Source organism: Streptomyces sp. NPDC058812 (assembly GCF_042744565.1).
Taxonomy (GTDB): domain Bacteria; phylum Actinomycetota; class Actinomycetes; order Streptomycetales; family Streptomycetaceae; genus Streptomyces; species Streptomyces thinghirensis.
The window spans coordinates 83,696-137,544 of record NZ_JBHYOB010000021.1 but is presented as its reverse complement, the minus strand read 5'-3'; the positions used below and the strand labels follow the sequence as shown (position 1 = coordinate 137,544).

Below are 53,849 nucleotides of genomic sequence, written 5' to 3'. Positions count from 1 at the left end.
CTGGCCGCCCGAGAGGCGGACCCTGACCGTCGCCATGGCCTCGCCCGGGGTGACGGCGGTGACGGTGCCGGGGAGCTGGTTGCGGATGCTCAGGCTCATGAGGGCACCGTAGCCTGAGAGGGCCTTTATGCCGGGTATGCGTGTGTCTGCGTCGCCTTGACCGTCGCCCACACCGGTGCGCCCGGGTGGAGGCCGAGCTCGGCCGCCGCGACCGTGGTGAGGTCGGCGGCGAGCGGGAGTTCGCCGGTGAGGTCCACGCGGATCTGGTCGCCGTGGGTCTCCAGTCCGGCGACCTCGCAGTGCCACAGGTTGCGGGCGCTGGAGCCCGCGGGGCGCTCCGCGTACAGCGTCACGGCGCCCGGCGGGAACGCCACGAAGACCGGACCGGAGAGGTTCTCGGTGGTGGTGATGGCCGGGCCGGCGTCGAGGCGGACCCTGTGGCCGTCGGCCCGCCCGCGGTAGAGGTTCAGGCCGACCAGCTGCGCGATGTAGTCCGTGCGGGGCCGGCGGGCGATCTCGGCGGGGCCGCCCTCCTGGACGACCGTGCCGTTCTCGACGACGACCAGTCGGTCGGCCAGCACCATGGCGTCCAGCGGGTCGTGCGTGACCAGTACGGCCACGGCTTCGAACTCGGCGAGATGGCGGCGGAGCTGGGCCCGCACCTCGAGCCGCGTCCGGGCGTCCAGCGCCGCGAGGGGCTCGTCCAGGAGCAGCAGCCGGGGACTGGTGGCCAGGGCGCGGGCGAGTGCGACGCGCTGGGCCTGGCCGCCGGAGAGGCGGCGCGGCTTGGCACCCGCGTGGTCGGCGAGGCCCATGCGGTCCAGCCACGCGGCGGCCAGCGCCCGGGACTCGGCCCTGCTCGCGCCCCGGCAGCGCGGCCCGAAAGCGACGTTGTCGAGCGCGGTGAGGTGCGGGAAAAGCAGGTAGTCCTGGAAGACCACGCCGACCGGGCGGGACTCGGGCGGCCTGCGGTCCAGGGCGACACCGTCGAGGCGCAGGTGGCCGTCGGCGAGCGGGACGAGGCCGGCGAGCGCGCGCAGGGCGGTGGTCTTGCCGGCGCCGTTGGGGCCGAGCAGGGCGACGACGTCGCCGGGCGCGGCGGTCAGCGCGACGTCCAGGTGGAAGGTGCCGCGGTCCACGACGAGCCGGGCGTCGAGGCCGCCGTCGGGCGCGTGGCCGTCGGTGGGGTCCGTGGCGGTGGTCGGTTCGTCGGGGTCGGTCACGTCGTCCTCCTCCGGCCGGCCGGACGCCTCGTCCAGCCGGTCATGCCGCCCTCATCCAGCGGTCCCGGAGACCGGCCAGTACGGCGATGGAGACGGCCAGCAGCACGAGGCTGAGGGCGATCGCCGCCGCCGGGTCGTTCTGCAGGGCGAGATAGACCGCCAGTGGCATGGTCTGGGTCCGGCCCGGGAAGTTGCCCGCGAACGTGATCGTCGCCCCGAACTCGCCCAGCGCACGTGCCCAGGCCAGGACGGCGCCCGCCGCGATGCCCGGCGCGATCAGCGGCAGCGTGACCCGGCGGAACGCGGTGAAGCGGGAGGCGCCCAGCGTCGTGGCGGCCTCCTCGAAGCGCGGGTCGGCGGCGCGCAGGGTGCCCTCCACGCTGATGACCAGGAACGGCATCGCCACGAACGTCTCCGCGAGGATGACACCCGTCGTCGTGAACGGCAGCGTGATCCCGAACCACGCGTCCAGCCACTGCCCGATGACGCCGTTGCGCCCGAACGCCAGCAGGAGCGCCACGCCGCCCACCACCGGGGGGAGCACGAGCGGGAGCGTCACGAGCGCGCGGACGAAGCCGCGGCCGGGGAACTCCGTGCGGGCCAGCAGCCAGGCCAGCGGCACGCCGACGACCAGGCTCAACGCGGTCGCCGACGTGGCGCACAGCAGCGACAGCCGCAGGGCCTGCCACACCTCCGGGCTGGCCAGCTGGTCGGGCAGGTCGCGCCACGGTGCCCGTACCAGCAGGGCGATCAGGGGCAGCAGCAGGAAGGCCAGGCCGACGAGGGCGGGTACCAGCAGGGGGACCGGCACCATGCGGGCACCGGTCCTGGGCACGCCGGGTTTCCTCATGGCGTGCCGAACCCGGCCGCGGTCAGCACCCGCTGCCCCTCGGCGGACTTCACCAGCTCGATGAAGGCCTTGCCCGCGTCGGCGTTGGGAGCCTCCTCGAGGAGGGCGATCGGGTAGTCGTTGACGGCCTTGGCCGACTCGGGGAAGTCCACGCCGGTCACCTCGCCACCGGCCGCCTTCACGTCCGTCTTGTAGACGACGGCGGCGTCGGCCTCCTTCAGTTCGACCTTGGTCAGGGCGGCCTTGACGTCCTGTTCGTACGAGACGGGGGTGAGCCGGAGGCCGCCGGCCTCCAGCGCCTTCTGTGCCGCGGCGCCGCATGGCACCGACTCGTCGCACAGCACGACCTTGAGCCCGGAGCCCGTGAGGTCCTTCAAGGAGGAGATCTTGTCGGGATTGCCCGGAAGGGTGGCGATCTCCAGCTGGTTGCGCACGAAGGTGGACGGGGTGCCGTCCGCGGCCCCGGCGTCGGTGACGGTGGCCATCGTCCCAGGGCTGGCGGAGGCGAACACATCCGCCGGTGCGCCGCCGGTGACGCTGGCGGCGAGGGTGTCGCTGCCGGCGAAGTTGAAGGTGACCTCGGTGCCCGGATGCCGCTTCTCGAACTGCTCGCCGAGCGTCGTGAAGCTCTCCTTGAGCGAGGCGGCGGCGAAGACGGTGACCTGGCCGGAGACCTTCGACGAGGAGGATGACGAGGAACCGGCGGAGTCCGAGCCCGCATCCGGGCCGGAGGACGACGAGCACGCGCTCAGGGCCAGCAGCGCGGCGGCTCCCGCACCGCTCACCCGCAGGCTCCGGCGGATGCGGCGGGTCCGGCACACGGAACGGGTCATCACGGGCCACTCCCTCGGCGTTGGGGCAGGAGTCCGACGGGTTCCGCGGCCGGGCTGGGCGACCGGGCGCACGGCGGGCTCTCCGTTGCGCCGATCATACTTCCGCATCTGCTATGGGTAAGTCTCCTGTCGCATCGCATGAGCTAGCCAGGTACGGAAAATGCCTGGCATGTGCGTTCGTACGGGACTGACGGTGGCGGCGGGTCAGGCCCTGTCGATATGGACGTTCGTCGACTTCACGCGGGCGGTGGCCTCCATGCCGACCTCCAGGCCGAGTTCCTCGACCGCTTCCCGGGTCAGCAGGGAGACGAGCCGGTGCGGGCCGGCCTGGATCTCGACCTGGGCCGCCACGTCGCCGAGCTTGATCGCGGTCACGATGCCGGGGAAGGCGTTGCGGACCGAGGTGTACGGGGTCTCCTCGTCGGCGCCGCCGGTCCGGGCCAGGCCGACCGAGAACGCGGCCAGGTCGCGCCCGTCGACGAGTCGCCGCCCGCCCTCGTCGCGGTGGGTGGTGATCCGGCCCGCGTCGGCCCAGCGACGGGCGGTGTCCGGACTGACGCCGAGCAGCCGCGCCGCCTGGCCGATCGTGTAGGACTGCATGCCGGTCACGATAGGGCGCCGGGGGGAAGTGGTGGTGACGCGGGGCCGACCGTTGGGCATAACGCGATATAGCGTCAGTCTGTGCGCGGTGACGGTGGGGTGTTCGCTCGGGCGCCCCGGGGAGTCCGGCGTGGAGCGATGACGGTGCAGCCCTTGCGAGTCGGCGAGTCGGCGAGTCGCCTGGACTGCGGGCCTCGCACGCCGACCGGGACCAGGTCGTGGTCCTGCTGAGCGGCGCCGCCGGGGACGGCCGGTTGACCGCCGAGGAACTGGACGAGCGGGTGGAGGCGGCGCTCACCGCGCGGACGCTGGGAGAGCCGGCAGTCCTGACCGCCGACCTGCCGGTGACGCCGGGCGGGGGCCCGGCCGTCGAGGTGAAGGATGTCGTCCGCACCGAGCAGGAAGGGGCGTCCACCCGGTGTGGCGACGGCTGGGTGGTGCCGCGGCGGATGGAGATCCGGTCGGCCTGGGGCGAGGTGACACTCGACCTCGACCGCGCCGTGATCACCCACGGCACCCTCCACATCGACCTCGACATGCGCGCCGGGGCGCTGGAGCTCGTGACCCGGCCGTGGGGCGTTCGGCGCGTCGCAGGTTCGAGAAAAAGGCGTAGGCACGGCTTCGCGCAGGCGCGGTACGTCATTCCCGTCCGGAGACCTTGAAGACCGTCAGAGCGGTCTCGCGCTCGACGCGGCCGGCCGGCCGGCCGGGCGGCGCGGCGTCGTCGCCCCGCACAGCAGTGAGCCCGACGCGGACGGCGTACGCGCGTCCTCGGTCAGGCGCTGCCACAGTCCCGGCAGGTGCTGATCGACAACCCGGACTCGAGGCGGCCGCGGGGACCGCGCGGGCGGGAGCGGCGGGCCTTGATGCGGCTCTGACGTGCGCGCCGTCGTTCCTCACGCCTCCGCGGCGGGCCCGTGCCTCGCCTCGCGCGGGCGGCTGCCGGGCGTCCCGATCCGGGCACCGTAAGAGATCCGTCAAAGGGGCACAGGCCACCGTATGGGACCCGTCAACGGTGGTCGCATCCGGTCGAACAGGAGCTTTGCTCGAAGCGTCCTAGTCGCAACCGAACCTCACTCCAGGAGCTCACGATGGCCGACCTGGCCTTCGTCGTCACCACGATCGCGGTCTTCGCGCTGGTGGCTCTCGTCGCCAAGGGGGTGACGAAGCTGTGACCGCCGAGAACATCGTCGGCCTGCTCGTGGCCGTCGCCCTGCTGGGCTATCTCGTCCTCGCCCTGATCTTCCCGGAGAGGTTCTGAGAGTACCCATGGGTTCCGTAACCGCCGGCGTGCTCCAACTGCTCGCCCTCATCGGCGCACTGGCTGTCGTGCACGCCCCACTGGGCAACCACATGGCCCGGGTCTACTCCTCCCGCAAGCACCTGCGGGTCGAGGAGTGGATCTACAAGGGCATCGGTGCCAACCCGGACGCGGAGATGCGCTGGACCGCGTACCTGCGCGGCGTGCTCGCCTTCTCCTTCGCCGGTGTCCTCTTCCTCTACCTGCTCCAGCGCGTCCAAGGCGTCCTGCCGGGCTCGCTCGGCTTCGACTCGGTGGAGCCGGCGCAGGCCTTCAACACCGCCGCGTCGTTCGTGGCCAACACCAACTGGCAGTCGTACTCCGGCGAACAGACGATGGGGCACGTCGTGCAGACCGCCGGTCTCGCCGTGCAGAACTTCGTCTCCGCGGCGGTCGGCATGGCCGTGGCCGTCGCCCTCGTGCGGGGCTTCGCCCGCGCTCGCACCGGGGAGCTGGGCAACTTCTGGTCGGACCTGGTGCGCGGGGTCACCCGCGTGCTGGTGCCACTGGCCGTCCTCGGCGCGCTCGTGCTGGTCGCCTGCGGAGTCGTCCAGAACTTCTCCGGCATCCACGAGGTCGGCCAGTTCCTGGGCGGCCCGCAGCAGTGGAACGGCGGCGCCGTCGCCTCGCAGGAGGTCATCAAGGAGCTGGGCACCAACGGCGGCGGCTACTTCAACGCCAACAGCGCGCACCCCTTCGAGAACCCGACGCCGTTCACCAACCTGTTCGAGATCTTCCTGATCCTGCTCATCCCGGTCTCCCTGACCCGGACCTTCGGCGTCATGGTCGGCTCGGTGCGTCAGGGCTACGCGATCCTCGCGACCATGACCACCATCTGGGTCGGCTTCGTCGCCCTGATGATGTGGACCGAGTTCGCCCACCACGGCCCCGCGCTCCAGGCGGCCGGCGGCGCGATGGAGGGCAAGGAACTGCGCTTCGGGGTCGGCGGCTCGTCGATCTTCGCGGTGACCACGACGCTCACCTCCACCGGTGCCGTCGACTCCTTCCACTCGTCGTACACCGGGTTCGGCGGCGGCATCGCGATGCTGGGCATGATGCTGGGCGAGATCGCGCCCGGCGGTGTCGGCTCCGGTCTCTACGGCATGCTGATCATGGCGATCATCGCGGTGTTCATCGCGGGGCTCATGGTCGGACGCACACCGGAGTACCTCGGCAAGAAGATCGGCCCCCGCGAGATCAAGCTGGCGGCCGTCTACATCCTGATCACTCCGGCGCTGGTGCTGGTGTTCACCTCGCTGTCGATGGCCCTGCCGACGCCGCCGAACTCGATGCTCAACCCCGGCGCCCACGGCTTCTCCGAGGTGCTGTACGCCTTCACCTCCGCGTCGAACAACAACGGCTCGGCCTTCGCCGGCCTGAACGCGAACACCGACTGGTTCAACACCACGACCGGGCTCGCGATGCTGCTCGGCCGCTTCCTGCCGATGGTGTTCGTCCTGGCGCTGGCCGGCTCGCTGGCCGGGCAGCAGCCGGTACCGGCGACAGCGGGCACCCTGCGCACCGAGAAGCCGATGTTCACCGGCCTGCTGGTGGGCGCGATCCTGATCATCGTCGGTCTCACCTACTTCCCGGTGCTGGCCCTGGGCCCGCTGGCCGAAGGGCTGGCGTGATGACCGCTCGTACACAGAAGCAAGAGGACTCCATGTCCACAGCCGCCTCCACCACAGCCGCCTCCACCACGGCCACCGAGAACCGGGCGCCGCACAGCGACGTGCCTACCGGCCGGACGTCCGCCGAGGGCCGTGTCGGCGGCGGGCTCTTCGAGCCCGCGCAGCTGGTCGGATCGCTGCCCGAGGCGTTCCGCAAGCTCGATCCAAGGGTGATGGTCAAGTCGCCCGTGATGTTCGTGGTGTGGATCGGCTCGGTGCTGACCACCGCCTTCTCCATCACGGACCCCGGGGACTGGTTCGGCTGGACCATCAGCGCCTGGCTCTGGCTGACCGTGCTCTTCGCCAATCTGGCGGAGGCCGTCGCCGAGGGCCGGGGCAAGGCCCAGGCCGACACGCTGCGCAGGGCCAAGACCGGCACGGTCGCCCGCCGGGTGGACGGGAGCACGGTCCCCGGCACCGAGCTGGGCGTCGGCGACCTGGTGGTCTGCGAGGCCGGAGACGTCATCCCGGGCGACGGCGATGTCGTCGAGGGTGTCGCCTCGGTCGACGAGTCGGCCATCACCGGTGAGTCGGCGCCCGTCATCCGCGAGTCGGGCGGCGACCGCAGCGCCGTCACCGGCGGGACGAAGGTCCTCTCCGACCGCATCGTCGTCAGGATCACCACCAAGCCGGGCGAGACCTTCATCGACCGCATGATCAACCTGGTCGAGGGCGCGGCACGGCAGAAGACCCCGAACGAGGTCGCGCTGAACATCCTGCTGGCCTCGCTGACCATCGTCTTCCTGCTGGCCTGCGCCACGCTGACGCCGTTCGCCGACCACGCGGGCACCGAACTGACGATGGTCGTCCTGGTGGCACTGCTGGTCTGCCTGATCCCGACCACGATCGGCGCCCTGCTCTCCGCGATCGGCATCGCGGGCATGGACCGCCTGGTCCAGCGCAACGTGCTGGCCATGTCGGGCCGTGCCGTCGAGGCGGCCGGTGACGTCTCCACGCTGCTGCTGGACAAGACCGGCACGATCACGCTCGGCAACCGGCAGGCGGCCGAGTTCGTGCCGGCGCGCGGTACGACGGCGGCTCAGGTGGCGGACGCCGCCCAGCTCTCCTCGCTGGCCGACGAGACCCCCGAGGGCCGCTCGGTCGTCGTCCTCGCCAAGGAGAGGTACGGGCTCCGCGAACGGCACCAGGGCGAGCTGACCGGCGCCGAATGGATCTCCTTCACCGCACAGACCCGCATGTCCGGCGTCGATGTCGACGGCCGGAGGATCCGCAAGGGAGCGGCCGGTTCGGTGACCGCCTGGGTGCGCGAGCGCGGTGGCGAGGTCGCCGAGGACACGGAGCGGCTGGCCGACGGCATCTCCGAGGCGGGCGGTACGCCACTGCTGGTCGCTGTCGAGGACGGTGACGGGGCCCGCGTCCTCGGGGTCATCCACCTGAAGGACGTCGTCAAGCAGGGCATGCGGGAGCGGTTCGAGGAACTGCGGGGCATGGGCATCAAGACCGTCATGATCACGGGCGACAACCCGCTGACGGCCAAGGCGATCGCCGACGAGGCAGGTGTCGACGACTTCCTCGCCGAGGCCACGCCCGAGGACAAGATGGCCCTGATCAAGCGTGAACAGGCCGGCGGCAAGCTGGTCGCGATGACCGGCGACGGCACCAACGACGCGCCCGCGCTCGCGCAGGCCGACGTCGGGGTGGCGATGAACACCGGCACGGCGGCCGCCAAGGAGGCCGGCAACATGGTCGACCTCGACTCCAACCCGACCAAGCTCATCGAGATCGTCGAGATCGGCAAGCAGCTCCTCATCACGCGGGGCGCGCTGACCACGTTCTCCATCGCCAACGACGTCGCCAAGTACTTCGCGATCATCCCGGCGCTGTTCGCGGCGGTCTACCCCGGCCTGGACAAGCTCAACATCATGCGCCTGTCCTCGCCGGACTCGGCGATCCTGTCGGCGGTCGTCTTCAACGCGCTGATCATCGTCGTGCTGGTGCCGCTCGCCCTGCGCGGTGTGCGGTACAAGCCGATGAGCGCCGACCGGATGCTCCGGCGCAACCTCGCGGTCTACGGCCTCGGCGGACTGGTCGCCCCCTTCGTCGGCATCAAGATCATCGACATGCTCCTGTCCCTCATCCCCGGAATCGGTTGACCGCCATGAACAACTCAGTATCGAACACCGCCCGGTTGCTCGGGGCCGGCCTGCGTGCCCTCCTCGTGCTGACCCTGGTGACGGGCGTCATCTACCCACTGGTGGTCACGGGCGTCGCCCAGGCCCTCTTCAACGGCGAGGCGAACGGCTCGGAAGTCTCGGCCGACGGCCGCGTGGTGGGGTCCTCGCTGATCGGGCAGTCGTACAACCTGCCACTGAAACCGGGGCAGAAGACTCCGGAACCCGACCTGAAGTGGTTCCAGGGCCGCCCGGCCAACGGTCTGGGGGAGAACACCATCAACACCCAGTACCGGCTGATCCTGTCCGGTGCGACCAACCTGGCCGCCGACAACCCGGAGCTGGTCGAGCAGGTGAGGGCGGCGCAGGCCGCCGTCATCAAGGACAACTCGGTCCCCGGCCACCCCGTCGAGCGGTCCGACATCCCCGCCGACGCGGTGACCTCCTCCGGCTCGGGGCTGGACCCGGACATCTCGCCGGACTACGCCGAGCTGCAGGTGGCCCGGGTCGCCCAGGAGAACGGTCTGTCCGTCGCGAAGGTACAGGGGCTCGTCGACCGGCACACCGAGGGCCGCACCCTCGGCTTCATCGGCGAACCGCGGCTCAACGTCCTCGAACTGAACATCGCCCTCAAGGAGCTCGTGACGAAGGACTGAGCGAGAGCGCCGGCACGCGATCGGCGCGGCACGGCCGAGGGGGAGCCGGACACGCGTCGGGGCCGGTTCGCAGACGATGTCTGCGGGCCGGCCCCGTGCATCACCGGGCGGAGTGGAGTCACACCGCCCGGCCCGTACTCAGGCGGCGGTCATCAGGCCCGCACCGACAGGGCGGTGCGGGGCGATGACCCGGCCGTCCGGCAGGAGCTCACCGGTGTCCTCGAAGAGGACGACGCCGTTGCACAGCAGGCTCCAACCCTGCTCCGGGTGGTGCGCCACGAGGCGGGCGGATTCCCGGTCGGCGGAGTCGACTGAAGGGCACGGTGGCTGGTGCTGGCACATGAGTGGGGTCTCTCGGTCTGTTGAGTCGGGTGAGGTCGCTGTCGTGTCTGTCCCGCGGCGTGAAGCTTCGTTCATGGCCGCCCCCCGTTGTGTAAGTCGGTCCGAACCCAGTGTTGCCCCACGGGCCTCGATCCGCAGGTATTTCGCAGCACCGCTTCTCACAGGTTGATGACGCGTCACCCGCGCGGGCGGTTCATCCCAACTGCACTGTCACTTCGGATGGTTCGGCATGGCCCTTTGGGGCTAGTCCGCCCGGGTCGGGAGGCGGCCGGCGGGAGAGGGGCGGTCAGGCGGGGGAACGCAGCAGTCGTGTCGGCGTCACCCGGTGGGTGAGGACCGGCAGCAGCTCGGCGACCCGGTGCGGCCGGTGGGCCGCGATGCCGGGCGGGGCCGGCGCCAGCGGCACCAGCAGGTCGGTGGCCGCGGGGTGTCCTGCGGCGGCGTCCGCGGTCCGGTCGCCGTGCAGCCACAGCGTGAGCATGTAGAGCCCGGGGACCGACAGCAGACGCGGCTGGTAGGCCTGGGGCACCGACTCGGCCTGGCGCAGCGCGTGCTCGGTCGAGGCGACGTAGGGGCCCTCGAAGAAGTGCGAGAAGGCCCAGCCGTCGGGGGTCAGCATGGTCTCCGCCGCCGCCACCGCGCGGTCGCCGCAGCGGATCAGGAACCGCCACCCGGTCAGCCGCGTCACCGCCACGCCCTCCGCCGTGATCCGGTCCAGGACGTGCACGGGCAGCGGCAGTTCGGGGGTGGCGGGTCCCTGGGCGCCGAGCAGGGAGGGGGTCCGGGCCTCGCGGACCGCGGTGGGAGACGAGAGGGCGGTGAGGACGGAGCGCAGGGCGGGCGCGGGAGCCGGGGGGACATGCAGGGGCATGATGGGTCGCCTCTCATTCGAAGGCACGGTGGCGCGAGGGCGGAGCGGGGGCGGACGACGCTGTCAGCTCACGTGGCTGGGGAGGCGGAGGCCGGGGCCCGGGAACCGAGAAGGGGGTGAGGCCTGCCGCGCGTCAGCTCGACGGCAGGATCCATCGACCGTGGGCGCCGGTCATCTGCCTTGCCGCGGAGTTTATACGACATGTGTTCAGACTGTGTTTCGGCTAGCTGATTCCGGCAACCAGTACAAGGTTGCATTCGGCCGTCGATATGATGGAATCATCCGGATTTCGCGCCAGGTGTACGACGGTGACCTCGGGGAATGTTCACCGAGCGGTCGGCCAATTGTCGTCGGCGATTTTCACGACTTCCCGGCCGTGGAAACTGCTAGACGTGTCATGCCCGATGAATGTGCCACCGGTCACATCGGCACAGCGTAGCGGCTGCCGGGCCGGTGCGGGGACGTTATCGATCGCTTCGGCTGGGCATCATCCCACCTGACCGGCCCCCGGCGGCCGGATCTTCGATTCATCGCTCCGAGAAGGGACTCTTCCATGGGGGAGAAGGTCGTGGCAGGTCGGTTCGACCTGTCCGATCGCCAGCGCTACCGCGAGAAGCTCCAGCGGTGCCTGACGGGTCTGGAGCGACTTCTGGCGGAGAAGCGGTTCGACCGCCCGAAGAATCTGATGGGGCTGGAGATCGAATTGAATCTCGTCGGTGCCGACGGGATGCCGAAAATGTTGAATGCGCAAGTCCTGGAGCGCATCGCGAGCCGTGACTTCCAAACAGAACTCGCCATGTTCAACCTGGAAGTCAACATCGCTCCACACCGGCTGGGCGGCCGGGTATTCGACCGTCTGGCCGAGGAGATCCGTACGTCACTGGCATATGCGGACCGCAAGGCCGGCGAGGTCGACGCGGGAATCGCGATGATCGGCATTCTGCCGACGCTGGACCGGGACGACCTGGTCTCGTCCAATCTCTCCGCCGTCGACCGCTACGCCCTCCTCAACGAGCAGATCGTGGCCGCCCGCGGCGAGGACTTCACCCTCGACATCGAGGGTGTCGAGCGTCTGACCTGCACCTCCAAGTCCATCGCTCCCGAGGCCGCCTGCACCTCGGTGCAGCTGCACCTCCAGGTCACCCCGGACCGCTTCGCGGCCGTGTGGAACGCCGCCCAGGCGGTCACCGCCGCACAGATCGCCGTCGGCGCCAACGCGCCCTTCCTCTTCGGCCGCGAGCTGTGGCGCGAGTCCAGGCCCCCGCTGTTCCAGCAGTCCACCGACACCCGCCCGCCCGAGCTCCAGGCCCAGGGCGTCCGCCCGCGTACCTGGTTCGGCGAGCGGTGGGTGACCTCGGCGTACGACCTGTTCGAGGAGAACCGGCGCTATTTCCCGGCACTGCTCCCGATCTGCGACGACGAGGACCCGCTGGAGGTCCTGGACGCGGGCGGCGTGCCCTCCCTCTCCGAACTGGTCCTGCACAACGGCACGGTCTACCGCTGGAACCGCCCCGTCTACGACATCGCCGACGGCGTCCCGCACCTGCGCGTGGAGAACCGCGTCCTGCCCGCCGGGCCCACCGTCACCGACGTCATCGCCAACGCGGCCTTCTACTACGGCGTCGTGCGCGCGCTCGCCGAGGAGCCCCGGCCGCTGTGGCACCGGCTGCCCTTCGAGGCCGCTGCCGCCAACTTCGAGGCGGCGTGCCGCCACGGCATCGACGCCCGCTTCGAGTGGCCCAAGCGCGGCCGGCTGGGCGGTACCACCGAGGTCGACGCCGCCGTCCTCGTCCGCGACGAACTGCTGCCGCTCGCCGAGGCCGGTCTCGACGCGTGGGGCGTGGAGCCCGCCGACCGGGACCTGTACCTCGGCGTGATCGAGGAGCGGTGCCGGCGCCGGGTCAACGGCGCGTCCTGGCAGGCGGCCACGTTCCACCGGGCGCTGGAGGCCGGTCTGTCCCGGGAGGCCGCGCTGGCCGCCACGACCCGCCGCTACGTCGAGCTCATGCGCGAGGGCGATCCCGTGCACCTGTGGCCGGTGGGCCTGCCGGAGCCGGCGCCGCTGGGCTGAGACCGGCGGGACCGGGAAAGCGCCAGGGCCTGGCATGCTCCGGGCGTCGGCGAGCACCGGCGTCGGCGAGCACCGGCGTCGGCGAGCACCGGCGCCGGCGAGCACCGGCGCCGGACAGCACCGGGACCGCCCCCGCCGCGCGTCGCCTCATACTGATCGGGCAAGCTGTGACGTCCCAGCTGGAGGCAGGTGTGCATGGCGGAGGCGGGCCCAGTGGACGATTCGTTCCCTCAGAAGCCATTTCGTGGAGGGCCGGTTCCCCTTCAGGAGGGGCTCCCGCGACGGGTCCTGCGTGACGAGACGCTGCTCGTCCTGGCTTTGTCGCTCGGCGCCAGCGGGGTGTCCGCCCTCATCAGTTTCATCGGCTCGGTCACCCGGCCGGGCGGGCTCAAGGAACAGGCGGCCACCCTCAACGCCTCCGCCGCGCCCGGCCGTCCCTGGCTGGACCTGGCCTGGCAGCTCTTCGGAATCACCACGGCGCTCGTCCCGGTCGCCCTGGTCGCGCACTTCCTGCTGCGGGAGGGACGCGGCCTGCGCACCCTCGGCTTCGACCGCACCCGTCCATGGCCGGACCTGGGCCGCGGTGCTGCCGTCGCCGCCGTCATCGGCAGCACCGGCATCGCCTTCTACCTGGCCGCCCGGGGCCTCGGCTTCAACCTCACCGTGGTGCCCGAGGCCCTGCCGGAGGTGTGGTGGAAGTACCCCGTACTGATCCTCTCGGCGGTGCAGAACTCCGTCCTGGAGGAGGTCATCGTCGTCGGCTACCTGCTGCGCCGGCTCGACCAGCTCGGCTGGAGCCCGGGCGCGTCGCTCGCGGCCAGTTCGGTACTGCGCGGGTCGTACCACCTCTATCAGGGCATCGGCGGCTTCGTCGGCAACATGGTGATGGGCGTCGTGTTCGTGTACCTGTACCGCCGGTGGGGGCGCGTGGGCCCGCTGGTGGTGGCGCACTCGCTGCTCGACATCGGTGCCTTCGTGGGCTACGCGCTGCTGGCCGGAAAGGTGGACTGGCTGCCGACGGCGTGACGGGGAGGGGACGACGGGACGCCTTTCGCCGCCTCCCCTCCACCAGGCCGGGGCCTACGCCAGCAGCTCGCCCTCGATCACCGTCACCGCGTGCCCGCTCAGCAGCGTGCGCTCGCCGCGCAGCTCCGTACGGACCCGGCCGGAGCGGGGCGAGGCCTGCATCCCGATGAGGCCGGGGCGGCCGAGGCGCTCGGACCAGAAGGGCGCGAGGGCCGTGTGGGCACTGCCGGTGACCGGGTCCTCGTCGATGCCGACGTTCGGGAAGAAGCAGCGGGAGACGTAGTCGTAGCCACGGGCGGCGTCCTCCGCGCGGGCGGTGGCGATGATGCCGCGCTCGGAGTACGCGGCCAGCGCCTTGTGGTCCGGGGTCAGGCCGCGGACCGTCTTCTCGTCGGCGACCTCGACCAGCAGGTCCCCGATGTCCGGCCCGGTGTCCAGGACCGCGAGGGGCTCGGCCCCCAGGGCCTCGGCGACGCCCTTCGGGGCTTCGACCGGGGTGAGCGGCGCGGTGGGGAAGTCCAGTGTGATCGAGCCGTCCTCGCCCGGCGTCGCGACGAGGACGCCACTGCGGGTGGCGAACCGCACCGCGCCCTCGTGGGCGCCGGTGGTGTGCAGGACGTGGGCCGTGGCGAGCGTCGCGTGGCCGCACATCGCGACCTCGGTGGTCGGCGTGAACCAGCGCAGCGCCCAGTCGGCCGCGCCGCCCTCGGGCAGGCGGTGGGCGAACGCGGTCTCGGCGTGGTTGACCTCCAGGGCGACCCGCTGGAGCCGGTCGTCGTCCGGGAAGGCGTCGAGGAGCAGGACCCCGGCGGGGTTGCCGGCGAAGGGCCGGTCGGTGAAGGCGTCGACGATTCGAATGCGCATGCCTCGACGCTAGACGCTCCACGAATCCGCGGACCAAGGCCAATTCGTTGGTTCTGGACCGGATTTCCCGCCGGGCCGGTCATGACGCCGAGGGACGCTCGCTCGGACTTCCGGGCCAGGAAGGTGGCGACCGTCCTCGTCACCCCGTGGGCGGGCTCCTCCACCAGTCGTGCCGTGGTCGCGCGTCCCGCCTGTCCCAGCAGCCCGTCCGGCCGGATCGCCGGGTCGCGCCCCAGGTCCGCGACCGGCCCGCGGCCGGCCGCCCGCACGCCACGGCGAGCCCGGTCGGCATCACGAAGGAGACGGCACTCCTGGGACTTGGCTCGCGTGCGGCAGTTGGTGCCCGGCTACTCGTTGCTTCGCTCCATTCGGCGGCGATGGTTCTCAGGCTGTGGTTCGCGCGCGTACCGGCGAGCCAACTGCGGTGCGGCGAGTCCGAGAACGAGCATCACGCCTGCGGCGGCCGAGGGGGCGACCGCCAAGATGACGCCCGCGCTGATGAGCGCGCCGGCGGTCACGCCCAGGGCAGGACGCCAGTCGGCCCGGTAGCGCTTGCTCCGAAGAAGGAGTTGGGCGCAACCCCAACCGCCGATGGACGCGACGATGGCCAGGTAGTCGTACGCATGGATGAACGCGCCGCACCGGCTGCCCACTCCAGCAGGCACTCGTACGCATTCCGCGACCAGAAACCGCCCGATGCCCAAGCCGGTGACTCCTGTCAGCACCGCCAGTAGGACAGCCCGCCCCCAGATGTTCGACATGCGCGGATCATAGAACCCGCCTGCCCGTTCGGATCGGTCGGGCTGTTACGCGCATGGGGCAACCCTCGAAGAACCCCAGGTCAAACGCTCCGAGATCAGGGTCCGCGCATACACCAGCGAGTGCCCCCACTGCCACCCCTGACGATCAGCACCCCGCACCACTCAGACTTCGGTGGCACAGGACAAGGGGGGCTTGTCAGTCGATAGGTTCCGATATATCGTTGAGACATCGCGATTGGTACGCGACAGATCAAAGACTGATGGGAGTGATGACGATGCGTAACCACGGATACGAGCGTGGACACGGTGGACACGGCCGCGGAGAGGGTGGCCCCTTCGGTCACGGCGGCTTCGACGGTCGGCGTGCGGCCTTCGGTCCCTTCGGGCCGGGCGGTCCCGGTGGTGGCCCCGGCGGTCCCTTCGGGCCGGGATTCGGCCACGGAGGGCCCTGGGGAGGCCGCGGACGCGGCGGTCCCAGGGGAGGAAGGGCACGGCGCGGCGACGTACGGGCGTCGATCCTGGCCCTGCTGAAGGACCGGCCGATGCACGGCTACGAGATGATCCAGGAGATCGCCGAGCGCAGCGGCGGGGCGTGGAAGCCCAGCCCCGGTTCGGTGTACCCCACCCTCCAGTTGCTGGAGGACGAGGGTCTGATCGCCAGCGAGAGCGAGGGCGGCAAGAAGCTCTTCGCGCTCACCGAGGCGGGCCGGACCGCGGCCGAGGAAGGCGCGGACGCTCCCTGGGAGGAGGCCTCGCGGGGCGTCGACTGGGAGGCCCTGAACGACATCAGGCAGGCCGGATTCGGGCTGATGGAGGCCTTCGGGCAGGTCTGGAAGACCGGCAGCAAGGAGCAGCGGGAGAAGGCGCTCGCCGTCATCGGTGACGCCCGCAAGAAGCTGTACCTGATCCTCGCCGACGAGGACTGACCCGGTACGGCCGTCGTCGCGAGGTGCCCTGCGGAGTGATCCGCGGGGCACCTCCGCGTGTGGGCGCGCTCAGTCGACCCGCCGTATCACCGCCGCGTCGAAGAGATCCCACGCGCGCGGGAAGGCGCTCTCGTCGTGGCAGTGCCACGCCTCCCAGAACAGGTCGGCGAGCAGCGCCTCCTCCGGGGCGTACACCCGGTACACGTACTGCCTGCCGTCGACGGCAGGCAGGGCCACGAGCCAGCACCTGCTCCTCATACCCCTGTTGGACCCGCGACGGCGCCCTTCGGTTGCCCGGGGAGGCGCAGGCAGGGGGCGCGCCCGGCAGGGCGAAACGGCTTGATCTCATCCGTAAGGAGGAGATTCCGGCCCGGTGCGTCCACTCTGCGTGGGACGCGAAGATGCTTCCCTCCGGGGATGACCCGCTCTCGAGATGCTGATGGGCTAGGGGATGTGCAACCCCGTATCCCCCGGCAGTCGGCCGGCGAGCAAAGCGGCCGGCGCCCCGACGGCGCCGACCTCGATGCCCGGTTCAGCGAAGAACTGGCATCGGTGGTCACCGGCGCCCGCCGCAGAGCGGTACGGGACGGGGACCGGCAGATCGACACGGCCCATCTGCTGCACTCCCTCCTCGAGTACGACCCCGAGGCCCGCGCCGTCCTCGGCGAGGGCCCCCAGGTCGTCCGGCTGCTCGGCTACCTCGTGCAGCGCAGCATCGGCTACGGCCTGCGCTGGCAGAGCACCGTGGAGGACTCCGGCGCCGTACCCGTGGTGACCGGGGTCGCCGGCTTCTCGCCGCTGGCCGCCGCGGCCATGGAAGGCGCCTGCGCCCGTGCCGCCCGGCGCGGAGTGGACCGGGCCTGCGGCGTCGACCTGCTCGCAGCCCTCGTCACCGACTCGCAGGCGCGTGCCGTCGAGGTGCTCGGCCGCGCCGCCGTCGAGCCGCGCACGGTGCTCGCCCGCGTCGAGAACCACTTCGAGCCGACAGCCTGAACCTGAACCCCCAGTCCTCAACGGCTTCTCGACGGCTCCTCAGCGGCGCGTCTTCGGGACCGGCCCGGCCGTCCAGTCGGTGAGACAGGTGTCATTGGGGGTGACGGTCATGTCGTCCCCTGTCATCATGTGCCGGTGCATACGTCTGACAGTGCTCGCGTCCGCCGCGGCAAGGGCGCCGGGCTCGGCCTGGCGCTCGCTTCCGCGGTCGCCTTCGGAGGGTCCGGGGTCGCGGCCAAGCCGCTGATCGAGGCGGGACTCGACCCGCTCCACGTGGTGTGGCTGCGCGTGGCAGGCGCGGCCCTGGTCATGCTGCCGCTCGCCGTGCGACACCGTGCGCTGCTGCGCCGACGGCCCGGGCTGCTCGCCGGCTTCGGGCTGCTGGCCGTGGCGGGTGTCCAGGCCTGCTACTTCGCCGCGATCTCCCGTATCCCCGTCGGCGTCGCGCTGCTCGTCGAGTACCTGGCGCCCGCCCTGGTCCTCGGCTGGGTGCGGTTCGTGCAGCGGCGGCCGGTGACGCGGGCGGCGGCGCTCGGCGTGGTCCTCGCGGTCGGCGGACTCGCCTGCGTCGTGGAGGTCTGGTCGGGGCTGGGCTTCGACGCCCTCGGACTGCTCCTCGCGCTCGGCGCCGCCTGCTGCCAGGTCGGCTACTTCGTCCTGTCCGACCAGGGCAGCGACGCCGGCGACGAGGCGCCCGACCCGCTCGGTGTCATCGCCTACGGCCTGCTCGTCGGGGCCGCCGTGCTCACCGTCGTCGCCCGCCCCTGGTCGATGGACTGGTCCATCCTCACCCACGATGTCCCCATGGACGGCACACCCGTCGCCGCCACCCTGCTGCTGGCCTGGATCGTGCTCATCGCCACGGTCCTCGCCTACGTCACCGGCATCGTCGCCGTACGCCGCCTGTCTCCGCAGGTCGCGGGCGTCGTGGCCTGCCTCGAAGCGGTCATCGCGACCGTCCTGGCCTGGGTGCTGCTCGGCGAGCACCTCTCCGCCCCGCAGATCATCGGCGGCGTGGTGGTCCTGGTGGGCGCCTTCATCGCCCAGTCGTCGACGCCGGCGAAGGGCTCCACGGACCCGGTGGCGAGCGGTGGACCCGAAAGGCAGTTGTCCAGCAGAGGAACGGCGACCTAGGGTACTGATCATGCATTCCGACGCACTCGTCCTCCCGCCTCCGGCCGCCTGAGAGGCGGGCCCCTCTGATCAGCCCGGCGCGCTGCCGCCGGGCCGGACGGTGCTGCCCGCAGACGCAGTCCCCGCGCCCCCGGTCCTTCCGGGGCCGCTTCGAACGTCCGCGCCCTGTGCGCGTCTGCGGAGAGAACTCGTGTCGAATGCCGTCTCAGGCCTGCCCGTCGGGCGTGGCCTCCTCTATCTGATCGTCGCCGGTGTCGCCTGGGGCACCGCCGGTGCCGCCGCCTCGCTGGTCTACCGGGCCAGCGACATGGGGCCCGTGGCCCTGTCGTTCTGGCGTTGCGCGGCCGGGCTCGTCCTGCTGCTCGCCGTCCGGCCGCTGCGCCCGCGCGCACGCACGGCCGTACGCGAGCCGTTCGGCCGCAAGGCACTTCGGGCCGTGGTCACCGGCCTCGGCCTCGCGGTGTTCCAGACCGCCTACTTCGCCGCGGTGCAGTCCACCGGGCTCGCCGTGGCCACCATCGTCACCCTCGGCGCCGGCCCGGTGCTGATCGCGCTCGGCGCGCGCCTCGCCCTCGGGGAGCACCTGGGCCGGGGCGGGGCCGCCGCCGTGGTCGGGGCGCTCGCCGGGCTCGTGGTGCTCGTGCTCGGCGACGGAAGCACGACGGTCCGCGTGTCGGGCGTACTGCTCGCGCTGCTGTCCGCGGCCGGGTACTCGGTGATGACCCTGCTCACCCGCTGGTGGGGGCGCGGCGGCGGGGCGGACTCCGCCAGTACGTCCGTCGGGGCTTTCGCCGTCACCAGCCTGTGCCTGCTGCCGCTCGCCCTCGCGGAGGGCCTGGTGCCGCACACCGGCGAGCCGGTCCGGCTCCTGTGGCTGCTGGTCTACGTCGCCGCGGTCCCGACCGCCCTCGCCTACGGGCTCTACTTCGCCGGCGCGGCCGTCGTCCGGTCCGCCACCGTCTCCGTGATCATGCTGCTCGAGCCGGTCAGCGCGGCGGCGCTGGCCGTCCTGCTGCTCGGCGAGCACCTCACCGCGGCGACCCTGGCCGGAACGCTGCTGATGCTCGGCTCGGTCGCGGGACTCGCGGTGGCGGAGGCACGACAGGCACGACAGGCACGACAGGCACGGACACGGCCGGCGCCGGCGTGACGGCGGGGGGCCTCTCGACGAGAGAGGCCCCCTCCCCGCGGGGCGGGGAGCCGTCTTCGGCCGGATCCCTCTTCGGCCGGACTCCTCTGCGGCCCCCTGCAAGCAGGCACGGGGGCCGTCTTCGGTCAGACCCCGCTGCGGCGCACCAGGTGCTCGCGGGCCGCGTCGTCACGCGGACCGCTCCGCTCGGACAGCCCGGCCGCGATCCGGTCCCGGACCTCCTCGGGCCGTTTGCCGGCGTACTTGAACTTCGCCCGCACGCCGGTCACCTCCAGCCGCAGCCCGCGGATGCCGGACAGCAGCCTGCCGTACGGTGCCTCGCCCGCCGCGGCCCGCGCGGAGCCGCCCTCCGGCTGGAAGTGGCCGACCTGGCGGTTGAGCAGGTCGGCCTTCTCGGCCGGGTCGTCCACGACATGGGCGCGGCAGCGGAGCTGGACGGCCGCGTAGAAGCTGGTCGGCACACCGTGCTCCGGTGGGCCGTCCGGGGCGGCCTGCCAGGGGCCGGGGACGTACACGTAGTCGTCGACCACGCTCAGCAGGACGACGGGGTCCGCCTGAAGCGCGGGCCACAGCGGGTTGGGCCGCGCCAGGTGCGTGACCACCTCGCCGTACTCGCCGCGACCGGCGTCGAAGGCGAAGTGCAGCGGCTGGACGTGGGGCGGCTCGCCGGGTGGGCCGTTCACCGCGAGCTGGCCGAAGTCGTGGAGGGACAGCCACCGCTGCCACTCGGCGTCGTCGTGCGGCGCGTCCCAGGGGTGGACCAGCATCACGGAGCCGAAAGGTAGTCGGGCAGCCGTGTGCCGGCGTCCAGGCCCGGGTCGGCGACCGGGGCGTCGTACCCCTTGCGCAGCGGGACCAGGCCGGCCCAGTGGGGGAGGGCGAGGTCCTCGGGCTCGTCGTTCACGCCGCCGGTGCGGAGCTTGGCGGAGACCTGGTCCAGGTCGAGGCGGATCACGGCGGTGGCGGCCAGCTCCTTCTTGTTGGCCGGCCGGGAGTCGGCGGAGCGGCCGGGTACGACGTGGTCGACCAGGGCGTCCAGGGCCGCGCGCTTCTCCTCCGGGTCCGTCACGTCGTACGCGGTGCCGTGCACGACCACCGACCGGTAGTTGATCGAGTGGTGGAAGGCCGAGCGGGCCAGCACCAGCGCGTCCACGTGCGTCACCGTCAGGCACACCGGGAGGCCCGGGTCGGCCGCGCCCGTCATCCGCAGCGGGCGGGAGCCCGTCGAGCCGTGCACGTAGAGCCGCTCGCCGACCCGGCCGTAGAGCGTCGGCAGGACCACCGGGGAGCCGTCGCGGACGAAGCCGAGATGGCAGACGTAGCCCTCGTCGAGTATCGAGTGCACCAGCTCCTTGTCGTAGGAGGCCCGGTCGGGGGAGCGGGTGGGGACGGTGCGGTCGGTGGGCGTGTAGGCGGTGGCGGGCTGCGACGGTGGCTGCGTCCGTGTGGTCCCCTGCATGGCGCTCTCCATTGCACTAGTGCATAATCGGCTTTGTGCTAGGAGAGTATCGGATCACAGGGCGGGGCGCAGCGGAGATTTCCGCGAGCGTCGAGCGTGCGGTGGCCTCGGGAGAGCTGGAACCGGGTCAACCGCTGCCGCCGATGCGGGAGTTGGCGGAGCGGCTCGGGGTGAACCCGAACACCGTGGCCGCCGCCTACCGCACCCTGCGCGAGCGCGGGGTCATCGAGACGGCCGGGCGCCGGGGCAGCCGGGTGCGCTCGAAACCGGCCACCACGGGGCGCGAGTTCATCCGGGTCGAGGTGCCGGAGGGCGTGCGCGACCTGTCCGACGGCAACCCGGACCCGGCGCTGCTGCCCGCGCTGGGACCGGTGTTCGCCGCGGCGGCCGGACAGGGCGACCGCGAGCCCGTCCTGTACGGGCACGCTCCCGTGGAACCGGAACTGGTGCGCCTCGCACGCGCCGGACTGGACGCCGACGGGGTGCCGGACGGGCCCGTGGCCGTCACGTCCGGCTCGCTGGACGCCATGGAGCGGGTGCTGGCGGCCCACCTCAGACCGGGCGACGCCGTCGCCGTCGAGGACCCGGGCTGGGGCAGCCTCCTCGACCTCGTCCCCGCGCTCGGCCTGCGCACGGTCGCCGTCGGCGTCGACGACGAGGGACCGCTGCCCGACGACGTACGGCGGGTCCTCGCGGCCGGTGCCCGCGCCCTGGTCGTCACGGACCGCGCGCAGAACCCGACGGGCGCCGCGGTGAGCGCCACGCGCGCGCGTGCCCTGCGTTCCGTGCTGCGCGAGCACCCTCGCACGCTGCTGGTGGAGGACGACCACGGCCACCGCATCGTCGACCTGCCCCTGCACCCCCTCGCCGGTACGACGCACAGCTGGGCCTTCGTCCGCTCGGCCGCCAAGGCGTACGGCCCCGACCTGCGCCTCGCCGTGCTAACCGGGGACGTCGTCACGCTGGATCGGGTGCGCGGGCGGCAGCGGCTGGGCCCCGGCTGGATCAGCCGCATCACCCAGCGGGCCGTGGCCCGGCTGTGGGCGGACGGCTCCGTGGACGCGTACGCGGTGGCGGCGGCGTACGGGCGGCGCCGGGACGCCCTGCTCGGCGCCCTCGCGGAGCGCGGGATCACCGCGTACGGGCGCAGCGGCATGAACGTGTGGGTCCCGGTGCCGGACGAGACCGGCGCCGTCGCCCGGCTGCTGCACGCCGGGTGGGCCGTGGCCCCCGGCGCCCGCTTCCGCGTGAGCGCCCCGCCCGGCATCCGCATCACCGTCTCGACGCTGACGGAGCAGGACGCCGGCCCTCTGGCGGACGCTGTCGCGGCGGCGGTGGGGCCGGGGGCGGGACCGCTGCGGAGCTACGTCTGACGCGTGGGCCCGCCTTCGTCCCCGCCTGGGGCCCTGCGGACGCCCCCGCCCTCGCCCCCGCCTGTGGCCCCGCGGACGCCCCAGCCTTCGCCCCCGCCTGTGGCCCTGCGGCCCCCCGCCTTCGTTCCTGCCCATGGCCCCGCGAACGCCCCGCCTACGTCGCGGCCTTGTCGCGCTCCCGTGTCCGTCGGACCGGCTCCGCGGTGCCCGTGGCCGCCCCGGGCCGTGCCTGGGTCAGCGCTGCACCCGCCAGGACGATCGCCGCGCCGACCGGTGTCGACCAGGACAGCGACTCGCCGAGCAGTGCGACGCCCGCGGCCGTGGCGATGACCGGGGTGAAGTACGTGACCATCTGCGCTGTCGTCGGGCCGACCTCGGCCACCAGGTCGTACTGGATCAGGAAGGCGAGCCCGGTGCCCAGGATGCCCAGCGCCGCCACCGCCAGCAGGGGCATGACCGGGAAGCTGGTCGGCATCGAGGTGAAGAGCGGCGTCACGACGGCCAGTTGCACCGTGGCGAGCCCCAGCTGGGCGCCGGTCAGCGAGAGGTGGGAGTGGCTGGAGCCGGCCAGCGTGCGGCGGACGTAGATCCAGCCGACCGGATAGCTGAGCGAGGCCAGCAGGGCCAGCGCCGTGCCCGTGACGTCCAGGCCGTGGAAGCCCTGCCAGACACCCAGCACGGTCAGTACGCCGAGGAATCCGATGCCGAGGCCGGCCACCCGCCGCCGCGTCGGCCGGTCCTCGGAGAGGGCGACCAGTGACAGGGCCATGCCCCACAGCGGTGAGGTCGCGTTGCAGATGCCGGCGAGCGACGACGGGATCGTCAGCTCCGAGAAGGCGAACAGGGAGAACGGCAGCGCGTTGAGCAGGAACCCGGCGACGGTCAGATGCACCCAGGTCCACGTCCCGCGTGGCAGCCGCGCCCGCTTCACCGCCATCGCCACGGCGACCACCGCCGTGCCGAACACCAGCCGCCCCAGCGTGACCTGGAAGGGGGCGAAACTCTCCGTCCCCACCTTCATGAAGAGGAAGCTGAAACCCCAGACCAGGGAGAGGAGCCCGAAGCGCAGCCGCCAGTCGAAGGCGCGGCGGGCTGCGGGGGAGGACGCGACACTGCTGCTCATGCAGGCAACGATGATGCAGCCATCCTCGTAGCACAATCGAGATTACGCACGGAGTATCTCGTAGCATTGCTTACATGTTGAACCTGGAGCGCCTGCGCACCCTCGACGCCCTCGCCCGGCACGGATCGGTGAGCGGCGCCGCCGTCGGCCTGCACATCACCACCTCGGCCGTCTCCCAGCAGATGGCCAAGCTGGAGCGCGAGGCAGGCCAGCAGCTGCTCGCCAAGAACGGGCGGGGCGTGCGGCTCACGGACGCGGGCCGGCTGCTCGCCGAGCACGCGGCCCGCATCCTCTCCCAGGTCGAACTCGCCCAGGCCGACCTGGAGGCCCAGCGCGGGCAGGTGGTGGGCGAGCTGAGGCTGTCGGCGTTCCCGACGGCCGCCCGCGGACTCTTCCCCGGCGCGCTGGCCGGCCTGCGCACCCGGCACCCCGCGCTGCGCATCCGCTCCTGCGAGCTGGAGCCGGAGCGCGGCATCAACGGCGTGGTGCGCGGAGACCTCGACCTGGCGGTCGTACTCGACTGGTACAACAAGCCGATGCCGCTGCCCGACGGCCTGGTCAAGGCGCCGCTCCTGGACGACCCTGCGGACGTGGCCATGCCGGTCGGCCACCGGCTCGCGGGCCGCGACGAGGTGGACCTCGCCGAGTTCGCCGAGGACGAGTGGATCACGTGGGGCGAGGGCGAGTTCTGCCACGAGTGGCTGATGTTCACACTGCGCTCGAAGGGCATCGAGCCGATCGTCGGCCATCGCGCCGCCGAGACCCACACCCAGCTCGGCCTGGTCGCCGCGGGGCTCGGTGTGTGCATCGCGCCGCTGCTCGGTCGCCATCCGATGCCCGCCGAGGTCGTCACGGCGCCGCTGAAGCAGCGGGTGCGCCGGCACGTGTACGTCGTCTGGCGCGCCGACGCCGACCGCCGCCCGTCGATCCGGGCGGCGGTGGAGGCGTTGCGTACCGCGGCCGGACAGCTCGGCTGAAGGGGCGCACCCCGAGCAGCTCCTACGGTGCCGACAGCTTGCGGAAGTCCCAGGAGACGACCTTCTCGGGCGTCAGCCGCAGCCAGGCGTGCCGGCCGTCGTGCGGCATCTCCTCCAGGCCGAAGTTCTTGCGGGCGAACAGCGTCTCGGGGAAGTCGAGTTCTGCGTACAGCTCGCCGGTGCGCGGTGCCTCGCCCACGAACTCCACCCGGCCGGACAGCTCCGCGCCCCGCAACTCGTCGTACTCCTCGCCGGTGTCCACCACGATCGCCACCCGGCCATCGCGCCGCAGCTCCGTCCAGCGCCGGCTGCGCACGACCGAGTACAGCCACATCGAGGAGCCGTCCCAGGCGAACCAGAGGGTGCTCACGTGCGGTGCGCCGTCGGGCGAGACCGTGGCGACCCGGCAGGTGCGCTGGGTGGTGAGGAACGCGTCCAGCTCGCCGGGCGTCATCATGATCTTCCGGCCCCGGCGCTGAGTGACGGTCATCCGGCCAACTGGATCGAGTCCCCGCTGACCGTGATCTGTACGGCGGGCAGCGGCTTGGGCGCCGGACCGCTCTGCACGCTGCCGTCGGTGATCGAGAAGTTGCTGTTGTGACAGGGGCAGTTGATGACGCCGTCGGACACGCTCTTCACGGCGCATCCCTGGTGGGTACAGGTCGCGGAGAAAGCCTTGAACTCGCCCGCCGCGGGCTGGGTGACCACCACCTTCTGGTCGGCGAAGACCTTACCGCCGCCCTCGGGGATGTCGGCGGTCGCCGCGAGCGCGGCTCCGGCGTTCTCGCCGCCCGAACCGCCGTCGCCCGCCGATTCGGACGTGGGGGCCGAGGGAGCGGCGCCGGTGTCGCTCGACGCGTCGTCGTCCGAGTCTCCGCACGCGGTCAGCGCGACGGCGAGCCCTGCCGCTCCGGCCGCCGCCACGACGGTACGACGAGCCGGTCCCGCTGCGGGGTGAAACGATGCGCTGGTCATGCTGGGGTTCCCTTCCGGGGTGGATGCGTGATGATCTGCCGAGAGGTACGGGCCCGGGGCACGCGCTGTTCAGACCGTGCCGAGATGCTGTCGTGCCGGCGGTCGGGCGGGCGTAAAACACGGCTGTCGTTTCGCTGTCGGCCGGGCGCCGCTCGCGGAGAAAGCACGGTGGAACCCGCCACGGAGCGTGACGAGGGACCTGGGTGCAAGCTCACGAACTCGCAGCAGGTTTCGCATGGGCGAATTCCAGCAACTTTCTGTTGGGTTCGAGGCTCGGCACCGCCCTCTCGAGAGATGAGGTTGCGCATGCAATGCTCGGTAAAAGCCCCATGTGTCACCCGCTGTCCTGCGGCATCCGAGCGTTCGAAGAAGCAGTCGGTATGCCTCCTTTGAGGTTGCATGTATCTGTCACGAAGAGGCATGATGTCCGTCGTTCGAGGCGGTCCGGAAGCAGGCTGCCGCACTTCAACAACACACCCCACCATATGACAGCGCGGGCCGCCGACGGGCGGAAAGCGACGCTGTCCATTTATGTCTCATGTCTTAATCAAGTGGCTCTGAGTAAGGAATGAAAGAGATGAAGCAGAACGCCGAAACGATGACGTCGACCAAGGGACGCCGCAGGCGTGTCCTGCTCCGTTCGCTCGTCGTCCCTGCCGCTGTCGCCATCGGGCTGTTCGGTTCTGGGTCGGCATTCGCCGGTTATGACTGCGTTGCCTACGGGAACGGCGCTACCGCGACATTCAAGAACTATGGCGAAAAGCTCCTCATCAAGGACGAATCGTCGGATGGCCACTCCGCCGTGGCCAAAATCTACTACGGCGATGGTACGAAGGTTTACTGGAACCCGAACGGCGCCGGTACTACGCGAACCATCGACTTCGAGATTCCCGAGGGCCAGCGCGTAGAGGTGGCGGCCTGCATTGGCGAGTACGACGGTTACCGCATAATCGAGTGCAGCCTCTACAAGGTCGGCCAGGCCTGATACGGCACCGCGGGAGGGGCCGGCGTCTCGTCCGCCCCTCCCCGTCTTGCAAAAGGCCGGGATGGCGATGACCGAGCCTGACCCTCCGAAGTCATGGACGGCCGGCCCGGGAGTGCGATGGTTCGGGCGTCCTCGCCGACGATCACCCTCGGTTACTATGGGCGCTTCAATGCCCGAGGCCGGGAGCGAGGGGCGGACGGCCGTCGACGGACTGCTGGGGAGACAGGGAGACCAGAAGGGCCGTCGGCGGGCCATATCCGCTGCCGTGACCCCCATCGGCTGGTGTCGTACCCACAAGACTGAAGAGACGGATGGCCCGGAAGAGTGTTGAAAGAGGTCACCGCGACGCGCTACATCACACCCCTGCGCGAGGGCGGTTCGCTGCCGGGACTCGTCGAGGCCGACGACCTCGGGACCTACGTCCTGAAGTTCACCGGCGCGGGGCAGGGACGCAAGACACTCGTCGCCGAGGTGGTCTGCGGTGAACTCGCCCGCCGGCTGGGCTTCCGGGTGCCGCGTCTGGTGGCGGTCGGCCTCGATCCGGTGCTGGGGCTCGGTGAGCCCGACCAGCAGGTGCAGGAACTGCTCAAGTCCAGCGGCGGCACCAACCTCGGCATGGACTTCCTCTCCGGCGCGCTCGGGTTCGACCCGCTCGCCTTCGAGGTGAGCCCGGAGGAGGCCGGGCGGATCGTGTGGTTCGACGCGCTGGTGAACAACGTCGACCGGTCCTGGCGCAACCCCAACCTGCTGAGGTGGCGGGGCGAGGTGTGGCTCATCGACCACGGCGCGACCATGATCTGGCACCACAACTGGCCCGGCGCCGAGACCTCCGCCGCCCGCCCCTACGACGCCCGCGAGCACGCCCTCGCGCGCTTCGGGCCGGACGTCCGCTCGGCCGCCGCCGCGCTCGCTCCCCTGGTCACCGAGGAACTCCTCGCCGAGGTCACCGCCGAGATCCCGGACGTCTGGCTGCGGGACGAACCCGGGTTCGCCACACCCGACGACCTCCGGCGCGCCTACGCCCGCCCCCTGCTCGCGCGGGCCGCCACGATCCACGACCGCGTCCAGGGGGACCGGTGAGCGACCGCCACGTCTTCGAGTACGCGCTGCTGCGCGTCGTACCCCGCGTCGAGCGCGGGGAGTGCGTCAACGCCGGGGTGCTCGTGTACTGCCGGGCCAAGTCCTACGTGGGTGCCCGCACCCACCTCGACGAGCGCAGGTTGCTGGCCCTCGACCCGGACGTCGATCTGCCGGGCGTGCGCGCCGCCCTGCGTGCCGTCGAGGGCGTGTGCACCGGCGGGGACGCGGCGGGCCAGGCGGCCGGTGACGAACCCGGCCGCCGCTTCCGATGGCTCATCGCACCCCGCTCCACGATCGTCCAGCCCGGCCCCGTCCACACCGGCCTCACGGCCGACCCGGCGGCCGAGGCGGAACGGCTGCTCGACCTGCTGGTGCGGTAGCCGCGCCCCGCATTCCTCGCCTCGGACGCGTCGGCCGGTTCCTCGCCTCAGACGCGTCGGCGGCGCCTGAGCACGTAGGCCGTGGCCAGCGCGGCGCTCGCCACGCAGCTCAGTCCGATCCCGATGTCCCAGCTGCTCGGCCCGATGCCCGAGGCGCCGCCCAGCCCGCCCTGCGTGCCGCGCGTCGGCGCGACGGTGGGGGATGCGGCGGGAACCGGCGTGGTGACCGGGGCCGGTGTGGTCGGAGTGGGACGCGGCATGGAGGTCGCGGAGATGGTCGGGCCGGAGTCCCGCTTCGGCGGTGCCCCGCCGGCCGCGCCCCCGTCCGACTTCCGGGCGGCGTCGATTCCGCCCTGGTCGAATCGGTTGTCGTCGAGTCGGTTCTCGTCGGGTCGGCTCTGGTCGATGCCGCCCTGACCGGTGTCCTGGCCGATGTCCTGGCCGTTTCCGCCCTGATCGGGTCGAGCCGAGTCGAATTCGCCTTCGCCGAATCCGCCCTCGTCGGGCCGGTACTCGTCGAGCCGGCCCGTGTCGGTGCCGCCCTGGTCGAGTCGGCCTTCGTCGGCTCCGTTCCCGTCGGCTCCGCTTCCGTCGATTCCGCCCTGATCGGGTCGGCTCCCGTCGGACGGGTCTTCGGCGAGTGCGCCCGGAGCGAGGGAGTCAGGGGCGAACGGGGCCGGGTCGACCGGTCCGCCGCCGATGACGGGCTGGGACGCCTTTTGGCGGGTGAGATTCCAGGAGTCCTGGTCCTGGGGATGTGCGGGGTAGGCCAGCGGCACGATCGCGGCGATCGCGACGGCTATGCCTGCGGCACCGGTACGACGGCGCATGGACGCCTCCTTTTCCGGCCACGAATGGCTCGCGCTACGACGCTAGGGCGCCGGTGGCGCGGGGGCCCGCAGCGCTGGGCCGATCGGGTGGGCCGGGCGTGATGACGCACACCGGGGGCCCAGGGAATGGATCACACCGGCCCGGTGTCCCGTTGACACCGGGTGCCAGGGCTTCTAGCGTCACGTCTGCGGAAGGTACTAAGCGGTCGCTCACTACTGGGCGCCCCGCGACGCTCCGCATGGGCCGCATCCCCAGGACGAGGAGAAGCAGCAATGTCCACCACTGAGCAGCGGGTCGCCGTAGTCACCGGAGCCGCACGCGGCATCGGTGCCGCCACCGCCGTACGACTGGCCGCCGAGGGCCGTGCCGTCGCCGTCATCGACCTCGACGAGGCGGCCTGCAAGGACACCGTCGAGAAGATCACCGCGGCCGGCGGCAAGGCGATCGCGGTCGGCTGCGACGTCTCCGACGAGGCGCAGGTCGAGGCGGCGATCGCCCGGATCGCCGAGGAACTGGGCGCGCCGACGATCCTCGTCAACAACGCGGGCGTGCTGCGCGACAACCTGCTGTTCAAGATGAGCGCCTCCGACTGGGACACCGTCATGAACGTGCACCTGCGCGGCGCCTTCCTCATGTCCAAGGCCTGCCAGAAGCACATGGTGGACGCCGGCTTCGGCCGCATCGTCAACCTGTCCTCGTCCTCCGCGCTCGGCAACCGCGGCCAGGTGAACTACTCCGCCGCCAAGGCCGGTCTGCAGGGCTTCACCAAGACCCTCGCCAAGGAGCTCGGCAAGTTCGGCGTCACCGCCAACTCCGTCGCCCCCGGCTTCATCGCCACCGAGATGACCAAGGCCACCGCCGACCGTGTCGGCATGGGCTTCGACGACTTCAAGGCCGCCGCCGCCACCCAGATCCCGGTGGCGCGCGTCGGGGAGCCCGACGACATCGCCAACGCCATCGCCTTCTTCACCGGCGAGGCGGCCGGCTTCGTCTCCGGCCAGGTGCTGTACGTGGCCGGCGGACCGCTCGACTAGGTGACACGGAGACTAGGGAACACTGGGACTAGGGACCACTGACATGACTGAACTTCCCGGACTCTCCGGCAAGGTCGCGCTCGTCACGGGCGCCAGCCGCGGCATCGGCTACGGCGTCGCCGAGGCGCTCGTCGCGCGCGGCGACCGCGTCTGCATCACCGGCCGCAACGAGGAAGCCCTGAAGGAGGCCGTCGACAAGCTCGGCTCCGACCGGGTCATCGGCGTCGCCGGCAAGGCGCACGACGAGGCCCACCAGGCCGTCGCCGTCGAGCGCACGATGGAGGCCTTCGGCCGCGTCGACTTCCTGGTCAACAACGCCGGTACCAACCCGGTGTTCGGGCCGATCGCCGACCTCGACCTGAACGTCGCGCGCAAGGTCTTCGAGACCAACGTGATCTCGGCGCTCGGCTTCGCCCAGCGCACCTGGCACGCCTGGCAGAAGGACAACGGCGGCGCGATCGTCAACATCGCCTCCGTCGCGGGCCTGTCGCCCTCGCCCTTCATCGCCGCGTACGGCGTCAGCAAGGCCGCGCTGATCAACCTCACCGCCCAGCTGGCGCACGAGTTCGCGCCGGGAGTGCGGGTCAACGCGATCGCCCCGGCCGTCGTGAAGACCAAGTTCGCCGCCGCCCTGTACGAGGGCCGCGAGGAGGAGGCCGCCGCGGGCTACCCGCTGGCCCGGCTCGGCGTGCCCTCGGACATCGGCGGCGCCGCCGCGTTCCTCACCTCGGAGCAGTCCGCCTGGGTCACCGGTCAGACGCTCGTCGTCGACGGCGGCATCTTCCTGAACGCCGGCGTGGCCTGAAACCGGCTGTCACCGACCCTGAAGATCGATCCCGAGCACGGGCGCCGCGCACGAAGAACGGCGCCCGTGTCCGCGTTTCGAGACCACGGGGCGATGACAACGTAGTCATCGCCAAATGATCAAAACCCCTGCTCAGAAGGGGGTTCAGGTGGCGTGGCGCTGCGGTATGGTCTGCCGACCCTTGGCACGGCGGATCGAGGAGCGTGCGCGTGTTCAACCGGAACCGAGGCCTGCGGCGGGTGGCGGCCATCGTGTCCATATCGTCGCTGGTCACCGGCTGCGGCATCCTGTCGTCCGACAGTTCGGGGGACGAGGGGCCGATCGTGGTGGGGACGACCAGCGCCCCCAGCGCGCTGGATCCGGCCGCTTCCTGGGACGGTTCGTGGGAGTTGTTCCGCAACATCTACCAGACGCTGCTCAGCTACCCCAACGGTGCGACCGCGCCCGAGCCCGACGCCGCCGAGCAGTGCGCGTTCACCGATTCCACGAACCAGGTCTACCGCTGCGAGCTGCGCGAGGGCCTGACCTTCTCCAACGGGGACCGGCTGGACGCCCAGGCCGTCAAGCACTCGATCGACCGGATCAAGGACATCAACGTCAACGGCGGTCCCGCCGGTCTGCTGGGCAGCCTCGACCGGGTCCAGGCGCCGAGCGAGCGCGAGGTGGTCTTCCACCTCAACAAGCCCGACGCCACCTTCCCGTTCGTGCTCGCCACGCCCGCCATGTCGATCGTCGAACCGGGCGGCTACCCGGCCGACGCCCTGCGCGAGGACGGCGAGGTCGTCGGCTCCGGCCCGTACACGCTTCAGTCGTACGAGGACGGCGAGCGGGCCGAACTCGTCCGCAACGACCGCTACAAGGGCTTCGCCGACCGTCACAACGACGCGGTCACCGTCCGCTACTTCAAGGACTCCGCCGGCATGGTGAAGGCGCTGCGCGACGGGGAGATCCAGGTCACCTACCGCGGTCTCGCGGCCGACGACGTCATCACGCTGCAGGGCAGGACCAGCAAGGACGAGGACCTCCGGCTGGTCGAGGGTAGCGGGACGGAGATCCGCTACCTCGTCTTCAACCCCGAGGACCCGTGGGCGGGCAAGAAGGAGGTGCGCCAGGCCGTCGCCCAGGTGATCGACCGGGCCGCGATCGCCCACAAGATCTACCAGGACACCGTCGACCCGCTGTACTCGATGGTCCCCAAGGGCCTGACCGGCCACACCACGGGCTTCTTCGACGACTACGGCGACCCCAGCGTCCCCAAGGCCCGCGAGATCCTCACCGACGCGGGCATCACCGAGCCCGTCCCGCTCACCCTCTGGTACACCACCGACCGCTACGGCTCCGAGACGGCACAGGAGTTCAAGGAGATCAAGCGCCAGCTCGAAGCCTCCGGCCTGTTCACGGTCACCCTCGACAGCCGCCCGTGGAAGACGTACGTCGAGGGCTACCAGAAGGGCGAGTACCCGGTGTTCGGGCGCGGCTGGTCCCCCGACTTCCCGGACGCGGAGAACTTCATCGCGCCCTTCGTCGGCAAGCAGAACGCACTCGGCACCCCTTACCTCGCACCGGAGATCACCGGCGAGCTGCTGCCGCGCTCACGCCGGGAGAGCGACCGCGCCAACGTGGAGAAGGAGTTCGAGCGGGCGCAGCAGATCCTCGTGGACGACGCCCGGCTGCTGCCGCTCTGGCAGGGCAAGCAGTACGTGGCCGCCAGCACGGACATCTCGGGCGCGGAGCGAGCCATGGACCCCTCGACGATCATGATGATGTGGCAGCTGTACCGGAAGACCAGCTGGTAGGTGCGCGGTACGCGCTGGGCGGGGCTCGCGTTGTCAGTGGTCGCCGGTAGGTTTTGAGGACCGGAAGCGACCGCACAGCGTAAGGAAGTTGACGTGACCGACATCGCCATGCTGCCCGAGTCCTGGCGCGAGGTGCTGGGCGGCGAGCTGCAGCAGCCCTACTTCAAGGAGCTGATGGAGTTCGTCGAGGAGGAGCGGGCGAACGGCCCCGTCTACCCGCCGCGCGAGGAGGTCTTCGCCGCGCTGGAGGCCACGCCGTACGACCGGGTGAAGGTGCTGGTCCTCGGGCAGGACCCGTACCACGGCGAGGGGCAGGGCCACGGGCTGTGCTTCTCGGTCCGGCCGGGCGTGAAGATCCCGCCGTCCCTGCGGAACATCTACAAGGAGATGCACGCGGAGCTGGACACCCCGATTCCGGACAACGGCTGTCTGCTGCCGTGGGCGGAGCAGGGCGTCCTGCTGCTCAACGCGGTGCTCACGGTCCGGGCCGGCGAGGCGAACTCGCACAAGGCCCGCGGCTGGGAGCTGTTCACCGACGCGGTGATCCGCGCGGTGGCCGGCCGGACCGACCCGGCGGTGTTCGTGCTGTGGGGCAACTACGCGCAGAAGAAGTTGCCGCTGATCGACGAGACGCGGCACGTGGTGGTCAAGGGCGCGCACCCCTCGCCGCTGTCGGCGAAGAAGTTCTTCGGCTCCCGTCCGTTCACGCAGATCAACGAGGCGGTCGCGAAGCAGGGCCACGAGCCGATCGACTGGACCATCCCGAGCCTCGGCTGAGCCGACGCGCGGGCCGGCCGGCCACCGGCCGGTCCGCGCGCGTCACGGGCCACCTGACCGGGAACACCGATATGTGCGGTTAGCGTCGTCGGGAACAGCCGACGACGGGCACGGAGGACGCGGTGGCCAAGGGACAGGAGCAGGCGGCGCCGGACGCCGTGCTGACGCGGATCGGGCAGGTGGTCATGCTGCACCACGCGGGCGACCGCGAGGAGGCCCGCCACCGCTTCCTCGGCCTGTGGGCGGAGATCGGCGAGCACGGCGACCCGCTGCACCGCTGCACCCTGGCCCACTACCTGGCCGACACCCAGGACGACCCGGGGGACGAACTGGCCTGGGACCTGCGGGCGTTGTCGGCGGCCGAGGAACTCACGGAGGACCGGTTCGGGGGCCGGCCCGCCGATCGGCCCGAGGGCACACTCGCCGCGCGCGCCCTCTACCCCTCGCTGCACCTGAACCTGGCCGCCGACTACGACCGGCTCGGCCACCGCGAGGCCGCCCGCGTACATCTGCGGCGGGCCCGCGGCGCGGCCGAGTCCCTCGCCCCCGACCGCTACGGCGAGGGCGTGCGCGCGGCCATCAGCCGACTGGAGCTGCGGCTCGGCGACACCGGTCCCACCGCGGACGGGCCGCCGGACCGGCCCGACGGTCCTTGGGGGCCACCGCGGCAGCGGCCGTAGTCCCGGCCCGCCGCGCCGGGCGTGCCCGCTCAGTGGCCGTACGCCCGCTCGCAGATGACCGCCTCGGGGCTGCCCGGTCGCCAGCCGCCGTACTGCTTGCCGAGCGAGCACACGTCGGCGTTCTCGCCGGTGCCACGGCCGGTCGGCCGGGGCACGTCGGGGACCTCGACGCGAGATCGCTCCCGGTTCTGCTCCCGCTCCGGTGTCCCGGTGCGGGCGGGCCGCGGTCGTTGTTCCGGACGGGCGTGGGTGCCGGGGGGTTCCCGCCGCGGTGGGGCCGCTTCCGAGGACGGCGTACGGTGCGGCTCGCCGGACGCGAGGTCCGGGGCCCGAGAGGGGCCGATCATCTCCAGCGCCTCACGGGCCGGGGCCTGCACGACCCGCGGCTCGGACGGACCGTCCGGGCGCGGCGCCGAGGAGCGGGCGCCCGCCGCCGACGGGTCGGCCGCGGTCGGGCCCTGGACCGTCGTACAGCCGGTCAGGGCCGAGACCGCCACGGTCACCAGAAGCGTTGCGGTGGTCGTCGTTCGATGCACCCGCGCCACTCTGCTGGGTCGGGCCCCGTCGACGGTGCCGGACAAGCGGAGGTTGCCCCGCACGGGTGATCTCCGGCCCCGTACGGAGGCCCCGGGGCCGCCGAGGGTGACGTCAGTCGCCCGTGGCGCCGTCGAGGCTCTCGCGGATCAGATCGGCGTGCCCGTTGTGGCGGGCGTACTCCTCGATCATGTGGGTGTGGATCCAGCGCAGGGTGTAGCGCTCGCCGGTGCGCCGGTGCCGGCCGCGGGTCGGTTCGTCGAGGGGGACGTCGGCCGCGTTGCGCCGGGCGGCCTCGATCTCGGCCTGCCAGGTGGCGTGGGCCTCCTGCCAGGTGTCCGCCTCGGTGAGACGGAACTCGCCGTCCGGGTCCTCGTCCGTGTAGTAGATCGGGTCCGCGTCCTCGTCCGCCAGCACCCTGCGGTACCAGCTCCGCTCCACCTCCGCCATGTGCCGCACCAGTCCCATCAGTGACAACGTGGACGGGGTCACGGAGGCGGTCCTGAGCTGGGCGTCGGTGAGGCCCTCGCACTTCCACGCGAGGGTCTGCCGGTGGTACTCCACCCAGCCCTCCAGCATGGTGCGTTCGTCGGCGTCGGCGGCTGGCTCGCGGCGTTCGGTCGTCATGTCGGCATCCTCGCTGATGAAGGCCCCCGCCCACCAGGAGATTTCAGCCGTCCAGCATGCCGTCCAGGACCTCGCGCAGGCCGGCCCGCACCTCGTGGAGGCTCGGCACCTCAGCGTGGAAGGTCCCGGCCACGCAGCTGAACATCAGCCCGTCCGCCCAGGCGACCAGCGACAGCACATGGCGTGCCGGGTCGGCCGAGCCCATCGCCGTGACGAGGGCGCCGAGTTGCTCACGGAAGCGGGCGCCCGCCGCGTCGAAGTGGGCTCGTAGCTCTGGGCGGCGCGTGGCCTCCAGGGCCAGTTCGTACCGGGCCAGCGTCAGCTCGCGGTTGCGGGTCAGGGCGCGGTGCGTCGCCAGCGCCAGCGCATCCGCCAGCGCGTCCAGGCCGTGGCGCGGGTCCGGCATCTCGTTCAGCCCCAGCACCCGCGCCTCCCGGTCGGCCAGGCGCCGCACCGCCAGTTCCAGGAGCGCCTGCCGGGTCCGCGCGAGGTTGGACGTGGAGCCCTGCGGGAGTCCGGCCGCCTCGTCGACCGCACGGTGCGTGAGCCCGCGCATTCCGCGCTCGGCGAGCAGGGTCAGGGCGGCGTCGGCGACGAGGTCGGCGCGGGAAGCGCCGGCGGGGGGTGCGGTGCGTGCGGACATGGAGATCAACCTACCTGCCTCACTACGGCTGTAGTACAGTCGAGACGAGGGCATCACTACAGCTGTAGTGAGCGGGTGGCGAGTGCGAGGAGGAGCCATGACACGGACACGGCAGGCCGTCGTGATCGGCGGCGGCATCGGGGGTCTGACCGCGGCGGTGGCCCTGCGCCGCCGCGGCCTGCGGGTCACCGTCCTGGAACGCGCCCCCTCGCTCCAGCCGATCGGCGCGGCCATCTCCCTGTCGCCCAACGCCCTGCGCGCCCTGGACGTCATCGGCCTCGGCGACGAGATCCGCGACCTGGCCGCCTGGCAGGGCGACGGAGGCCTGCGCACCCCGGGCGGGCGCTGGCTCTCCCGCTCCAGCGCCGAGGCCGCGGCGGCGCGGTTCGGGGGCCCGCTCGTGCTGCTGCACCGGGCCACCCTCATCGACCGGCTGGCCGCGCAACTGCCGCCCGACGCCGTCCGCACCGCCGCCGACGCGATGCTCGCCGACCCGGGCGACGGCGACCGGCCGGCCCGGGTGCGCACCCCCGGCGGCGAGCTGGAGGCGGACCTGGTCGTCGGAGCCGACGGCATCCACTCCTCCGTACGCGGCACGCTGTTCCCGCACCACCCGGGACCCGTCTACTCCGGCTTCACCACCTGGCGCGTGGTGCTCCCGGTGCCCGGCGTCGAGTTCGCCTCCCACGAGACCTGGGGCCGGGGCCGCATCTGGGGCACGCATCCGCTCAAGGACGGCCGGGTCTACGCCTACGCCGCCGCCGTCACCCCGGCGGGCGGACACGCGGCCGACGAGAAGGCGGAGCTGCTGCACCGGTACGGCGACTGGCACGATCCGATCCCCGCCGTCCTCGCCGCCGCCCGCCCCGAGGACGTCCTGCGCCACGACGTGCACCACATCGCCGAGCCGCTGCCCGCGTACCACCACAGCAGGGTCGCCCTCCTCGGGGACGCCGCGCACGCCATGCCGCCGACCCTCGGCCAGGGCGGCAACCAGGCCGTCGAGGACGCGATCGTGCTCGCCCACCACCACGACGACCTCGCCGCCTACACCGCCGCGCGCCTGCCCCGTACGACCGGCGTCGTCCGCCAGGCCGTCAAGGTCGCCCGGCTCAACCTGATGACCAACCGCGCCGGGATCGCCGTACGCGACACCGCGATCGCCGCGCTGTCCAAGGCCGGACCGGCCCTCTTCCTGCGCGCATTCGACGGCATCGCAGACTGGCGGCCTCCGCGGGAGCCGTATGCTTCCCACCGGACCCAGGTCGGCGAGCGTTAGAGGAGCACACCCCGTGAAGGTCGGCGTCATCGGACTCGGCGACATCGCGCAGAAGGCCTACCTGCCGGTGCTCGCCACGCTGCCCGGGGTCGAACTGCACCTGCAGACCCGCACCCCGGCCACGCTCACCCGGGTCGCCGACGGGCTGCGCCTCCCGGCCGGGCAGCGCCACGCCGACCTCGGCTCACTCCTCGCCGAGGGCCTCGACGCCGCCTTCGTGCACGCGCCGACGGCCGTCCACCCGGAGATCGTGACCCGGCTGCTGGAAGCCGGCGTCCCGGTCTACGTCGACAAGCCGCTCGCCTACGAACTCGCCGACTCCGAGCGCCTGGTGGCCCTCGCCGAGGAACGGAACACCAGCCTCGCCGTCGGCTTCAACCGGCGCCACGCCCCCGGGTACGCGCAGTGCGCCGAGCACCCGCGCGAGCTGATCCTCATGCAGAAGAACCGCATAGGCCTGCCCGAGGAACCGCGCACGATGATCCTCGACGACTTCATCCACGTCGTCGACACGCTGCGCTTCCTGGCGCCGGGACCGGTCGACGACGTGACCGTCCGCGCCCGCGTCCAGGACGGCCTGCTCCACCACGTCGTGCTCCAGCTCGCCGGGGACGGCTTCACCGCGCTCGGCGTCATGAACCGGCTCAGCGGTTCGGCGGAGGAGATCCTCGAGGTGTCCGGTCAGGACACCAAGCGCCAGGTGGTCAACCTCGCTGAGGTGATCGACCACAAGGGCCAGCCGACCGTGCGGCGGCGCGGCGACTGGGTCCCGGTGGCCCGCCAGCGCGGCATCGAGCAGGCGGTGCTCGCCTTCCTCGACGCCGTGCGCGCCGGCAAGGTGCTCAGTGCCCGGGACGCGCTTCAGACCCATGAGCTGTGCGAGCGGGTGGTGCGGGCGGTGGCGGAGCGCTCCGCCTGAGCCGCACCGCCCGCACACCCTCGGCGGCGGCCCAGGCCGCGAGGATCAGCAGCGCCGCGTGCAGCGTCCAGTCGCCGTAGCGTACGTAGGGCGTGCTGCCGTGCGTGAGCGGCACCTCGTACACCCGCGACGCGCTCGCGTCGGTGCCGAGCCACGACCCGATCCGGGCGCCGTTCGCGTCGTAGACGGCGGAGACGCCGGTCAGGGTCGCGTGCACCATCGGGCGGCCGGTCTCGGCGGCGCGGAGCGCGGCGAGCGAGGCGTGCTGCGCGGGCGCCCAGGTCTGCTGGAAGGTCGACGTCGACGACTGGGCGAGCAGCACCTCGGCGCCGTCGGCGGCGAGCCGGCGGCTCATGTCGGGGAACGCGCTCTCGAAGCACACCATCGGGCCGATCCGCAGCCCGTCCCCGACGTCCATCACCACCTGCTCGGAGCCCCGCCTGCGGTCCTCGCCCGCCGCCTCGCCGACGGAGGTGGCCCAGCCGAGCAGTGAGCGGGCCGGGACGTACTCGCCGAACGGGACGAGCCGCATCTTGTCGTACCGCTCGCCGGTCGGGCCGTCGGGCCCGACGAGTACCGAGCTCTTGTAGATGCCGGGCTTGTCGGAGCGCCGCGCGTCCACGTTGACCAGGATGTCCGCGCCGGTCTCCCGCGACAGCGCCGTGAGCCGGCGTGCCAGGTCGGGGCGGTCGTCCAGGTCGAAGCCGACGCTGCTCTCGCCCCAGACGATCAGGTCGAGGTCCCGGTCGGCGAGCCGGCGGGTCAGCTCCTCCTCGCGGTCGAAGCGCCGGTCGGCACTGTCCCGGCCGGCGACGACGCCGGGCTGCACCACGGCGATCGCGACCCGCTCGTCGGCATCCGGGCGCGGCGACCAGACCCAGGCCGCGGAGGTGGCCGCGGCGGTGGCGACCAGCCCGGCCAGTGCGGGCACCCGGGCCCGGCGGACGGCGACGAGCACGGTGACGGCGACGTTGACCGCCACCACCAGGAAGCTCAGCAGCCACACCCCGCCCACCGAGGCGAGCCGCAGCGTCGGCGCCACCTGCCACTGACTCGCGCCGAGGACGCCCCAGGGGCCGCCGAGCCCCTCCCAGGAACGGACCAGCTCCACCGCCAGCCAGCCCGACGGCAGCACCACGAGCGACGCGGCGACCCCGCGCACCGAGGGCGTCCCGCCCAGCAGCCGGCGCACCAGCCAGCCCCACGGCGCCCACAGCGCGCCGAGCAGCGCGGCGATGACGAACGTGAACACATGGAGGTTGGGCAGCAGCCAGTGGTGCATGGCCAGCATGAACCCGAACCCGCCGCACCATCCGTCGAACGCCGCCCGCTTCCAGGTCGGCGCGGTACGGGCCAGCAGCAGCCAGGGCACCAGGGCGACCCAGGCCCACCACCACAGGGCCGGCCCCGGAAAAGCGAGCACGGGCAGCGCGCCGGCGGCCGCGGCGGCGGCCGAGCGCCGCCACGGGGAGGCGAGCCAGCGGTCGAGCGTCTTCATAGGCGCCTCCCTACCCCGTGGTCTCTTCAGTGTGCGCGCTCGACGAGGGCGGATTGCAGTTGATCACATCGGATGTCCGGGGCCGGGGAAGCGGGGCCTCGCCTAAGATGATCGATGATCGATCAAACAGGGGTAGCGTGCCCCTCGATCCTGCGACGATCTTCTGCTGGAGGTACTCATGAGGCGTCCCATCACGGTGGTCACCGGCGGCAGCCGGGGAATCGGGGCGGCGGCCTGCCTGCGGCTCGCGGCGGACGGGCACGACGTCGTCGCGGGCTATGTGCGCGACTCGGGGGCGGCGGAGGCGGTCGTCGCGGGGGTGCGCGAGGCCGGCGGCCGCGGTCTCGCGGTCCGGGCGGACACGTCGGTCGAGGCAGACGTCGAGCGGCTCTTCGAGGTCGCGGAGGAGCGGCTCGGGCCGGTGACGGGGCTGGTGAACAACGCGGCGGTGACCGGGCCGCTGGGGAGGCTCGCCGACAGCGACACCGCGAACCTGCGCCGGGTCCTCGACGTCAATCTGCTGGGCGTGCTGCTGTGTGCACGGCGCGCCGCGCAGCTGATGACCGCGCGGGGAGGCGGCGTGATCGTGAACGTGTCGTCGGGCGCCGCGACCATCGGCAGCCCGGGGGAGTACGTGCACTACGCGGCGACCAAGGCGGGCGTCGACGCCCTGACCCTGGGCCTGGCCAAGGAACTCGGCCCGGACGGCGTCCGCGTCAACGCGGTCGCTCCCGGGGTCACCGACACCGAGATGCACGCCGCGATGGGCGACCCGGAGCGTGCCCGGCGGATGGGGGCCGCCGTTCCGCTGGGTCGGGCGGGCCGGGCGGAGGAGATCGCCGCGGCGATCGCCTGGCTGATGTCGCCGGACGCGTCGTACACGACGGGGACGGTGCTCAGGGTGGCCGGCGGGCGCTGACCGCCCCGGCCGGTCAGGCCGCCTCGATGACCTCGCCACGGATCGCGGTCGCCCACTCGACCACCAGCAACTCGTACTCCACACGCTCCTGCGCCGACAGGGTCCCGCCCGCACGCCGCCACAGCGCACGGATCTGATCGTTCAGCTCCGCGGCGGACCGCACGAAACCAGGAGTCACGGAATTGGGGGACATGCGGACAAGCCTAGGGGCAAGCACTGACAGTGCGCTACCGGACGGCTACAGAAGCGGCTGCGTCAGCCGGACGACTCCGCGGCGTGCGGGCTGAGGGCACCCGTCGCGACCAGGGCGATGATGACGATGCCGAGCGCGATGCGGTACCAGACGAACGGCATGAAGCTCCTGGTCGAGATGAACTTCATGAACCAGGCGATGACCGCGTACCCGGTGCCGAAGGCGATGATCGTCGCGAACAGCGTCGGCCCCCAGGAGACGTGGTCGTTCTCCATGGCGTCCGTGAGTTCGAACAGGCCGGAGGCGAGCACCGCCGGGATCGCGAGCAGGAACGAGTACCGGGCCGCCGCCTCGCGGCGGTAGCCCATGAAGAGGCCGCCGCTGATGGTCGCCCCGGAGCGGGAGACGCCGGGAATGAGGGCCGCCGCCTGGCAGAGGCCGTAGATCAGGCCGTCCCGGACGCTCAGGTTCTCCAGTTCCTTGCGCTGCTTGGGCGCGCGGTGCCGGCCGCCCTTCTCGTCCCGCGCGGCCATCCGGTCCGCGACGCCGATGATCACACCGACGACGATGAGCATGGTCGCGGTGATGCGCAGGTCGCGGAACGGACCCTCGATCTGGTCCTTCAGCGTCAGTCCGAGCACGCCGATCGGGATGGAGCCGACGATCACGAGCCAGCCCATGCGCGCGTCGGGGTCGTGGCGCATCGACTTGTCGGTGAGCGACCGCGTCCACGCCGAGATGATCCGCCCGATGTCCTTGCGGAAGTAGATGAGTACGGCGGCCTCGGTGCCGATCTGCGTGATCGCCGTGAAGGCCGCGCCCGGGTCGTGCCAGCCGGAGAACGCCGCGGTCAGGCGCAGGTGAGCGCTGGAGGACACGGGGAGGAACTCGGTCAGCCCCTGGACGAGTCCGAGGATGAGTGATTCAAACCAAGACATGAGGTTACGGGGTCCAAGTGCCGATCGAGAAACGGGCGACGGGCACGCCGGAGCGCCGTGTGCGGTGATCAGGATCAGGCGTGCCGAGGGGCAGCGTAGCGCCCCAAAGTGAAGATCGGCCCACAGGGGTGGAAGGGCTACTGGGCCGCCGTCGGGCCCGTCACCGTCCAGCCCGGGGCCTGCGGATGGGCGGTCAGGTCCTCGTGCCGGACGGTGTCGCCGCAGGCCCGGCAGGTCACCTGCGGGACGAGTTCGCTGCCGCAGGCGTGCTCGATCACCATGGGGCGGTCGTCGTCCGCGCGCAGGTGCCGGTCGCCCCATTCCATGAGGGTCATCAGGACCGGCTCCAACTCCAGACCCGCCCTGGTGGGCCGGTACTCGAAGCGCTGCGGGCGTTCGCTGTACGGCTGCCTGGTCAGGATCCCCGCGTCGACGAGCCGCCGCAGCCGGGTGGCGAGGATGTCGCGCGGGGCGCCGATGTTGCGCACCAGCTGGTCGAAGCGGCCGTTGCCGAGACACACCTCGCGCAGGACGAGCAGGGAGTACTTCTCGCCGACGAGCGCCAGGGCGTCGGCGATCGAGCAGGGGCGCGGGTTCTTGGGGGCGGCGGACATGACGTCAGTCTAATTGAGGGTTTGTTTTTCCAACTTGCAGGGCTATGGTGAGTCCAGATTTCCTACTCACTGGTAGTCACCGGGCATCGGAGGTCCGCACCATGCGTGACGCAGTCGTCGTCGAAGCCGTACGCACCCCCATGGGCAAGGGCAGGCCGAACGGCGCCCTCGCGCACGTCCATCCCGTGGAGCTCCTCGCGCACACGCTGCGCACCCTCGTCGAGCGGTCAGGTGTCGACCCGGTGCTGATCGACGACGTCATCGGAGGCACCGTCGACCAGGTCGGCGAGCAGGCCATGAACACCACCCGCTACGCCCTCCTGTCGGCCGGCTTCCCCGAGTCCGTCCCCGCGGCCACCGTGGACCGCCAGTGCGGCTCCTCCCAGCAGGCCGTCCACTTCGCCGCGCAGGGCGTCATGGCCGGGGCGTACGACCTCGTCGTCGCCTGCGGGGTCGAGTCGATGAGCCGGGTGCCGATGTGGTCCAACGTGCCGCCCGGCAAGGACCCCTTCGGTCCCGGCGTCGCCGCCCGCTACCCGGAGGGGCTCGTCCCGCAGGGCGTCAGCGCCGAGCTGATCGCCGCCAAGTGGTCGCTCACCCGGGAGCGGATGGACACCTTCGCCGTCGCCTCCCACCACAAGGCCGCCGAGGCCTGGGACACCGGCCGCTTCGACGCCGAGATCGCGCCCCTCGACGGTGTCTCGCGCGACGAGTGCGTACGCCCCGCCAGCAGCGTCGAGGTCCTCGCCGGCCTCAAGTCCGCCTACCACGACCCGGCCTTCGCCGAGCGCTTCCCGCAGATCGAGTGGAACGTCACCGCGGGCAACGCCAGCCCGGTCAACGACGGCGCCTCGGCCGTGCTGATCACGTCGAGTGAGACCGCCGCCCGCCTCGGCCTGCGCCCGCTCGCCCGCCTGCACAGCTTCGCCGTCACCGGCTCCGACCCGCTGCTGATGCTGACGGGCGTGGTCCCGGCCACCGAGAAGGTGCTGCGCAGGGCGTCGCTCTCCCTCGGCGACATCGACCTGTTCGAGGTCAACGAGGCCTTCACGAGCGTGGTGCTGGCCTGGCAGCAGGAGACCGGCGCCGACCTCGACCGGGTGAACGTGCACGGCGGGGCGATCGCCCTCGGCCATCCCCTCGGCGCGAGCGGCACCCGGCTCACCACGACGCTCGTCCACGCCATGCACGCGCGCGGCGCCCGCTACGGCCTGCAGACGATGTGCGAGGCGGGCGGGCTCGCCAACGCGATGGTCCTGGAGGCGCTGTAACGCCCCGTCAGCGCCCGCGCAGCTGGTGCCGCTTGCGCCAGGCCACCACGGCGCCGGCCAGCCCCGGCAGGGCGATGCAGGCCAGTGCGATCAGAAAGGCGGGGGAGGTCGGTGTCGAGGCGCGGGCACCGGCGACGACGTAGGCGGCGGTGTTGGGGATGGACCCCAGCGCGGTCGCCAGCAGGAAGGGGAGCAGGCCCATACGGGAGACGGCCGCGCAGTAGTTGGCGGCGGCGAACGGCACCCCGGGGAACAGCCGCGCCGCCAGCATCGAGCGGAAACCGTGCCGGCTGAGCTGCCCGTCCGCGGCCTTCAGCCACTTGCCCCGCAGCAGCGGGCGCAGTGCCTCCTGGCCCAGCATCCGGCCGAGGCAGAAGGCGATTCCGGCGCCGAGCACCGTCCCCGCCAGCGCCGAGGCGAGGCCCAGCTGGGAACCGAACAGGGCACCCGCGGCCAGGTTCAGGAGCGGACGCGGCACGAAGGCGACGGTGCACAGTCCGTACGCCACCGCGTACGCGACCGCCGCCGCGGCGCCCCCGAGCTGCGGCGGCCAGCCGTTGGTCAGCAACTGCTGCGGCTGGAACAGCAGAACAGCGGTCGCCGCCGACGCGAGCAGGGCGACGAGCAGGGAGAAGCGGGACCACGGAGAGAGCAGGACTCTCGTCACGCGGGCGGCGAAGCCGGTCGGTGCGGCCGGCGCGACCGGCCCGGCGGCGGTGGCGACGGCGAGCTCCGTTGCTGCGGTCCGGGGAGAGACCGTGGCGGTGCCCCCAGAGCGGGTGGTGGCATCGAACATCCGGTGACACTAACCGACAAATGTGTGTGATCGCCGTATGGTGCGTCTCATGAGCGTCACAGCCGAGGAAATTCCGGACGTGCCGCGCAGCGCTCTCGCCGACACCGTACTGGAGCGGCTCACCGTCGTGTACGCCGCCGCGGCCGATCCCGAGCGGGCCGTGGACCTGCGGGCGTACATGAGGGACGTGGCGCCTTTCCTGGGCATGACCTCCCCTGTTCGCCGCGCCCTGTCCCGCTCCGTCCTGGAAGGTCTGCCCCGCCCGGGTGAGTCGGACTGCACCGCGGTCGCGCTGCGCTGCTGGCGGCTGCCCGAGCGCGAGTACCACTACTTCGCCGTCGATTTCCTGCGCCGGTATGTGACGCATTGCTCTTCCGGTCTCCTGCCCGTGGTCCGGCATCTGCTCACCACGGTGCCGTGGTGGGACACCGTCGACCTGCTCGCCGCGCACGTCGTCGGAGGGCTGGTCGCGGCCGACCGCGACCTCACGGCCGACATGGACGTCTGGAGTGCGGACGGGGACCGGTGGCTGGTCCGCGCGGCCCTGCTCCACCAACTGCGCTACAGGGAACGCACCGACACCGACCGCCTCTTCGGCTACTGCCTGCGTCAGTCCGGCCACGGCGACTTCTTCGTCCGCAAGGCCATCGGCTGGTGCCTGCGCGAGTACGCCAAGACCGACCCGGACGCCGTACGCGCCTTCGTGGCCGAGCACGGGCAACGCCTCGCGCCGCTGTCCGTGCGGGAGGCGCTGCGCAACATCGGGCCGTAGAAGACGGAGCCGGTACTCGAACTCCCGTGCCATAAAAAACCATTCGACGTGGGACAAAGCGTCGGCGAGGATCGGCGTCATGTTCCGGTACGCCTTCCACCTCGCGGCATCCGCGGTCGCGGATGCCCCGAAGGCTGCCGTCCCCTTCTTCAAGGCCGCGACGGCCGCAGTCGGCGCCCGAAGCTGACCCTCCCCGGATCGTCCGGCGGACCCCGCAGGGGGAGGGTCGGCCGGCCCCCGGGGTCCCCACCATCGCCACGAGGCTTCGAGGTACCGCCATGTCCAAGACGGCGTACGTCCGCACCAAACCGCATCTGAACATCGGCACGATGGGCCATGTCGACCACGGCAAGACCACCCTGACCGCCGCCATCACCAAGGTGCTCGCCGAGCGCGGCGCCGGCAGCACCACCCAATACGTCTCGTTCGACCGCATCGACCGCGCCCCGGAGGAGGCGGCGCGCGGCATCACCATCAACATCGCGCACGTCGAGTACGAGACCGACACCCGGCACTACGCGCACGTCGACATGCCGGGGCACGCCGACTACGTCAAGAACATGGTCACCGGCGCCGCCCAGCTCGACGGGGCGATCCTCGTCGTCTCCGCGCTGGACGGGATCATGCCGCAGACCGCCGAACACGTCCTGCTCGCCCGGCAGGTGGGCGTCGACCACATCGTGGTCGCGCTCAACAAGGCGGACGCCGTCGAGGACGGCGAGGACGCGGTACTGACCGACCTGGTCGAGCTGGAGGTGCGGGACCTGCTCACCGCGCACGGCTACGGTGGCGACGCCGTGCCCGTCGTACGGGTCTCGGGGCTGAAGGCGCTGGAGGGCGACCCGCGGTGGACGGCGTCCGTCGAGGCGCTGCTCGACGCCGTGGACACGTATGTGCCCATGCCCGAGCGGTACCTGGACGCGCCGTTCCTGCTGTCGGTGGAGAACGTGCTCACCATCACCGGCCGCGGCACGGTCGTCACCGGCGCCGTCGAGCGTGGCACCGTCCACGTCGGCGACCGGGTCGAGGTACTCGGCGCGGCGGTCGAGACGGTCGTCACCGGCCTGGAGACCTTCGGCAAGCCGATGGACGAGGCCCAGGCCGGGGACAACGTGGCGCTGCTGCTGCGCGGTGTCGCCCGCGACACGGTGCGTCGCGGCCATGTGGTCGCCGCACCCGGAAGTGTCGTGCCCGCGCGGCGCTTCTCGGCGCGGGTGTACGTGCTGTCGGCGCGCGAGGGCGGGCGTTCGACGCCGGTCGCCACGGGGTATCGGCCGCAGTTCTACATCCGTACGGCTGATGTCGTCGGAGACGTCGACCTCGGCGAGGTGGTGGTGGCGCGGCCCGGGGACACGGTCACGATGACGGTGGAGTTGGGCCGGGACGTGCCGCTGGAGACGGGGCTCGGGTTCGCCATCCGTGAGGGCGGGAGGACCGTGGGGGCGGGGACCGTGACCACGGTGGGGTGAGTGCCCCTGGCCGTGCGTGGGGGACTGCGGGGCCCGTTGTGGCTGGTCGCGCCCACGCGGCGGAGCCGCATATCGATGCAGCCCCGCGCCCCTTCGGGGGCGCTTCGCACAGGCACAATGAAGAGGTGAGGGAAGCCATACCGCTCAGCCGCGTCACCGACCACGGCACCGCCAAGCTCATGCCCGACGTCGACCGGAAGCGGGCCTGGCTGCTCACCGTCGACGGGGCGCCGCAGTCGTACGTCGACCTGGACGAGCCGGCGCACCTGGAGTTCGAGTACACGCGCCGGCTCGGCCACGTCCTGGACACGGTCGCCGAGCCGGGGCGTGCGCTGGACGTGCTGCACCTCGGCGGCGGCGCGTTCACCCTGCCCCGGTACCTGGCCGCCACCCGGCCCGGCTCCCGCCAGGACGTCGTGGAGGCCGACCGGGGGCTGCTGGACCTGGTCGCCGAGCACCTGCCGCTTCCGGACGGCGCGGGCATCACCGCGCACGGTGCCGATGCCCGCGCCTGGCTGGAGGCCGCACCCGCGGACTCGGCCGACGTCCTGGTCGCCGATGTCTTCGGAGGCTCACGGGTGCCCGCGCACCTGACCTCCGTCGCCTACGCCCGGGAGGCGGCGCGGGTCCTGCGCGCCGACGGCGTGTACGCGGCCAACCTGGCCGACTCCGCGCCGTTCCCCTTCCTGCGTCCGCAACTGGCCGGGTTCGCCACGCTCTTCGAGGAGCTGGCGCTGATCGCCGAACCGGGTGTGCTGCGCGGACGGCGCTTCGGCAACGCCGTCCTCGTCGCCGCGCACCGACCGCTCGACACGGCCGCGCTGGCCCGGCGCACCGCCGCCGACGCCTTCCCGGCCAGGGTCGAGCACGGACCCGCCCTGCGGGAGCTCATCGGCGACGCGCGGCCGGTGCGCGACGAGGACGCCGTACCGTCGCCCGCGCCTCCCGCCGGGGCGTTCGGCATCGGCTGAGCGGCGCGCGCGGCGCCGCCCGGTGTGGTGTGCGCCTACGACTCGGTCGGCGGTTCCTCGGTGAGGCGCACGGTGCTCAGGATCTTCTGGATCGTCGCCTCCGGGACCTCCTCGTCGACGCCCTTGGCGCCGTACAGGTTCCAGGTGACGAAGTCGCCCGCGCTGTTCTTGAAGGCGAAGGTGATCGCCTTGCCCTCGCTGTCGCACTTCCCCTTCTGGGGCGTGCCCTGCGAGTACGCCGTGATGACGCTGCCCTTGATACCGGACGTCGTGGTGTACGCCTTCGGCTTGCCGTACTTCACGCTCTTCTTGTCCGGCTGGGTGTAACCGCCGAAGATCCACCAGGGCACCCGCGTCTCGGCCGCCATGTCGGTGTCCTTGGCGCCGCTCTCACCGCGGGTACCGGTGGTGGCGAGGGCGGTGCTCTCCTTGCGGCCGTCCTTGTTCTCGTCGGTCGTGCACCACTCGGACTTCAGGTAGGCCGGGGCGGTGACCGTGGTGCGGTCGGTCTTGCCCTTCTCCTCCCACTCGAAGCCGACGCTGGTGTCGGTGCTGTCGATCTCCCAGTCGGCGGGCACGTCGAACATGGTGCCGAAGCGCGGGTTGGCGACGACCTTCCAGCCGTCGATGGTCGCCTTCAGCCCGTCGCCGCCCCGCGGGTTGTCCTCGTCGCCGGACGCGCTCGGGTCGGTGGACGGGGTCTCGGACTTGTCCGCGGACGCGCTCGCGGACGGCTTCTTGTCCTTGCCGTCGTCCGCCTGGTCGTCCTTGTCACCGCCCAGCACCAGGAACCCGGTGACACCGGCGGCCACCACCACGGCGAGCGCCGCGACGATCGCGACCACCTTCGTCCGGTTGCCGCCACCGCCACCACCCGGAGACGGCTGCGGAGCCCCGGGGGGCTGCGGAGCACCCCACTGCTGCTGCCCGTAGGCGCCGGGCTGCTGCTGTTGCTGGTAGCCGGGCTGCTGATACGGATTCGGCTGCTGGTACCCCGGCTGCTGATACGGATTGTTCTGCGGGTTCTGCTCGCCCCCGGGCGGCTGCTGTCCTGGCCACATGAGAGGTCACCCTAATGCCGCCCAGGACACGATTCGGTCACCGGCCCTTGTCAGGGACGTACCGAAGTCGGGTCGGCTCCTTCAGGAGTCCGCCGGCGTGTACTCCCTGACGGTGGCGAGGATCTGCCGGACGGTGGCGTCCGGAACCTCGTCGCCGACGTCCGCGGCGCCGAAGAACGACCAGGACACGAGGTCACCGTCGGCGGCCTTGAAGGCGAACGTCGTCGCCTTGCCGTCCACGTCGCACCTGCCCTTCTTCTCGACCCCGGACGACCGGGAGGTGGCGACGCTGCCCTTGATGCCGGAGGCGGTGGTGAAGGAGGTCACCGGTCCCGTCGCGACCTTGTCCCGGGCCGGCTGGGCGAAGGCACCGTAGACCCAGTCCGCCGAGTCGTTCCGGGCGATCTCCTCGGTGCTCCGCGCACCGTTGTTGCCGCGTGTGCCCGCGCTCGCCAGTGGCGTGTGGTCGACCGAGCCGTCCCGGTCGCCGTCGGCGCCGCACCACTTCTCCTTGAGGACGGCCGGGGCCTTCATGGCGACCAGCGGCTTCTCCTCGGGGTCGTCGTCCTCGGCGACGTAGGTGACCCAGTCTCGCGACTGGAGCGCCCAGGAGGCCGGAACGTCGAAGGCGATGCCCTGGCCGGGGTCGGCCACGACGCGCCAGCCCGCGACGGTCGGCTGCGGGCCGTCGTCCCCGTCGCGCGGGTTGTCGGCGGCGGACGCCGGCGCCGAGGGCGCGGCGGGGCCGGGTTCGGCCCGGTCGTCCTCACCGCCGCCCAGCAGGACGGCCCCGGTCACGGCGGCGGCCGCCACCACGACGACCGTGGCGGCGATGATCGCCACCAGCTTCGTACGGCCGCCCGGCCTCCCGCCGGGTGGCGGGGCGGCCGTGACCGTGGGTGCGTCCCAGGGGGCGGATTGCTGCCCGGCGTAGGGCTGTTGCCGCTGGTGGCCAGGCTGCTGGTACGGGTTGGGCTGCCGCGGGGCCGGTCCGCCGGCGGGGGGCTGCTCTCCTGGCCACATGGGCGGCAAGCATACGGCGATCATCCCCGATACCTGGCCCAAGGATGCTACTCATGGGTAACCTCCTGTCATGAGCGAAGATCAGATGTCGATCGGCGAGTTGCTCGCCGCCACGGTGCCGATGGTCCGGACCCTGAACCTCGAGTACCTGGAGACCACTCCGGAGAAGGCCGTACTGGCCCTTCCGGACCAGAGCGAGTACCGCAACCACGTCGGCGGGCCGCACGCCGGAGCCATGTTCACGCTGGGCGAGTCGGCCAGCGGCGCGATCGTGCTGGCCGCCTTCGGCGACCAGCTCTCCCGGGCGGTGCCGCTTCCGGTCACCGCGGAGATCGCCTTCAAGAAGGTCGCGCTCGGCCCGGTCACGGCCACCGCGACACTCGGCCGCCCCGTCGCCGAGGTCGTCGCGGAGCTGGACGAGGGCAGCCGCCCCGAGTTCCCGGTGAGCGTCGCCATCCAGCGCGAGGACGGTGCCGTGACCGGTGAGATGACCGTCATATGGACCCTGCGTCCCAACAGCTGACGCCCGTCGAACCGGTAGGCTTCCCGGGTCGCCTCGTTCGAGGCGACCCGGGAAGCGGCGCGAGACCCACCCGGAACGCATCAGGGACGCGAATCGGAGGGTCTGGCCTTGCACGTCCAGGAGTGGCTCGACACGGTGCCCGCGGCGGCCGTCTACGCCGTCGTCGGACTGGTCATCGGTCTGGAGAGCCTGGGCATCCCGTTGCCGGGCGAGATCATCCTGGTCTCGGCGGCCCTGTTGTCCTCCCAGCACGGCGGCGTCGACCCGCTGGTCCTGGGCGCCTGTGCCAGCGCGGGCGCGGTGATCGGCGACTCCATCGGGTACGCCATCGGCCGCAAGGGAGGCCGGCCCCTCCTGGCCTGGCTGGGCCGGAAATTCCCCAAGCACTTCAGCGAAGGGCACATCTCCACCGCCGAACGGTCCTTCCAGAAGTGGGGCATGTGGGCCGTGTTCTTCGGCCGCTTCGTCGCCCTGCTCCGCATCTTCGCGGGCCCGCTGGCCGGCGTGCTGCGGATGCCGTACTGGAAGTTCCTCATCGCCAACGTCCTCGGCGGCATCGTCTGGGCCGGCGGCACCACCGCCGTCATCTACTACGTCGGTGTCGTCGCCGAGTCCTGGCTCAAGCGCTTCTCCTGGCTGGGCCTGGTGGTGGCCGTGGGCATCGGCGTCGCGTCGATGCTGGTCCTCAAGCGCAAGGCCAAGCGGGCCGTGCCGGAACAGGGCGCGGCGGCCGGACCGGAGCCGGCCCCGGCCGCAGACTGAGCCTCACGGTCCGTCGTGGACCTCGTGATGCGCCTTCGCCAGCTCCGCGTACATCGTGCCGTTCAGCGTGACCCCCTGACGCTCCTCCTCCGTCAGCTCCCGCCTGACCTTCGCCGGCACTCCCGCCACCAGCGAGCCCGGCGGCACCTCCATCCCCTGGGGCACCAGCGCCTGCGCCGCGACCAGCGACCCGGCGCCGATCACCGCGCCGTTGAGGACCGTCGCGCCCATGCCGATCAGGCAGTCGTCCTCCACGGTCGCGCCGTGCACCACGGCGTTGTGCCCGATCGAGACGCGCTCGCCGACGGTGACGGGGAAGCCGGGGTCGGCGTGGAGCGTGCAGTTGTCCTGGACGTTGCTGCTCGCGCCGACGGAGATCCGCTCGACGTCGCCGCGCAGCACCGCGCCGTACCAGACGCTCGTTCCGGCGTGGAGCGTCACGTCCCCGATGACCGAGGACGTCGGCGCCACGAAGGCCTCCGCGTCCACCTTCGGGTCCTTACCGCCGATGCCCGTGATCAGCGCCTGCTGCGTCATCATCGCCTCCTGCTCGGGTGATGTACGGCACCGTACGCCACCCGGTGGGGTGAAGATCACAGGCCTCCGAAGTCATGGCCGCACCGCGCGCCGACTACCGTGAGCGGGTGCCGAAGCGCAAGAACACGTATCCGTCCTGGCGGAGCCGCCTCGCGCAGCGGGCCGTCCACGCCGGCTGGGCCTGGGTGCAGCGCACCGGCTCCGTCACCGCCGCACACCCCGGACGCTTCCGCTTCGGGGCACTGGGCACGGGCACCCGGCTCGCCTTCCCGCTCGGCACGGTCTTCGGCGAGCCCTGGATCCACGTCGGCGCCCACTGCATCATCGGCGAGCAGGTCACCCTGACCGCCGGACTCATGCCCGACCTCGACCTCGGTCCCGAGCCCATCCTGCGGATCGGCGACGGAGTCGTCCTCGGCCGCGGCAGCCACGTCATCGCGGACACCACGGTCACCATCGGCAGCGACTGCTACTTCGGCCCGTACGTCTACGTCACCTCCACCAACCACTCCTACGACGACCCGCACCAGCCCATCGGCAAGCAGTGGCCCCGGATGGACCCGGTGGAGGTCGGCTCCGGCTGCTGGATCGGCACCGGCGCGGTGATCCTGCCCGGCGCGCGGATCGGGCGGAACGTGGTGGTCGCCGCCGGTGCCGTGGTCCGGGGCACGGTCCCCGACCACGCCGTGGTGGCGGGCGCGCCGGCCCGTGTCGTACGGCGCTGGACGCCCGACGAGGGCTGGCAGCCGCCGCTGCGGACGCCGGCTCCGGTGCCGATACCCGACGGGGTCACGCCGGGACAGCTGCGGGCGCTGTCGAAGCTGGACGACGAGGCGGTGGCCCGGCTCGCCGAGCTGGACGACCGGGTGGGAGGGGCGGGCAGGCTCGCGGAGCCGGCCGCCGAGAGCTGACCAAGGCGGACTCGGTACCGCCGGTACGCCGAGCCGCCGGTACGCCGAGCCGCCGGTACGCCGAGCCGCCCGTTGGCCGAGCCGCCCGTTGGCCGAGCCGCCCGTACGCCGAGACGACCGTTCGCCGTGCCGGCCGCTGTTGTTAGCGTGCGGCCATGCACGCACCCATCGGCGACTTCGACAACGCCACCCCCGCCCCGGACGCCCTGGACGAGCTGACCCGGCCGGTGGCCGACGCCGTACGCCACTGGCGCGGCAGCGTCCCCGCCGACCAGATCGTCTACGTCGACACCGACCCTGAGTGGGCCGACACCGCCACCTTCGTCGAGCACTACGGCCGTGAGTTGCTCGAACAGTCCGCCAACTGCGTGGTGGTCACCGGCAAGCGGGGCGGAGGTACGACGCTGGCCGCCTGTGTGGTGCTCTCCACCACCCGGGTCGACGTCAACGGTGTCGTACGCCGCCACCTCGGCGCGCGCAAGGCCTCCTTCGCCTCGATGGACACGGCGACCGGCGAGACCGGCATGGAGTACGGGGGCATCACCCCGGTCGGCCTGCCCGGTGACTGGCCCGTGCTGGTGGACTCGGCCGTGGTCGACCTGCCGTACGTCCTCGTCGGCAGCGGACGTCGGCGCGGCAAGCTGCTGGTGCCGGGCAAGGCCTTCGCGGAGCTGCCGGGAGCCGAGGTACTGGACGGGCTGGGCGTCGCCTGACCCGTCACGCCGTGGCGTGGTGGGCCAGCGCCAGGTGCGGGTCCGTCTCGCCCGGGGCCGGTGCCGGGTCGGCGTGGACGAGGGCGGCGGTGAGCCGCGGGACGGCGTGCAGCAGGGCGTGCTCCGCCTCGACGGCGATGTGATGTGCCTGCCGGACCGTCGCCTCGCCGTCCACCACCAGGGCCACCTCGGCGCGCAGCCGGTGCCCGATCCAGCGCAGCCGCAGCTCACCCACCCCGCGCACGCCGGGTACCTCGGCCAGTACGCGCTCGGCCCGGTCCACCAGCGCCGGATCGACGGCGTCCATCAGGCGCCGGAACACCTCGCGCGCCGCGTCCCGCAGGACCAGCACGATCGCGGCCGTGATCGCCAGCCCGACGACCGGGTCGGCGAGTCGCCATCCCAGCGCCGCGCCGCCCGCGCTCAGCAGCACGGCCAGTGACGTGTAGCCGTCCGTGCGGGCGTGCAGCCCGTCGGCGACCAGTGCGGCGGAACCGATCGACCGGCCCACGCGCATCCGGTAGCGGGCCACCCACTCGTTGCCGGCGAAGCCGACCAGCGCGGCGACGGCCACCGCCGGGACGTGCGCGACCGGGCGCGGGTCGAGCAACCGGTCCACCGCCGTCCACGCCGCCAGGACCGCGGACGCGGCGATCGTCAGGACGATGACGATGCCCGCGAGGTCCTCCGCCCGCCCGTATCCGTACGTGAAGCGCCGGGTGGCCGCGCGCCGGCCCAGGACGAAGGCGATGCCCAGCGGTACGGCGGTCAGCGCGTCCGCGGTGTTGTGCACCGTGTCGCCGAGCAGGGCCACCGACCCGGAGACCACCACCACAGCCGCCTGCGCCGCCGCCGTCGCGCCGAGCACCGCCAGCGACACCCACAGGGCGCGCAGCCCACGGGCCGAGGACTCCAGCGCCGGGTCCAGTTTGTCGGCGCTCTCGTGGGAGTGCGGGGTGAGACGGTGCGCGAGGCGGTGCCACGGGCGGGCGGGGGAGTGGTGGCCGGGGGTGTGGGCATCGTCGTGCTGGTGCTGGTGCTGGTGCTGGTGCTGGTGCTGGTGCTGGTGCTGGTGCTGGTGCTGGTGACGGTGGTGCCGGTGCGGGTCGCTCACGGGGTGCCCCTTCCGGTGTTCCGGTGCGGTGGTGGGCGCCCCGCGTCCACCACCCCCAAATTTTCGTATTAGCGCACCCAAGAAC

Annotated in this window: 60 protein-coding genes (1 of these 60 cut by a window edge); 32 read left to right on the top strand and 28 right to left on the bottom strand. The window is 72.0% G+C overall.

Annotated elements, in window-relative coordinates; all coding sequences use genetic code 11:
- The 5 genes from ACFW48_RS32600 to ACFW48_RS32580 form a co-directional block, all read right to left on the bottom strand.
- Window positions 1-99, bottom strand: partial view of a molybdopterin-binding protein gene (locus ACFW48_RS32600; protein WP_386321157.1) — the 5' end (the start) only. The gene continues 321 nt to the left of window position 1, outside the view; only the first 99 of its 420 coding nucleotides appear in the window; it begins with the start codon at window positions 97-99; its stop codon lies beyond the left edge, outside the window.
- Window positions 100-125: 26 nt separating this feature from the next.
- A complete protein-coding gene (locus ACFW48_RS32595; protein WP_386321155.1) occupies window positions 126-1,223 on the bottom strand; it encodes an ABC transporter ATP-binding protein in 1,098 nt (365 codons plus the stop codon).
- A 40-nt stretch (window positions 1,224-1,263) separates the two neighbouring features.
- On the bottom strand, window positions 1,264-2,073 hold the full coding sequence (gene modB / locus ACFW48_RS32590) for a molybdate ABC transporter permease subunit (protein WP_386321152.1): 810 nt from the start codon (window positions 2,071-2,073) through the stop codon (window positions 1,264-1,266).
- Window positions 2,070-2,906: a molybdate ABC transporter substrate-binding protein gene (modA, locus tag ACFW48_RS32585; protein WP_386321149.1), complete on the bottom strand. Its 837-nt coding sequence runs from the start codon at window positions 2,904-2,906 to the stop codon at window positions 2,070-2,072. The genes modB and modA overlap by 4 nt, the downstream gene beginning before the upstream one ends.
- Before the next feature lie 204 nt (window positions 2,907-3,110).
- Window positions 3,111-3,506, bottom strand: coding sequence for a molybdopterin-binding protein (locus ACFW48_RS32580; protein ID WP_386321147.1), 396 nt, complete (start codon window positions 3,504-3,506; stop codon window positions 3,111-3,113).
- Between the two features lie 185 nt (window positions 3,507-3,691).
- Here ACFW48_RS32580 and ACFW48_RS32575 point away from each other — a divergent pair, with 185 nt between their 5' ends.
- The 5 genes from ACFW48_RS32575 (at window position 3,692) to ACFW48_RS32555 (ending at window position 9,264) form a co-directional block, all read left to right on the top strand.
- A complete protein-coding gene (locus ACFW48_RS32575; protein ID WP_386321203.1) occupies window positions 3,692-4,168 on the top strand; it encodes a DUF1707 domain-containing protein in 477 nt (158 codons plus the stop codon).
- A gap of 509 nt (window positions 4,169-4,677) precedes the next feature.
- Window positions 4,678-4,767, top strand: a complete 90-nt coding sequence (gene kdpF, locus ACFW48_RS32570; RefSeq protein ID WP_109004339.1) for a K(+)-transporting ATPase subunit F — start codon at window positions 4,678-4,680, stop codon at window positions 4,765-4,767.
- A gap of 8 nt (window positions 4,768-4,775) precedes the next feature.
- A complete protein-coding gene (kdpA, locus tag ACFW48_RS32565; protein WP_386321144.1) occupies window positions 4,776-6,437 on the top strand; it encodes a potassium-transporting ATPase subunit KdpA in 1,662 nt (553 codons plus the stop codon).
- A complete protein-coding gene (gene kdpB / locus ACFW48_RS32560; RefSeq protein ID WP_386321141.1) occupies window positions 6,437-8,590 on the top strand; it encodes a potassium-transporting ATPase subunit KdpB in 2,154 nt (717 codons plus the stop codon). The genes kdpA and kdpB overlap by 1 nt, the downstream gene beginning before the upstream one ends.
- Before the next feature lie 5 nt (window positions 8,591-8,595).
- The gene (locus tag ACFW48_RS32555) at window positions 8,596-9,264 is read left to right on the top strand and encodes a potassium-transporting ATPase subunit C (RefSeq protein WP_386321139.1); all 669 of its coding nucleotides are present in this window, start codon (window positions 8,596-8,598) and stop codon (window positions 9,262-9,264) included.
- Window positions 9,265-9,402: 138 nt separating this feature from the next.
- Here the strand turns inward: ACFW48_RS32555 and ACFW48_RS32550 are convergent, their stop codons facing one another.
- Both ACFW48_RS32550 and ACFW48_RS32545 read right to left on the bottom strand, forming a co-directional pair.
- Window positions 9,403-9,606, bottom strand: coding sequence for a DUF5999 family protein (locus tag ACFW48_RS32550; protein ID WP_386321136.1), 204 nt, complete (start codon window positions 9,604-9,606; stop codon window positions 9,403-9,405).
- A 286-nt stretch (window positions 9,607-9,892) separates the two neighbouring features.
- The gene (locus tag ACFW48_RS32545) at window positions 9,893-10,477 is read right to left on the bottom strand and encodes a hypothetical protein (protein WP_193776115.1); all 585 of its coding nucleotides are present in this window, start codon (window positions 10,475-10,477) and stop codon (window positions 9,893-9,895) included.
- Between the two features lie 553 nt (window positions 10,478-11,030).
- Here ACFW48_RS32545 and ACFW48_RS32540 point away from each other — a divergent pair.
- Complete coding sequence (locus ACFW48_RS32540; RefSeq protein WP_386321133.1) at window positions 11,031-12,548, top strand: glutamate--cysteine ligase; 1,518 nt, start codon at window positions 11,031-11,033, stop codon at window positions 12,546-12,548.
- Between the two features lie 195 nt (window positions 12,549-12,743).
- On the top strand, window positions 12,744-13,574 hold the full coding sequence (locus tag ACFW48_RS32535) for a CPBP family intramembrane glutamic endopeptidase (protein ID WP_386321131.1): 831 nt from the start codon (window positions 12,744-12,746) through the stop codon (window positions 13,572-13,574).
- Window positions 13,575-13,628: 54 nt separating this feature from the next.
- Here the strand turns inward: ACFW48_RS32535 and ACFW48_RS32530 are convergent, their stop codons facing one another.
- Both ACFW48_RS32530 and ACFW48_RS32525 read right to left on the bottom strand, forming a co-directional pair.
- Window positions 13,629-14,438: a PhzF family phenazine biosynthesis protein gene (locus tag ACFW48_RS32530; protein ID WP_386321128.1), complete on the bottom strand. Its 810-nt coding sequence runs from the start codon at window positions 14,436-14,438 to the stop codon at window positions 13,629-13,631.
- A 347-nt stretch (window positions 14,439-14,785) separates the two neighbouring features.
- Complete coding sequence (locus ACFW48_RS32525; protein ID WP_386321126.1) at window positions 14,786-15,199, bottom strand: hypothetical protein; 414 nt, start codon at window positions 15,197-15,199, stop codon at window positions 14,786-14,788.
- A 275-nt stretch (window positions 15,200-15,474) separates the two neighbouring features.
- On the opposite strand from ACFW48_RS32525, the gene ACFW48_RS32520 reads away from it, so the two are divergent.
- Window positions 15,475-16,125: a PadR family transcriptional regulator gene (locus tag ACFW48_RS32520; protein WP_386321124.1), complete on the top strand. Its 651-nt coding sequence runs from the start codon at window positions 15,475-15,477 to the stop codon at window positions 16,123-16,125.
- Window positions 16,126-16,194: 69 nt separating this feature from the next.
- On the opposite strand, the gene ACFW48_RS32515 is transcribed toward ACFW48_RS32520, so the two are convergent.
- Complete coding sequence (locus tag ACFW48_RS32515) at window positions 16,195-16,362, bottom strand: hypothetical protein (protein ID WP_386321121.1); 168 nt, start codon at window positions 16,360-16,362, stop codon at window positions 16,195-16,197.
- A 216-nt stretch (window positions 16,363-16,578) separates the two neighbouring features.
- Between ACFW48_RS32515 and ACFW48_RS32510 the strand changes: the two genes are divergently transcribed.
- The 3 genes from ACFW48_RS32510 (at window position 16,579) to ACFW48_RS32500 (ending at window position 19,402) form a co-directional block, all read left to right on the top strand.
- Entirely contained in the window at window positions 16,579-17,118 is a 540-nt protein-coding gene (locus ACFW48_RS32510; RefSeq protein WP_386321120.1) for a Clp protease N-terminal domain-containing protein, read from the top strand.
- Between the two features lie 129 nt (window positions 17,119-17,247).
- On the top strand, window positions 17,248-18,252 hold the full coding sequence (locus ACFW48_RS32505) for a DMT family transporter (RefSeq protein ID WP_386321118.1): 1,005 nt from the start codon (window positions 17,248-17,250) through the stop codon (window positions 18,250-18,252).
- Window positions 18,253-18,442: 190 nt separating this feature from the next.
- Window positions 18,443-19,402: a DMT family transporter gene (locus ACFW48_RS32500; protein WP_386321116.1), complete on the top strand. Its 960-nt coding sequence runs from the start codon at window positions 18,443-18,445 to the stop codon at window positions 19,400-19,402.
- A gap of 125 nt (window positions 19,403-19,527) precedes the next feature.
- On the opposite strand, the gene ACFW48_RS32495 is transcribed toward ACFW48_RS32500, so the two are convergent.
- Both ACFW48_RS32495 and ACFW48_RS32490 read right to left on the bottom strand, forming a co-directional pair.
- Entirely contained in the window at window positions 19,528-20,169 is a 642-nt protein-coding gene (locus ACFW48_RS32495) for an FMN-binding negative transcriptional regulator (RefSeq protein ID WP_386321200.1), read from the bottom strand.
- Window positions 20,169-20,861 (bottom strand): pyridoxamine 5'-phosphate oxidase family protein, encoded by a 693-nt coding sequence (locus ACFW48_RS32490; protein ID WP_386321113.1) that lies wholly within the window; start codon window positions 20,859-20,861, stop codon window positions 20,169-20,171. The genes ACFW48_RS32495 and ACFW48_RS32490 overlap by 1 nt, the downstream gene beginning before the upstream one ends.
- 35 nt (window positions 20,862-20,896) lie before the next feature.
- Between ACFW48_RS32490 and ACFW48_RS32485 the strand changes: the two genes are divergently transcribed.
- On the top strand, window positions 20,897-22,234 hold the full coding sequence (locus tag ACFW48_RS32485) for an aminotransferase class I/II-fold pyridoxal phosphate-dependent enzyme (protein ID WP_386321110.1): 1,338 nt from the start codon (window positions 20,897-20,899) through the stop codon (window positions 22,232-22,234).
- A 154-nt stretch (window positions 22,235-22,388) separates the two neighbouring features.
- Here the strand turns inward: ACFW48_RS32485 and ACFW48_RS32480 are convergent, their stop codons facing one another.
- Window positions 22,389-23,357 carry a DMT family transporter gene (locus tag ACFW48_RS32480; protein ID WP_386321107.1) on the bottom strand — a complete coding sequence of 323 codons (969 nt, stop codon included), beginning with the start codon at window positions 23,355-23,357 and terminating at the stop codon, window positions 22,389-22,391.
- Between the two features lie 74 nt (window positions 23,358-23,431).
- On the opposite strand from ACFW48_RS32480, the gene ACFW48_RS32475 reads away from it, so the two are divergent.
- Complete coding sequence (locus tag ACFW48_RS32475) at window positions 23,432-24,334, top strand: LysR family transcriptional regulator (RefSeq protein WP_386321104.1); 903 nt, start codon at window positions 23,432-23,434, stop codon at window positions 24,332-24,334.
- Window positions 24,335-24,356: 22 nt separating this feature from the next.
- Here ACFW48_RS32475 and ACFW48_RS32470 read toward each other — a convergent pair whose 3' ends face one another.
- The gene (locus ACFW48_RS32470) at window positions 24,357-24,824 is read right to left on the bottom strand and encodes a pyridoxamine 5'-phosphate oxidase family protein (RefSeq protein ID WP_386321101.1); all 468 of its coding nucleotides are present in this window, start codon (window positions 24,822-24,824) and stop codon (window positions 24,357-24,359) included.
- Entirely contained in the window at window positions 24,821-25,309 is a 489-nt protein-coding gene (locus tag ACFW48_RS32465; RefSeq protein ID WP_386321099.1) for a Rieske (2Fe-2S) protein, read from the bottom strand. The genes ACFW48_RS32470 and ACFW48_RS32465 overlap by 4 nt, the downstream gene beginning before the upstream one ends.
- Before the next feature lie 577 nt (window positions 25,310-25,886).
- Here ACFW48_RS32465 and ACFW48_RS32460 point away from each other — a divergent pair.
- From ACFW48_RS32460 to ACFW48_RS32450, 3 genes are all read left to right on the top strand, one after another.
- A complete protein-coding gene (locus ACFW48_RS32460) occupies window positions 25,887-26,294 on the top strand; it encodes a hypothetical protein (protein WP_386321096.1) in 408 nt (135 codons plus the stop codon).
- A 324-nt stretch (window positions 26,295-26,618) separates the two neighbouring features.
- A complete protein-coding gene (locus ACFW48_RS32455) occupies window positions 26,619-27,374 on the top strand; it encodes a HipA family kinase (protein ID WP_386321094.1) in 756 nt (251 codons plus the stop codon).
- Window positions 27,371-27,754 (top strand): DUF3037 domain-containing protein, encoded by a 384-nt coding sequence (locus tag ACFW48_RS32450; RefSeq protein ID WP_386321092.1) that lies wholly within the window; start codon window positions 27,371-27,373, stop codon window positions 27,752-27,754. The genes ACFW48_RS32455 and ACFW48_RS32450 overlap by 4 nt, the downstream gene beginning before the upstream one ends.
- A 47-nt stretch (window positions 27,755-27,801) precedes the next feature.
- Here ACFW48_RS32450 and ACFW48_RS32445 read toward each other — a convergent pair whose 3' ends face one another.
- Window positions 27,802-28,584 (bottom strand): hypothetical protein, encoded by a 783-nt coding sequence (locus ACFW48_RS32445; RefSeq protein WP_386321089.1) that lies wholly within the window; start codon window positions 28,582-28,584, stop codon window positions 27,802-27,804.
- Window positions 28,585-28,857: 273 nt separating this feature from the next.
- On the opposite strand from ACFW48_RS32445, the gene fabG reads away from it, so the two are divergent.
- The 5 genes from fabG (at window position 28,858) to ACFW48_RS32420 (ending at window position 33,677) form a co-directional block, all read left to right on the top strand.
- A complete protein-coding gene (fabG, locus tag ACFW48_RS32440) occupies window positions 28,858-29,619 on the top strand; it encodes a 3-oxoacyl-ACP reductase FabG (RefSeq protein ID WP_386321087.1) in 762 nt (253 codons plus the stop codon).
- Window positions 29,620-29,662: 43 nt separating this feature from the next.
- A complete protein-coding gene (locus ACFW48_RS32435) occupies window positions 29,663-30,424 on the top strand; it encodes an SDR family oxidoreductase (protein WP_386321085.1) in 762 nt (253 codons plus the stop codon).
- 209 nt (window positions 30,425-30,633) lie between these two features.
- Window positions 30,634-32,220 (top strand): ABC transporter substrate-binding protein, encoded by a 1,587-nt coding sequence (locus ACFW48_RS32430; RefSeq protein ID WP_386321082.1) that lies wholly within the window; start codon window positions 30,634-30,636, stop codon window positions 32,218-32,220.
- Between the two features lie 93 nt (window positions 32,221-32,313).
- The gene (gene ung / locus ACFW48_RS32425) at window positions 32,314-32,997 is read left to right on the top strand and encodes a uracil-DNA glycosylase (protein ID WP_386321079.1); all 684 of its coding nucleotides are present in this window, start codon (window positions 32,314-32,316) and stop codon (window positions 32,995-32,997) included.
- 122 nt (window positions 32,998-33,119) lie between these two features.
- The gene (locus tag ACFW48_RS32420) at window positions 33,120-33,677 is read left to right on the top strand and encodes a hypothetical protein (protein WP_386321077.1); all 558 of its coding nucleotides are present in this window, start codon (window positions 33,120-33,122) and stop codon (window positions 33,675-33,677) included.
- Between the two features lie 29 nt (window positions 33,678-33,706).
- Here the strand turns inward: ACFW48_RS32420 and ACFW48_RS32415 are convergent, their stop codons facing one another.
- The 3 genes from ACFW48_RS32415 to ACFW48_RS32405 form a co-directional block, all read right to left on the bottom strand.
- The gene (locus ACFW48_RS32415; RefSeq protein WP_386321197.1) at window positions 33,707-34,222 is read right to left on the bottom strand and encodes a hypothetical protein; all 516 of its coding nucleotides are present in this window, start codon (window positions 34,220-34,222) and stop codon (window positions 33,707-33,709) included.
- A gap of 103 nt (window positions 34,223-34,325) precedes the next feature.
- A complete protein-coding gene (locus tag ACFW48_RS32410; protein WP_386321075.1) occupies window positions 34,326-34,838 on the bottom strand; it encodes a DinB family protein in 513 nt (170 codons plus the stop codon).
- Between the two features lie 43 nt (window positions 34,839-34,881).
- On the bottom strand, window positions 34,882-35,481 hold the full coding sequence (locus ACFW48_RS32405; protein ID WP_386321073.1) for a TetR/AcrR family transcriptional regulator: 600 nt from the start codon (window positions 35,479-35,481) through the stop codon (window positions 34,882-34,884).
- A 97-nt stretch (window positions 35,482-35,578) separates the two neighbouring features.
- Between ACFW48_RS32405 and ACFW48_RS32400 the strand changes: the two genes are divergently transcribed.
- Together ACFW48_RS32400 and ACFW48_RS32395 are read left to right on the top strand one after the other, a co-directional pair.
- Window positions 35,579-36,760 carry an FAD-dependent monooxygenase gene (locus tag ACFW48_RS32400; protein WP_386321072.1) on the top strand — a complete coding sequence of 394 codons (1,182 nt, stop codon included), beginning with the start codon at window positions 35,579-35,581 and terminating at the stop codon, window positions 36,758-36,760.
- A gap of 13 nt (window positions 36,761-36,773) precedes the next feature.
- Window positions 36,774-37,679 carry a Gfo/Idh/MocA family protein gene (locus tag ACFW48_RS32395; RefSeq protein WP_386321069.1) on the top strand — a complete coding sequence of 302 codons (906 nt, stop codon included), beginning with the start codon at window positions 36,774-36,776 and terminating at the stop codon, window positions 37,677-37,679.
- On the opposite strand, the gene lnt is transcribed toward ACFW48_RS32395, so the two are convergent.
- The gene (gene lnt, locus ACFW48_RS32390; RefSeq protein ID WP_386321067.1) at window positions 37,603-39,177 is read right to left on the bottom strand and encodes an apolipoprotein N-acyltransferase; all 1,575 of its coding nucleotides are present in this window, start codon (window positions 39,175-39,177) and stop codon (window positions 37,603-37,605) included. The genes ACFW48_RS32395 and lnt overlap by 77 nt on opposite strands.
- A 178-nt stretch (window positions 39,178-39,355) precedes the next feature.
- Here lnt and ACFW48_RS32385 point away from each other — a divergent pair, with 178 nt between their 5' ends.
- The gene (locus ACFW48_RS32385; protein ID WP_386321064.1) at window positions 39,356-40,096 is read left to right on the top strand and encodes an SDR family oxidoreductase; all 741 of its coding nucleotides are present in this window, start codon (window positions 39,356-39,358) and stop codon (window positions 40,094-40,096) included.
- A gap of 13 nt (window positions 40,097-40,109) precedes the next feature.
- Here the strand turns inward: ACFW48_RS32385 and ACFW48_RS32380 are convergent, their stop codons facing one another.
- From ACFW48_RS32380 to ACFW48_RS32370, 3 genes are all read right to left on the bottom strand, one after another.
- Complete coding sequence (locus ACFW48_RS32380; protein ID WP_121745768.1) at window positions 40,110-40,289, bottom strand: hypothetical protein; 180 nt, start codon at window positions 40,287-40,289, stop codon at window positions 40,110-40,112.
- 62 nt (window positions 40,290-40,351) lie between these two features.
- A complete protein-coding gene (locus tag ACFW48_RS32375) occupies window positions 40,352-41,227 on the bottom strand; it encodes an undecaprenyl-diphosphate phosphatase (RefSeq protein ID WP_386321063.1) in 876 nt (291 codons plus the stop codon).
- Window positions 41,228-41,364: 137 nt separating this feature from the next.
- The gene (locus ACFW48_RS32370; RefSeq protein WP_386321060.1) at window positions 41,365-41,841 is read right to left on the bottom strand and encodes a winged helix-turn-helix transcriptional regulator; all 477 of its coding nucleotides are present in this window, start codon (window positions 41,839-41,841) and stop codon (window positions 41,365-41,367) included.
- A gap of 101 nt (window positions 41,842-41,942) precedes the next feature.
- On the opposite strand from ACFW48_RS32370, the gene ACFW48_RS32365 reads away from it, so the two are divergent.
- The gene (locus tag ACFW48_RS32365) at window positions 41,943-43,112 is read left to right on the top strand and encodes a thiolase family protein (RefSeq protein WP_386321058.1); all 1,170 of its coding nucleotides are present in this window, start codon (window positions 41,943-41,945) and stop codon (window positions 43,110-43,112) included.
- A 7-nt stretch (window positions 43,113-43,119) separates the two neighbouring features.
- On the opposite strand, the gene ACFW48_RS32360 is transcribed toward ACFW48_RS32365, so the two are convergent.
- Window positions 43,120-43,908, bottom strand: a complete 789-nt coding sequence (locus ACFW48_RS32360; RefSeq protein ID WP_386321056.1) for a TVP38/TMEM64 family protein — start codon at window positions 43,906-43,908, stop codon at window positions 43,120-43,122.
- Between the two features lie 49 nt (window positions 43,909-43,957).
- Between ACFW48_RS32360 and ACFW48_RS32355 the strand changes: the two genes are divergently transcribed.
- From ACFW48_RS32355 to ACFW48_RS32345, 3 genes are all read left to right on the top strand, one after another.
- Window positions 43,958-44,680: a DNA alkylation repair protein gene (locus ACFW48_RS32355; RefSeq protein ID WP_386321054.1), complete on the top strand. Its 723-nt coding sequence runs from the start codon at window positions 43,958-43,960 to the stop codon at window positions 44,678-44,680.
- Between the two features lie 278 nt (window positions 44,681-44,958).
- Window positions 44,959-46,149 (top strand): elongation factor Tu, encoded by a 1,191-nt coding sequence (gene tuf, locus ACFW48_RS32350; protein ID WP_386321051.1) that lies wholly within the window; start codon window positions 44,959-44,961, stop codon window positions 46,147-46,149.
- A gap of 125 nt (window positions 46,150-46,274) precedes the next feature.
- Complete coding sequence (locus tag ACFW48_RS32345; RefSeq protein ID WP_386321049.1) at window positions 46,275-47,120, top strand: spermidine synthase; 846 nt, start codon at window positions 46,275-46,277, stop codon at window positions 47,118-47,120.
- A gap of 35 nt (window positions 47,121-47,155) precedes the next feature.
- Here ACFW48_RS32345 and ACFW48_RS32340 read toward each other — a convergent pair whose 3' ends face one another.
- Complete coding sequence (locus tag ACFW48_RS32340) at window positions 47,156-48,181, bottom strand: hypothetical protein (protein ID WP_386321046.1); 1,026 nt, start codon at window positions 48,179-48,181, stop codon at window positions 47,156-47,158.
- A gap of 81 nt (window positions 48,182-48,262) precedes the next feature.
- Complete coding sequence (locus ACFW48_RS32335) at window positions 48,263-49,204, bottom strand: hypothetical protein (RefSeq protein ID WP_386321043.1); 942 nt, start codon at window positions 49,202-49,204, stop codon at window positions 48,263-48,265.
- An 85-nt stretch (window positions 49,205-49,289) separates the two neighbouring features.
- Here ACFW48_RS32335 and ACFW48_RS32330 point away from each other — a divergent pair, with 85 nt between their 5' ends.
- Entirely contained in the window at window positions 49,290-49,727 is a 438-nt protein-coding gene (locus ACFW48_RS32330; RefSeq protein ID WP_386321194.1) for a DUF4442 domain-containing protein, read from the top strand.
- Window positions 49,728-49,835: 108 nt separating this feature from the next.
- On the top strand, window positions 49,836-50,489 hold the full coding sequence (locus ACFW48_RS32325; protein ID WP_386321041.1) for a DedA family protein: 654 nt from the start codon (window positions 49,836-49,838) through the stop codon (window positions 50,487-50,489).
- Between the two features lie 3 nt (window positions 50,490-50,492).
- Here the strand turns inward: ACFW48_RS32325 and ACFW48_RS32320 are convergent, their stop codons facing one another.
- The gene (locus tag ACFW48_RS32320) at window positions 50,493-51,026 is read right to left on the bottom strand and encodes a gamma carbonic anhydrase family protein (protein WP_386321191.1); all 534 of its coding nucleotides are present in this window, start codon (window positions 51,024-51,026) and stop codon (window positions 50,493-50,495) included.
- A 107-nt stretch (window positions 51,027-51,133) separates the two neighbouring features.
- Here ACFW48_RS32320 and ACFW48_RS32315 point away from each other — a divergent pair, with 107 nt between their 5' ends.
- Complete coding sequence (locus ACFW48_RS32315) at window positions 51,134-51,937, top strand: acyltransferase (protein ID WP_386321189.1); 804 nt, start codon at window positions 51,134-51,136, stop codon at window positions 51,935-51,937.
- A gap of 155 nt (window positions 51,938-52,092) precedes the next feature.
- A complete protein-coding gene (locus ACFW48_RS32310) occupies window positions 52,093-52,650 on the top strand; it encodes a YbaK/EbsC family protein (protein ID WP_386321038.1) in 558 nt (185 codons plus the stop codon).
- 4 nt (window positions 52,651-52,654) lie between these two features.
- Here ACFW48_RS32310 and ACFW48_RS32305 read toward each other — a convergent pair whose 3' ends face one another.
- Entirely contained in the window at window positions 52,655-53,764 is a 1,110-nt protein-coding gene (locus tag ACFW48_RS32305; protein WP_386321035.1) for a cation diffusion facilitator family transporter, read from the bottom strand.
- Window positions 53,765-53,849: the final 85 nt, after the last annotated feature.

What these genes read in the sequence shown, in the direction of transcription:
- modB (WP_386321152.1), bottom strand. Translation starts at nt 2,073, where the DNA reads ATGAGGAAACCCGGCGTGCCCAGGACCGGTGCCCGCATGGTGCCGGTC.
- modA (WP_386321149.1), bottom strand. Translation starts at nt 2,906, where the DNA reads ATGACCCGTTCCGTGTGCCGGACCCGCCGCATCCGCCGGAGCCTGCGG.
- ACFW48_RS32580 (WP_386321147.1), bottom strand. Translation starts at nt 3,506, where the DNA reads ATGCAGTCCTACACGATCGGCCAGGCGGCGCGGCTGCTCGGCGTCAGT.
- kdpA (WP_386321144.1), top strand. Translation starts at nt 4,776, where the DNA reads ATGGGTTCCGTAACCGCCGGCGTGCTCCAACTGCTCGCCCTCATCGGC.
- kdpB (WP_386321141.1), top strand. Translation starts at nt 6,437, where the DNA reads ATGACCGCTCGTACACAGAAGCAAGAGGACTCCATGTCCACAGCCGCC.
- ACFW48_RS32555 (WP_386321139.1), top strand. Translation starts at nt 8,596, where the DNA reads ATGAACAACTCAGTATCGAACACCGCCCGGTTGCTCGGGGCCGGCCTG.
- ACFW48_RS32550 (WP_386321136.1), bottom strand. Translation starts at nt 9,606, where the DNA reads ATGTGCCAGCACCAGCCACCGTGCCCTTCAGTCGACTCCGCCGACCGG.
- ACFW48_RS32545 (WP_193776115.1), bottom strand. Translation starts at nt 10,477, where the DNA reads ATGCCCCTGCATGTCCCCCCGGCTCCCGCGCCCGCCCTGCGCTCCGTC.
- ACFW48_RS32540 (WP_386321133.1), top strand. Translation starts at nt 11,031, where the DNA reads ATGGGGGAGAAGGTCGTGGCAGGTCGGTTCGACCTGTCCGATCGCCAG.
- ACFW48_RS32535 (WP_386321131.1), top strand. Translation starts at nt 12,744, where the DNA reads ATGGCGGAGGCGGGCCCAGTGGACGATTCGTTCCCTCAGAAGCCATTT.
- ACFW48_RS32530 (WP_386321128.1), bottom strand. Translation starts at nt 14,438, where the DNA reads ATGCGCATTCGAATCGTCGACGCCTTCACCGACCGGCCCTTCGCCGGC.
- ACFW48_RS32525 (WP_386321126.1), bottom strand. Translation starts at nt 15,199, where the DNA reads ATGTCGAACATCTGGGGGCGGGCTGTCCTACTGGCGGTGCTGACAGGA.
- ACFW48_RS32520 (WP_386321124.1), top strand. Translation starts at nt 15,475, where the DNA reads ATGCGTAACCACGGATACGAGCGTGGACACGGTGGACACGGCCGCGGA.
- ACFW48_RS32495 (WP_386321200.1), bottom strand. Translation starts at nt 20,169, where the DNA reads ATGCTGGTCCACCCCTGGGACGCGCCGCACGACGACGCCGAGTGGCAG.
- ACFW48_RS32490 (WP_386321113.1), bottom strand. Translation starts at nt 20,861, where the DNA reads ATGCAGGGGACCACACGGACGCAGCCACCGTCGCAGCCCGCCACCGCC.
- ACFW48_RS32480 (WP_386321107.1), bottom strand. Translation starts at nt 23,357, where the DNA reads ATGAGCAGCAGTGTCGCGTCCTCCCCCGCAGCCCGCCGCGCCTTCGAC.
- ACFW48_RS32475 (WP_386321104.1), top strand. Translation starts at nt 23,432, where the DNA reads ATGTTGAACCTGGAGCGCCTGCGCACCCTCGACGCCCTCGCCCGGCAC.
- ACFW48_RS32470 (WP_386321101.1), bottom strand. Translation starts at nt 24,824, where the DNA reads ATGACCGTCACTCAGCGCCGGGGCCGGAAGATCATGATGACGCCCGGC.
- ACFW48_RS32465 (WP_386321099.1), bottom strand. Translation starts at nt 25,309, where the DNA reads ATGACCAGCGCATCGTTTCACCCCGCAGCGGGACCGGCTCGTCGTACC.
- ACFW48_RS32460 (WP_386321096.1), top strand. Translation starts at nt 25,887, where the DNA reads ATGAAGCAGAACGCCGAAACGATGACGTCGACCAAGGGACGCCGCAGG.
- ACFW48_RS32445 (WP_386321089.1), bottom strand. Translation starts at nt 28,584, where the DNA reads ATGCGCCGTCGTACCGGTGCCGCAGGCATAGCCGTCGCGATCGCCGCG.
- fabG (WP_386321087.1), top strand. Translation starts at nt 28,858, where the DNA reads ATGTCCACCACTGAGCAGCGGGTCGCCGTAGTCACCGGAGCCGCACGC.
- ACFW48_RS32435 (WP_386321085.1), top strand. Translation starts at nt 29,663, where the DNA reads ATGACTGAACTTCCCGGACTCTCCGGCAAGGTCGCGCTCGTCACGGGC.
- ACFW48_RS32410 (WP_386321075.1), bottom strand. Translation starts at nt 34,838, where the DNA reads ATGACGACCGAACGCCGCGAGCCAGCCGCCGACGCCGACGAACGCACC.
- ACFW48_RS32405 (WP_386321073.1), bottom strand. Translation starts at nt 35,481, where the DNA reads ATGTCCGCACGCACCGCACCCCCCGCCGGCGCTTCCCGCGCCGACCTC.
- ACFW48_RS32400 (WP_386321072.1), top strand. Translation starts at nt 35,579, where the DNA reads ATGACACGGACACGGCAGGCCGTCGTGATCGGCGGCGGCATCGGGGGT.
- lnt (WP_386321067.1), bottom strand. Translation starts at nt 39,177, where the DNA reads ATGAAGACGCTCGACCGCTGGCTCGCCTCCCCGTGGCGGCGCTCGGCC.
- ACFW48_RS32385 (WP_386321064.1), top strand. Translation starts at nt 39,356, where the DNA reads ATGAGGCGTCCCATCACGGTGGTCACCGGCGGCAGCCGGGGAATCGGG.
- ACFW48_RS32380 (WP_121745768.1), bottom strand. Translation starts at nt 40,289, where the DNA reads ATGTCCCCCAATTCCGTGACTCCTGGTTTCGTGCGGTCCGCCGCGGAG.
- ACFW48_RS32375 (WP_386321063.1), bottom strand. Translation starts at nt 41,227, where the DNA reads ATGTCTTGGTTTGAATCACTCATCCTCGGACTCGTCCAGGGGCTGACC.
- ACFW48_RS32370 (WP_386321060.1), bottom strand. Translation starts at nt 41,841, where the DNA reads ATGTCCGCCGCCCCCAAGAACCCGCGCCCCTGCTCGATCGCCGACGCC.
- ACFW48_RS32365 (WP_386321058.1), top strand. Translation starts at nt 41,943, where the DNA reads ATGCGTGACGCAGTCGTCGTCGAAGCCGTACGCACCCCCATGGGCAAG.
- ACFW48_RS32360 (WP_386321056.1), bottom strand. Translation starts at nt 43,908, where the DNA reads ATGTTCGATGCCACCACCCGCTCTGGGGGCACCGCCACGGTCTCTCCC.
- ACFW48_RS32355 (WP_386321054.1), top strand. Translation starts at nt 43,958, where the DNA reads ATGAGCGTCACAGCCGAGGAAATTCCGGACGTGCCGCGCAGCGCTCTC.
- tuf (WP_386321051.1), top strand. Translation starts at nt 44,959, where the DNA reads ATGTCCAAGACGGCGTACGTCCGCACCAAACCGCATCTGAACATCGGC.
- ACFW48_RS32340 (WP_386321046.1), bottom strand. Translation starts at nt 48,181, where the DNA reads ATGTGGCCAGGACAGCAGCCGCCCGGGGGCGAGCAGAACCCGCAGAAC.
- ACFW48_RS32335 (WP_386321043.1), bottom strand. Translation starts at nt 49,204, where the DNA reads ATGTGGCCAGGAGAGCAGCCCCCCGCCGGCGGACCGGCCCCGCGGCAG.
- ACFW48_RS32330 (WP_386321194.1), top strand. Translation starts at nt 49,290, where the DNA reads ATGTCGATCGGCGAGTTGCTCGCCGCCACGGTGCCGATGGTCCGGACC.
- ACFW48_RS32320 (WP_386321191.1), bottom strand. Translation starts at nt 51,026, where the DNA reads ATGACGCAGCAGGCGCTGATCACGGGCATCGGCGGTAAGGACCCGAAG.
- ACFW48_RS32310 (WP_386321038.1), top strand. Translation starts at nt 52,093, where the DNA reads ATGCACGCACCCATCGGCGACTTCGACAACGCCACCCCCGCCCCGGAC.